Origin of the sequence: Catellatospora tritici (genome assembly GCF_019083965.1) — a bacterium.
Classification (GTDB): Bacteria; Actinomycetota; Actinomycetes; order Mycobacteriales; family Micromonosporaceae; genus Catellatospora; species Catellatospora tritici.
The window spans coordinates 1-57671 of the sequence record NZ_JAHRCY010000028.1; the positions used below are offsets into that span (position 1 = coordinate 1).

The 57671-nt window shown below is 66.2% G+C and carries 48 protein-coding genes and 10 pseudogenes (1 of these 58 running past the window's edge); 35 read left to right on the top strand and 23 right to left on the bottom strand.

Annotated elements, in window-relative coordinates:
- Nucleotides 1-270: 270 nt before the first annotated feature.
- The 3 genes from KUA19_RS36880 (at nucleotide 271) to KUA19_RS36890 (ending at nucleotide 5056) form a co-directional block, all read left to right on the top strand.
- Nucleotides 271-690 (top strand): tetratricopeptide repeat protein, encoded by a 420-nt coding sequence (locus KUA19_RS36880; RefSeq protein WP_217403717.1) that lies wholly within the window; start codon nucleotides 271-273, stop codon nucleotides 688-690.
- A 251-nt stretch (nucleotides 691-941) separates the two neighbouring features.
- Nucleotides 942-3905, top strand: a complete 2964-nt coding sequence (locus tag KUA19_RS36885) for a toll/interleukin-1 receptor domain-containing protein (RefSeq protein ID WP_217403718.1) — start codon at nucleotides 942-944, stop codon at nucleotides 3903-3905.
- 14 nt (nucleotides 3906-3919) lie between these two features.
- On the top strand, nucleotides 3920-5056 hold the full coding sequence (locus KUA19_RS36890; RefSeq protein WP_217403720.1) for a hypothetical protein: 1137 nt from the start codon (nucleotides 3920-3922) through the stop codon (nucleotides 5054-5056).
- 370 nt (nucleotides 5057-5426) lie between these two features.
- Here the strand turns inward: KUA19_RS36890 and KUA19_RS36895 are convergent, their stop codons facing one another.
- The 7 genes and pseudogenes from KUA19_RS36895 to KUA19_RS43455 form a co-directional block, all read right to left on the bottom strand.
- Nucleotides 5427-6635 (bottom strand): fibronectin type III domain-containing protein, encoded by a 1209-nt coding sequence (locus KUA19_RS36895; protein WP_217403722.1) that lies wholly within the window; start codon nucleotides 6633-6635, stop codon nucleotides 5427-5429.
- 127 nt (nucleotides 6636-6762) lie between these two features.
- Nucleotides 6763-7575: a transposase gene (locus KUA19_RS36900; protein ID WP_308167860.1), complete on the bottom strand. Its 813-nt coding sequence runs from the start codon at nucleotides 7573-7575 to the stop codon at nucleotides 6763-6765.
- Nucleotides 7544-7750 carry a transposase gene (locus KUA19_RS36905; RefSeq protein WP_217403726.1) on the bottom strand — a complete coding sequence of 69 codons (207 nt, stop codon included), beginning with the start codon at nucleotides 7748-7750 and terminating at the stop codon, nucleotides 7544-7546. The genes KUA19_RS36900 and KUA19_RS36905 overlap by 32 nt, the downstream gene beginning before the upstream one ends.
- Before the next feature lie 97 nt (nucleotides 7751-7847).
- Nucleotides 7848-8438, bottom strand: a complete 591-nt coding sequence (locus KUA19_RS36910; RefSeq protein WP_217403728.1) for an HTTM domain-containing protein — start codon at nucleotides 8436-8438, stop codon at nucleotides 7848-7850.
- A gap of 214 nt (nucleotides 8439-8652) precedes the next feature.
- Complete coding sequence (locus KUA19_RS36915) at nucleotides 8653-9192, bottom strand: hypothetical protein (RefSeq protein ID WP_217403730.1); 540 nt, start codon at nucleotides 9190-9192, stop codon at nucleotides 8653-8655.
- Between the two features lie 12 nt (nucleotides 9193-9204).
- Entirely contained in the window at nucleotides 9205-9489 is a 285-nt protein-coding gene (locus tag KUA19_RS36920; RefSeq protein WP_217403732.1) for a hypothetical protein, read from the bottom strand.
- Nucleotides 9490-9596: 107 nt separating this feature from the next.
- A pseudogene (locus tag KUA19_RS43455) lies at nucleotides 9597-10346 on the bottom strand (DUF6245 family protein).
- A gap of 233 nt (nucleotides 10347-10579) precedes the next feature.
- On the opposite strand from KUA19_RS43455, the gene KUA19_RS36930 reads away from it, so the two are divergent.
- From KUA19_RS36930 to KUA19_RS36955, 6 genes are all read left to right on the top strand, one after another.
- Nucleotides 10580-11143: a hypothetical protein gene (locus KUA19_RS36930; protein ID WP_217403735.1), complete on the top strand. Its 564-nt coding sequence runs from the start codon at nucleotides 10580-10582 to the stop codon at nucleotides 11141-11143.
- A gap of 33 nt (nucleotides 11144-11176) precedes the next feature.
- Nucleotides 11177-11608, top strand: a complete 432-nt coding sequence (locus KUA19_RS36935; RefSeq protein ID WP_217403737.1) for a hypothetical protein — start codon at nucleotides 11177-11179, stop codon at nucleotides 11606-11608.
- A gap of 197 nt (nucleotides 11609-11805) precedes the next feature.
- On the top strand, nucleotides 11806-12108 hold the full coding sequence (locus KUA19_RS36940; protein WP_217403739.1) for a hypothetical protein: 303 nt from the start codon (nucleotides 11806-11808) through the stop codon (nucleotides 12106-12108).
- A 178-nt stretch (nucleotides 12109-12286) separates the two neighbouring features.
- Nucleotides 12287-12973, top strand: coding sequence for an IS6 family transposase (locus tag KUA19_RS36945; RefSeq protein WP_217403861.1), 687 nt, complete (start codon nucleotides 12287-12289; stop codon nucleotides 12971-12973).
- 152 nt (nucleotides 12974-13125) lie between these two features.
- Nucleotides 13126-15327, top strand: a complete 2202-nt coding sequence (locus KUA19_RS36950; RefSeq protein ID WP_217403741.1) for a hypothetical protein — start codon at nucleotides 13126-13128, stop codon at nucleotides 15325-15327.
- Nucleotides 15324-17579, top strand: a complete 2256-nt coding sequence (locus KUA19_RS36955; RefSeq protein ID WP_217403743.1) for a toll/interleukin-1 receptor domain-containing protein — start codon at nucleotides 15324-15326, stop codon at nucleotides 17577-17579. The genes KUA19_RS36950 and KUA19_RS36955 overlap by 4 nt, the downstream gene beginning before the upstream one ends.
- A 302-nt stretch (nucleotides 17580-17881) precedes the next feature.
- Here the strand turns inward: KUA19_RS36955 and KUA19_RS36960 are convergent, their stop codons facing one another.
- Nucleotides 17882-18058: a hypothetical protein gene (locus KUA19_RS36960; RefSeq protein WP_217403745.1), complete on the bottom strand. Its 177-nt coding sequence runs from the start codon at nucleotides 18056-18058 to the stop codon at nucleotides 17882-17884.
- An 84-nt stretch (nucleotides 18059-18142) separates the two neighbouring features.
- Here KUA19_RS36960 and KUA19_RS36965 point away from each other — a divergent pair, with 84 nt between their 5' ends.
- The 4 genes and pseudogenes from KUA19_RS36965 (at nucleotide 18143) to KUA19_RS36980 (ending at nucleotide 21391) form a co-directional block, all read left to right on the top strand.
- Entirely contained in the window at nucleotides 18143-18520 is a 378-nt protein-coding gene (locus tag KUA19_RS36965) for a hypothetical protein (RefSeq protein WP_217403874.1), read from the top strand.
- A gap of 498 nt (nucleotides 18521-19018) precedes the next feature.
- Nucleotides 19019-19315: pseudogene (locus KUA19_RS45120) on the top strand (leucine-rich repeat domain-containing protein); the annotation flags it as partial.
- Between the two features lie 28 nt (nucleotides 19316-19343).
- Nucleotides 19344-20339 (top strand): hypothetical protein, encoded by a 996-nt coding sequence (locus KUA19_RS36975; protein ID WP_443623191.1) that lies wholly within the window; start codon nucleotides 19344-19346, stop codon nucleotides 20337-20339.
- Between the two features lie 150 nt (nucleotides 20340-20489).
- Nucleotides 20490-21391: pseudogene (locus tag KUA19_RS36980) on the top strand (IS5 family transposase).
- Here KUA19_RS36980 and KUA19_RS36985 read toward each other — a convergent pair.
- Nucleotides 21388-21594 carry a hypothetical protein gene (locus KUA19_RS36985; RefSeq protein WP_217403751.1) on the bottom strand — a complete coding sequence of 69 codons (207 nt, stop codon included), beginning with the start codon at nucleotides 21592-21594 and terminating at the stop codon, nucleotides 21388-21390. The pseudogene KUA19_RS36980 and the gene KUA19_RS36985 sit on opposite strands and share 4 nt — an antisense overlap.
- Nucleotides 21595-21707: 113 nt before the next feature.
- On the opposite strand from KUA19_RS36985, the pseudogene ybiA reads away from it, so the two are divergent.
- Nucleotides 21708-22043: pseudogene (gene ybiA, locus KUA19_RS36990) on the top strand (riboflavin biosynthesis intermediates N-glycosidase); the annotation flags it as partial.
- 98 nt (nucleotides 22044-22141) lie between these two features.
- Nucleotides 22142-22528 (top strand): hypothetical protein, encoded by a 387-nt coding sequence (locus KUA19_RS36995; RefSeq protein ID WP_217403753.1) that lies wholly within the window; start codon nucleotides 22142-22144, stop codon nucleotides 22526-22528.
- Between the two features lie 127 nt (nucleotides 22529-22655).
- Here KUA19_RS36995 and KUA19_RS44250 read toward each other — a convergent pair whose 3' ends face one another.
- Complete coding sequence (locus KUA19_RS44250; protein ID WP_302563598.1) at nucleotides 22656-22778, bottom strand: hypothetical protein; 123 nt, start codon at nucleotides 22776-22778, stop codon at nucleotides 22656-22658.
- A 202-nt stretch (nucleotides 22779-22980) separates the two neighbouring features.
- Between KUA19_RS44250 and KUA19_RS37000 the strand changes: the two are divergent.
- The 4 genes and pseudogenes from KUA19_RS37000 to KUA19_RS37015 all read left to right on the top strand — a co-directional run bounded on the left by KUA19_RS37000 (nucleotide 22981) and on the right by KUA19_RS37015 (nucleotide 28947).
- Nucleotides 22981-23666 (top strand): annotated as a pseudogene (locus KUA19_RS37000) (IS6 family transposase).
- 363 nt (nucleotides 23667-24029) lie between these two features.
- Complete coding sequence (locus KUA19_RS37005; protein ID WP_217403755.1) at nucleotides 24030-27623, top strand: cell envelope integrity TolA family protein; 3594 nt, start codon at nucleotides 24030-24032, stop codon at nucleotides 27621-27623.
- Nucleotides 27624-27776: 153 nt separating this feature from the next.
- A pseudogene (locus KUA19_RS37010) lies at nucleotides 27777-28183 on the top strand (IS6 family transposase); the annotation flags it as partial.
- Nucleotides 28184-28230: 47 nt separating this feature from the next.
- Nucleotides 28231-28947: an IS6 family transposase gene (locus tag KUA19_RS37015; protein ID WP_217403757.1), complete on the top strand. Its 717-nt coding sequence runs from the start codon at nucleotides 28231-28233 to the stop codon at nucleotides 28945-28947.
- Between the two features lie 243 nt (nucleotides 28948-29190).
- Here the strand turns inward: KUA19_RS37015 and KUA19_RS37020 are convergent, their stop codons facing one another.
- The gene (locus tag KUA19_RS37020) at nucleotides 29191-32367 is read right to left on the bottom strand and encodes an ATP-binding protein (protein WP_254550732.1); all 3177 of its coding nucleotides are present in this window, start codon (nucleotides 32365-32367) and stop codon (nucleotides 29191-29193) included.
- A 211-nt stretch (nucleotides 32368-32578) separates the two neighbouring features.
- On the opposite strand from KUA19_RS37020, the gene KUA19_RS37025 reads away from it, so the two are divergent.
- Nucleotides 32579-34522 (top strand): M4 family metallopeptidase, encoded by a 1944-nt coding sequence (locus tag KUA19_RS37025; RefSeq protein WP_217403761.1) that lies wholly within the window; start codon nucleotides 32579-32581, stop codon nucleotides 34520-34522.
- 254 nt (nucleotides 34523-34776) lie between these two features.
- Here KUA19_RS37025 and KUA19_RS37030 read toward each other — a convergent pair whose 3' ends face one another.
- The gene (locus KUA19_RS37030; RefSeq protein WP_217403763.1) at nucleotides 34777-34983 is read right to left on the bottom strand and encodes a hypothetical protein; all 207 of its coding nucleotides are present in this window, start codon (nucleotides 34981-34983) and stop codon (nucleotides 34777-34779) included.
- A 166-nt stretch (nucleotides 34984-35149) separates the two neighbouring features.
- On the opposite strand from KUA19_RS37030, the gene KUA19_RS37035 reads away from it, so the two are divergent.
- On the top strand, nucleotides 35150-35503 hold the full coding sequence (locus KUA19_RS37035; protein ID WP_217403765.1) for a hypothetical protein: 354 nt from the start codon (nucleotides 35150-35152) through the stop codon (nucleotides 35501-35503).
- A gap of 21 nt (nucleotides 35504-35524) precedes the next feature.
- Nucleotides 35525-36070, top strand: a complete 546-nt coding sequence (locus KUA19_RS37040) for an alpha/beta hydrolase (protein WP_372451992.1) — start codon at nucleotides 35525-35527, stop codon at nucleotides 36068-36070.
- 354 nt (nucleotides 36071-36424) lie between these two features.
- Here the strand turns inward: KUA19_RS37040 and KUA19_RS37045 are convergent, their stop codons facing one another.
- Nucleotides 36425-37234 carry a MerR family transcriptional regulator gene (locus tag KUA19_RS37045; protein WP_217403769.1) on the bottom strand — a complete coding sequence of 270 codons (810 nt, stop codon included), beginning with the start codon at nucleotides 37232-37234 and terminating at the stop codon, nucleotides 36425-36427.
- Between the two features lie 403 nt (nucleotides 37235-37637).
- Nucleotides 37638-38294, bottom strand: a complete 657-nt coding sequence (locus tag KUA19_RS37050) for a TetR/AcrR family transcriptional regulator (RefSeq protein WP_217403771.1) — start codon at nucleotides 38292-38294, stop codon at nucleotides 37638-37640.
- A gap of 58 nt (nucleotides 38295-38352) precedes the next feature.
- Here KUA19_RS37050 and KUA19_RS37055 point away from each other — a divergent pair, with 58 nt between their 5' ends.
- The 3 genes and pseudogenes from KUA19_RS37055 to KUA19_RS37065 all read left to right on the top strand — a co-directional run.
- Nucleotides 38353-39183, top strand: coding sequence for an SDR family NAD(P)-dependent oxidoreductase (locus tag KUA19_RS37055; RefSeq protein WP_217403773.1), 831 nt, complete (start codon nucleotides 38353-38355; stop codon nucleotides 39181-39183).
- Between the two features lie 296 nt (nucleotides 39184-39479).
- The gene (locus KUA19_RS37060) at nucleotides 39480-39803 is read left to right on the top strand and encodes a nuclear transport factor 2 family protein (protein WP_217403775.1); all 324 of its coding nucleotides are present in this window, start codon (nucleotides 39480-39482) and stop codon (nucleotides 39801-39803) included.
- An 86-nt stretch (nucleotides 39804-39889) separates the two neighbouring features.
- Nucleotides 39890-40027 (top strand): annotated as a pseudogene (locus KUA19_RS37065) (PHP domain-containing protein); the annotation flags it as partial.
- A 387-nt stretch (nucleotides 40028-40414) separates the two neighbouring features.
- Here the strand turns inward: KUA19_RS37065 and KUA19_RS44790 are convergent.
- The 3 genes and pseudogenes from KUA19_RS44790 to KUA19_RS45125 form a co-directional block, all read right to left on the bottom strand.
- Nucleotides 40415-40693, bottom strand: a pseudogene (locus KUA19_RS44790) (integrase catalytic region); the annotation flags it as partial.
- Nucleotides 40694-40770: 77 nt separating this feature from the next.
- A complete protein-coding gene (locus KUA19_RS37075) occupies nucleotides 40771-42213 on the bottom strand; it encodes a toll/interleukin-1 receptor domain-containing protein (protein WP_217403777.1) in 1443 nt (480 codons plus the stop codon).
- 128 nt (nucleotides 42214-42341) lie between these two features.
- A complete protein-coding gene (locus KUA19_RS45125) occupies nucleotides 42342-42533 on the bottom strand; it encodes a WD40 repeat domain-containing protein (RefSeq protein ID WP_372451994.1) in 192 nt (63 codons plus the stop codon).
- A gap of 61 nt (nucleotides 42534-42594) precedes the next feature.
- Between KUA19_RS45125 and KUA19_RS37085 the strand changes: the two genes are divergently transcribed.
- Nucleotides 42595-43512 (top strand): hypothetical protein, encoded by a 918-nt coding sequence (locus tag KUA19_RS37085; protein ID WP_217403781.1) that lies wholly within the window; start codon nucleotides 42595-42597, stop codon nucleotides 43510-43512.
- A gap of 249 nt (nucleotides 43513-43761) precedes the next feature.
- On the opposite strand, the gene KUA19_RS37090 is transcribed toward KUA19_RS37085, so the two are convergent.
- Both KUA19_RS37090 and KUA19_RS37095 read right to left on the bottom strand, forming a co-directional pair.
- The gene (locus tag KUA19_RS37090) at nucleotides 43762-44865 is read right to left on the bottom strand and encodes an IS110 family RNA-guided transposase (RefSeq protein ID WP_372451995.1); all 1104 of its coding nucleotides are present in this window, start codon (nucleotides 44863-44865) and stop codon (nucleotides 43762-43764) included.
- Nucleotides 44866-45173: 308 nt separating this feature from the next.
- Nucleotides 45174-45865, bottom strand: a pseudogene (locus tag KUA19_RS37095) (IS6 family transposase).
- 292 nt (nucleotides 45866-46157) lie between these two features.
- Here KUA19_RS37095 and KUA19_RS44795 point away from each other — a divergent pair.
- The 4 genes and pseudogenes from KUA19_RS44795 (at nucleotide 46158) to KUA19_RS37115 (ending at nucleotide 51152) form a co-directional block, all read left to right on the top strand.
- Nucleotides 46158-46514, top strand: coding sequence for a sensor histidine kinase (locus KUA19_RS44795; protein ID WP_308167861.1), 357 nt, complete (start codon nucleotides 46158-46160; stop codon nucleotides 46512-46514).
- Nucleotides 46511-47174 (top strand): annotated as a pseudogene (locus tag KUA19_RS37105) (response regulator). The gene KUA19_RS44795 and the pseudogene KUA19_RS37105 overlap by 4 nt, the downstream one beginning before the upstream one ends.
- Nucleotides 47175-47307: 133 nt before the next feature.
- Nucleotides 47308-48570 (top strand): RCC1 domain-containing protein, encoded by a 1263-nt coding sequence (locus tag KUA19_RS37110; RefSeq protein ID WP_217403783.1) that lies wholly within the window; start codon nucleotides 47308-47310, stop codon nucleotides 48568-48570.
- A gap of 866 nt (nucleotides 48571-49436) precedes the next feature.
- Nucleotides 49437-51152 carry an RICIN domain-containing protein gene (locus tag KUA19_RS37115; RefSeq protein ID WP_217403785.1) on the top strand — a complete coding sequence of 572 codons (1716 nt, stop codon included), beginning with the start codon at nucleotides 49437-49439 and terminating at the stop codon, nucleotides 51150-51152.
- 38 nt (nucleotides 51153-51190) lie between these two features.
- On the opposite strand, the gene KUA19_RS37120 is transcribed toward KUA19_RS37115, so the two are convergent.
- Nucleotides 51191-51646, bottom strand: a complete 456-nt coding sequence (locus KUA19_RS37120) for a hypothetical protein (RefSeq protein WP_217403787.1) — start codon at nucleotides 51644-51646, stop codon at nucleotides 51191-51193.
- 476 nt (nucleotides 51647-52122) lie between these two features.
- Between KUA19_RS37120 and KUA19_RS37125 the strand changes: the two genes are divergently transcribed.
- Nucleotides 52123-52353: a hypothetical protein gene (locus KUA19_RS37125; protein ID WP_217403789.1), complete on the top strand. Its 231-nt coding sequence runs from the start codon at nucleotides 52123-52125 to the stop codon at nucleotides 52351-52353.
- Between the two features lie 93 nt (nucleotides 52354-52446).
- Complete coding sequence (locus KUA19_RS37130) at nucleotides 52447-52989, top strand: tyrosine-type recombinase/integrase (RefSeq protein ID WP_217403791.1); 543 nt, start codon at nucleotides 52447-52449, stop codon at nucleotides 52987-52989.
- Between the two features lie 52 nt (nucleotides 52990-53041).
- On the opposite strand, the gene KUA19_RS37135 is transcribed toward KUA19_RS37130, so the two are convergent.
- Nucleotides 53042-53614 (bottom strand): hypothetical protein, encoded by a 573-nt coding sequence (locus KUA19_RS37135; RefSeq protein WP_217403793.1) that lies wholly within the window; start codon nucleotides 53612-53614, stop codon nucleotides 53042-53044.
- 187 nt (nucleotides 53615-53801) lie between these two features.
- Between KUA19_RS37135 and KUA19_RS37140 the strand changes: the two genes are divergently transcribed.
- Nucleotides 53802-54452: a hypothetical protein gene (locus KUA19_RS37140; RefSeq protein WP_217403795.1), complete on the top strand. Its 651-nt coding sequence runs from the start codon at nucleotides 53802-53804 to the stop codon at nucleotides 54450-54452.
- A gap of 1104 nt (nucleotides 54453-55556) precedes the next feature.
- A complete protein-coding gene (locus KUA19_RS37145) occupies nucleotides 55557-56000 on the top strand; it encodes a hypothetical protein (protein WP_217403797.1) in 444 nt (147 codons plus the stop codon).
- 87 nt (nucleotides 56001-56087) lie between these two features.
- Here the strand turns inward: KUA19_RS37145 and KUA19_RS37150 are convergent, their stop codons facing one another.
- Nucleotides 56088-56327, bottom strand: coding sequence for a tetratricopeptide repeat protein (locus KUA19_RS37150; protein ID WP_308167862.1), 240 nt, complete (start codon nucleotides 56325-56327; stop codon nucleotides 56088-56090).
- A gap of 507 nt (nucleotides 56328-56834) precedes the next feature.
- Here KUA19_RS37150 and KUA19_RS45130 point away from each other — a divergent pair.
- Nucleotides 56835-56948: a DUF6924 domain-containing protein gene (locus KUA19_RS45130; protein WP_372451996.1), complete on the top strand. Its 114-nt coding sequence runs from the start codon at nucleotides 56835-56837 to the stop codon at nucleotides 56946-56948.
- A 351-nt stretch (nucleotides 56949-57299) separates the two neighbouring features.
- Here KUA19_RS45130 and KUA19_RS37155 read toward each other — a convergent pair whose 3' ends face one another.
- On the bottom strand, nucleotides 57300-57671 hold the 3' end of the coding sequence (locus tag KUA19_RS37155) for a hypothetical protein (protein WP_217403799.1). 438 nt of this gene lie beyond the right edge of the window; 372 of the gene's 810 nt are visible here — the last part of the coding sequence; its start codon lies beyond the right edge, outside the window; its stop codon occupies nucleotides 57300-57302.

Consider the following 57671-nt stretch of genomic DNA (forward strand, 5'->3'; position numbering starts at 1 on the left):
ACCTGCGCCGCGGACATTACGAACTCGCCAGCGACCTCGCTCCCGCACGCCGGGTGGCCGCAGCGTTCGCCGAACTCGCCAAGGCGATCTGACCCGAGGGCCTTCACCATGCTCCACCATGCCCGGCGATCCGATAACGCAACAGCGTCCGACGAGCTCTATGAACATCAGCGGCACGTCCTCGGGCCCGATCACCCGGATTCACTCAGTACTCGCGGATACCTCGCATTCTGGTGGGGCCGGTCAGGGGAACCGAGCCGCGTCGCCGCCATGCTTCGCGAAGTCTACGAGACTCAGGCCAGGCTGCTCGGCCCGCTTCATCCCGACACACTCGTCATCCAGGGCAACCTCGCTCAATGGCGGGGCCAAGCGGGAGACCACGTGGGCGCGGTCGTCGCGCTCGAGGACCTACTGGCCACGAAGCTGGGCATTCTTGGTCCGAACCATCCACATACGCTCGCGACTCGCGGCATGCTCGCTCACTGGCGCGGTCAGTCGGGCGATCCGGTCACAGCGGCTGCCGAGTTGCGTGCACTCTACGAGGATCTGATCCGGCTGTTCGGCCCCACGCACCCCGAAAGCGCAAGAACGCACAGCTCGCTCGTCCACTGGCGATCCCGGACTCAAATCGCCAACGTGGATGGCGACTACCAACAGCAGCAAGGACAGCGATCCGTAGTCGTCCGGTAGGTCGGTGCGTCGGCCAGACGTCACAGTGAACGGGCATGACTCGCACTGCCCCCTGTGTGGCACGAAAAGCTATGGTCATGAGGTCCAACATGTATCCGCTTTCGGGCGGTCAGATGACTGCTAAGGGCCGGTGCTGCGGGTTGGGTGCGCTGGCAGAATGCGGACATGGTTGCGATCAGCCGCCGATGCTCCCCGGGGCGCGGCTCCACGCCCGGGCATTCCGTTGCCGAGCGGTCGGCGCGGTCTGAATGGTGACCGCCTTCAACGCATTCCTGTCGTACAGCCGCGACGATGCCAAGGTCGCCGCGATGCTTCAACGGCGGCTGGAGCGCTATGGTTCGTCACGCCTGTTCAGGCGCAAGGTGCGAGTGTTCCGGGATCAGACCAACCTGCGATCGGATGGCTCGCTGACCGACGCGTTGTTTGACGCCATGGGCCGGTCCGACTGGTTCATCCTGCTCGCGTCGGAGAGCTCGGCTGGCTCGGCGTGGGTCACGCAGGAACTGCGGTGGTGGATATCCAACAGAAAACATGAAGAGGGCTCACTTGATCGCATCCTGATCGTGCGAGCCGGGGGGATCATCGAATGGCCCGCAGGCGCCGAGGACTTCGACTGGAGCCGGACCACGGCGTTGTCGGGAGACGTGTTCGAGGGTCTCTTTCCCAGTCCCTGGCTGTGGAAGTCGATCTTCCGGCAGGATTCGCCGGGGCGTGGCAAGGTCGACCCGGACGCGATTGCGTCGCTGGCCGCGACGATACGCGGTGAGAATAAGGACGCCCTGGAACGGCGCCACCAGCGGATCAGAACGGCGACTATAAGTGCGATCGTCGTGATTGCGGTGCTGGTCGCGGCGTTGGGAATCTATGTCGTTCGGCAGCGGCAGACAGTGCGGGATGAGCAGGTGCAGCGGGCGGCGGCGACCCTTACCGCTCTGGCGACGGACAGCCGCACTGATTCGAGCTTGGCCGCGTTGCTGGCGCTGGAGGCACACCATCTCGATCCTTCGGCCAACACCGTCTCGGCGATGGTCGAACTCGCTCAGCGCAACGGTCCGACAGTACGCACCTTCAGTGCAGATGCCTCAGGCATCGCTGATCTCGTCACCGATACGGACGGTACCGCGTTCGTTGCTGGGCGGGATGGCGGAGTGACCGTGTGGAATCTACAACGCGGTGAGCTCCTCGGCGAGTACAAGACCGATCAGGCGATCATCAAGCTGGCCTTCGACGACGAGCAAGATCTGTTGACGGGCATCGACCGCAGCGGCACTGCATGGTTGTGGAGCAGGAACGACGACAACCGACTAGCTGAGCTCGAGCGGCTGAGCTCCTCAGCGCCGACTGCCGACTTCGCGGCAGTCGGGTTCGGGTTCATGAGCAGCGGCGCACGGGTGTTCGCGGCGGACTCATCCGGCCGCATCATCGTTTGGGACATCACGACGGGAACCGTCCTGTCAGATGCCTCACTGGCCACCTACCGGAGCACCGACGGCCATGACCTCTCGGGCGTGAGTATTCGGTCCGGCAGCCCAGTCAGCAGCACCTTCGTGCAGGGCACCACGTTCCTGCTCGTAACCGATCAATCAGACGTGCTGCTCGTCGACGCTGACCACGCAACAGTCGGCGTCGCGGTACGCAACAGCGATCTACCCGCATCCGCCACGGTCGCGGCCACTGTGCCCGACACCGATTCGAAAGTAATTGTTGTCGGAACCACGGAAGGCGCGGTTCTGTGGGACCGCAGACGACACAGTCGGATCGCCTATCCTCTTGGGGGCGTCACCGACGCCATCACGTCGGTTGCGGCGAGTGGCAATGGCACCGTCCTGGCGCTCGGATCGAAAGCCGGCACAGCGCTGGTGCCTCTGCGCAACCAATCCGTAGTGCGCTATCTCATCGACACGGGCGATCCGATGCCCGTACCGCCAGCGCTCCCGCGTGCTGAACCAGTAGGTCGCTCTGCGGCGATCCTGGCCTTCGGAAACTTCACCTCCGCACTTGCTGTCGCCCATGGTGACGGCACCGTGTCACTCCTGGACGTGGACAACCGTCGCCTCTCCTATCAGGCCGCCCGGGGATCGGCTGTCGTGGCGTTCGATCCGCGCGGAAACCTACTTCTGGGCGACAAGACCACCGGCGGCGGTGGGGTCTCCGTTGTCCGCGTAGTTCGTCCTGGCGCGGCGAAGCCGATCGAAGCCTACGCGGGGGAGAGCTACGAGGCATGGTTCGACATCGTTTACCAAGGCTGGGTCTATGAGAGCGTGGTTGAGTACGCCATGCCTGTCACCTCGGGAGGATACCGCCAGAGTCTGGTGCTCACCGGCGCTGCCGTGGGGGAGGATTGGGTTGCTGCCGCTGGGCAGGTGAGCAAGGGACGCTCGGCAGTCCTGGTCTGGCGCGTCGATGATCCGGTTCCGACCTACCTGACGGTTGCCGGCATGACGGCTGTTGACGCACTGGGTGGCTCAGCCAGCGCGCGCATGGTGGTCGCCCGTGGTGCGAGCGAGATAGCTGGTTGGAGCATCGACAGTGTCGAGCCGAAATTCGTCATCTCGGTCGGTGCGGGCAGTGGTCTGTCCGTGTCGCAGCGCGGGACCCTGGCGGTCACCACTGTCACGGCTGCCACGCCCGGCTGTGGGTCGGCCCTCGCCGGGCGGCGTTCCCTGGTTGTTGTCGACTTGGCGAGCGGTGCCTCCTGCACCTACGACGTCGGGCCTGGCCTGACGGCCGCCGCTGTCAGTGCCGATGCCTCGCAAGTCGCCACGGCGAACGCGAACGGCCTGGTCCTACGTGACTCGAAGGACATGACGGTCGTGCGCAGCATTCCGCTGGACCTGGGAGGCGGCCAGACGCAGCTGGCCTTCAGCCCCGACGGAAAGCGTTTGGCCGCGTCCCTGGCGGACGGCCGAATACTGATCGTCGACACCGGCACCGGCACGCTGGCGCTACCGCCGCTGATAGATCCCATCGGCCGGGCGAGTGGAGCCATTGCCTGGAGTCCGGACGGTCAGACCCTTGCCGCACTGGCCGCCTCTACCGACCGTGCGGAAAGCAGCGTCGATTTTCATACGAACCTGTGGCGCGTCGGGACGATCTCCTGGAATACGCAGATGTGCAGCCTGGCTGGGCGTCGTCTCACGGCTGACGAGTGGAAGACGTATGTGCCTGCGGAAGCAGGCCTTGAGTACACGCCGGTGTGCGAGTCCTTCGAATGACCAGAGGGGGTTTGATGATCCAGACCGGGCGAGTCACGTTGGCGCTGGCCGTCGGGTTCGTCCTGGCGGCGACCATGATGTCGGGGTGTGACGAGTCGGAGCAACCTGGCTTGGCCGGCGTCTCGTCGGTCAGCCCAACCAAGGTATCGCCTCCCGATCAGGCACTTGTCGCCTACCTTTCGGCAGATGGCTTGTGGACGGCGACGGCTAATGGCACCAAGGTCAAGGTTGCGACATTCCATCCGGAATATGAAGGCGTTGATGTCGGCGGGCCGGGGTGGCTCGGCGGTGGGAAGTATCTGGCCTGGTCGACGGGCAGGCAGATTCACGTGCACACCATTGCGGACGGCCACCAGCAGATCTGGAACTGTTCCTGTTCCGGAATGACGATCTTCAATGACAAGATTGCCGCAATCAGCCTCGACGGTTCCGCGCTGTACCTGTTCACGCCTGGTGCACAGCGGCCGGAACTGCTCAGGTTGCACGGTGACCGGGTACCGGCGGACGGCACGTCGATCCTTGCCGCATCAAGAACCCACGCCGTCGTGACCGGATGGGACCCGCGCGAGAAGAACGACCTTTCCTCCGGCCCGCGGATCTACGTCGTGGACACAGATGGCTTGTCCCGGTATGTCGACCGGCTCGAATCGGCGTTCGAAGTGTTCGACGCTCGCCTCACCCACGTCATCAACGACCATGCCTACCTCGCGACGCGACTCACTACCGACGGCGGGCTGCGCGCCGACGGGATCCTCGACGCTGACCTGACCCATGGCACCGTGCGTCGGATCGAGTCCCCGGAGTCACTCGGAGACATCTATGTGGTCGGGCTCGGTCGGATGTCAGACGACACACCGGTCGCGTCGATCGTACCCGCGATACATCGCGACGATGACGCCCAGGAGCCGCCACAGGCCGCCACCGTCTACACGATCAAGGGCACCGCGATGAGCCCTTCCACCACACACTGGCTGAGCGAATGGACGATGAACGCTGGCACTGTCTTCCAGTTGGAAGGCGACAAGGTTGAGTTCGACCTGGTCCACCACCCGGCTGGTCGGCTGACGGGCCGCTTGTACCTACATACCGACACCGGTGAAGTTCTTGTCGCTGACGAGGTGGTCGCATTCGTCCCTCGCGAAGAGAATTAGCGACTCAATGAACTGGTTGCGGTCAGGCGAGACGCGTCGTGCGACACGACCTGGCCGTCGCGATCGAGGAGCTTCAGAAGCGCTTCGACTCAGGGCACAGCATCGACGGCATGGCTGACGGGCGCTGTTGCGTTGAGCGTTGGCCTGATCGCGGGCAGCCACGAATGCGAACGAGACGAGGACTTCACCGCTCGAGTCTGCCTCGATCACGCCAACGCTCAATGCAACAGCCCCGTCGGAAGTCCGGCCGCAGCATACCGTCTGGCCAGAACAGCGCCAATTTGACGCCCAGTCCGATGAATGCGACGGCGCAGCCGCGCTGGACGTGCCGCGGCCGGCCTGCAATCGGGGCACCAGGCATCGGCGGAGGCTACGAACAATCTGCACCGGACTTGTACAGGGGCAGGGACCTGATGGTCGGCGACGAGGGAAGGTTGTCCACGCTTCCGTCCACCACTGCTGCTCTCATCAAGGCTGCGGACTGAGGGGGAGTGAGCGCGATGAACCAGGCGCGGTATATCCCGCTGTATGGGACTGAAACGCCATCGAACCGCCATTCGTTACCGCTCTTTACTCCAGGCGTCGGGAAGGGGAAGTACCGAGAGGAGTTCAGCGGTTGAATCAGCAACCAAAGGCTCCCGTTGACCTTGCCCTTGATCGTCACCGACAGGGTGGCCGCGCAGTCGGTCACACTAAATGCGGCCTTGGCGAAGATGTTCACGGGCGCGGAGTCGGATGACTCCTGGCCGCCTACATAAAGGGCCCGCACGGTGTAGGCGGCGTCTGATCCGAGTTCTGAGTCGTTGACGGCGAAGTTGGTTCCCGCGGCCAAACCGATCAGTTGCCCGTCTCGATAGACGCGGTAGGCGATGAGCGCGATGCCGCCGACTGGAGGTTCCCAAGTGAGGCGTAGCGCACCGTCGCCGGTGATGGCCTGGGCAAGATTCAGGGGCGGGGGCGGTGTCTGCGGAGTGCGTCCTGGTGCCAAGGTCGTGATCGATACGGCTACGCTGTCGATCGACTCCGCGTTGTTTGCAAAGTCGACGGCTCGGACGGTATAGCTGATCGGCGATCTAGTGTCACGAGTATCGTCTATATAGTACAGATTTGCGGTTTCGCCGATTTTGATCTTGTTGCGGAAGACACTGAACCGCACGTTCTGCGCAGCTGTTGCTGGTGGAGACCATGCCAGGCCGATCTGACCCCCAGGGAGCGCGTTCACGACAAGGTGCTTCGGTGGCTGAAACTCGCTGGACTTGGTACGTACCGTGACTGGGACCTGAACTGGCCTGGAGGTCTTTCCCTTGGTGCTGATCGCCTTCAGCGTGTAGACGTAGGCTCCTCCAGACGACACATCCGTGTCCGTGACGGACGTCGTGCGGCCGGAGAAGATCCGCGTGTCATCGCGGTAGAGCTCGTAGGCGGCGACCTCCTCGTCCCGAGGAGACGGAGACCAGCGGAGGGTCACGCTGTCGAAAGCCGCATCGGCGGCGAATGAGGCTGGTGGCGGCGGGGTCGGGTCGGGCCAAACAAAGGTAACGGTACCAACCACTACGGCAGAGAGGGCCAAGGACCACAAGCGCCGGGTCCTTGACGACGCCAGCCAGGGTTCGAGAGCCGTGTAACACGCGAGGCACGCTCCGACCGCAACAATCATTCCGAACAGTTGCGGCTTGAGATCGAAGTTCCCGGCTTGCACGTGTCGATCAATGCTCCCCGGGTGCGAGGTGGAGGGATGTTTGTCGCAGCTTCCTGAAGCCTGAGGCCATTACAGCCTGGACTGTCAGTTTCCGAGGTCGACTGCACGGGCGACCGGACTCCTCTGCACTACCGGCTGGCGGCCGACAGGGCGGTGAACTCGGCGTGAGCCTTGGCGACCGCGTCGGGGCGCCGCTAAGCCATTTTGTGACGGCGAACTCGCCAGCCGCTGTGCCGGGCAAGGCGCAGCGGATCGGCTCCCGCACGGTATGCCTGGTGGCGAAGCCGCTGCGCAGCGCATGGCTGGACCAGCAGGCGGCGGGGTCGATCTCAGCCAGGTGTGCGGCGCGGTTGACGATGTATGAGACAGCCTGGCCGGTAAGCCGTCCGTCCGCGGCGCCTCGACCCGTGGCGACGTGGCCGATGACGCTGTGGCAGTGCATGCTGTCGTAGGCCTTGTCGGCGTGCAGCTTGGCGGGTTTGCGGCGCGGCCAGCCGTGCCGGGAGCGGATCGGGGTGACCGAGTCCAGCAGCGGCAACAGCACGTGGGTGTCGGCGGTGTTCGCGGCGGAGATCAGTACGGCCAGGGGCAGCCCAGCACGGTCGGACATGACATGGATCTTGCTGCCGGGCTTGCCGCGGTCGACCGGACTCGCCCCGGTCAGCTCGCCCCCTTTTGCGCCCGGACACTGATCGAGTCGACCACCGCCGAGACCAGTCCAGCCCACCCTGCGCACCCAGCAGGTCCAGGACCCGGTAGTGCAGCCTGGTCCACAACCCGGCCGCGGTCTACTCGGTGAACCTGCGGTGCGTGGTGGCACGGCTGACCCCGAACATCGCCATCGGCAGCGCCTGCCAGGAACACCCGGCCTCGGTCATGTACAAGATCGCGGCCAGGATCGCCCGGTCGTCACGTCTACGCCGCCCGCCGCCCTGCAAGCGCCGCGGCGCGGGCGGGATCAACGGCGCCGTGATCTCCCACAACCGGTCGGGCACCCATCGAGCAACCCATCCGAATCCACAATCGACATGCTGCATCACATGCCGCATTAGCACCACATGAGATGGGGTCTTATAACGTGGGCTGACCCCGTCACAGATTTGTCGTGGTCACAACCAGCACCGCGGAGTAGCACCCACAGAATGCCCAGGCGAACCGGTTGAGCCCCATGGCTATCGCGCATCCACCATGGAAGACCACACCGAAGGCGAGAAGGGCCAAAGTCACCGGTGGGGGAGCGATCAGTACGACGGGGAACGTGCATTCCCAGAGGATGACGGTCCAACACATCAGCCAAGCCAGCCAACGCAGTGTGGCCAATCGTGCCGCCACTGACGGCATGCCGAAGCCTTCTGTCGCGAGGATACCCACGATAGCCTGGCCGCTTCGCCAGACGGGGGAAACCAGTTTCGCGAAGCCAGAGGCGAAGTACGCGAGACAGAGTTGAGCGGCGATAAAGACATCTCCGGCGCGTTGGGTCATCGGTCCGGCGCCAGCAAGTAACACCAGAGCGAATGTAACGAGGACCATAAAAGTGAGCTGGTCTGCGCCGTTGCCGCCGATGCCGCGCCGGAATCGCAAGTATCCTCCGGTGGCCAGGCAGGTCAACACAGCTACCTTGCCGAGAATCGCATACGTGCCGACTGCCAGCACGGTCGTCGCGGCAGCGGCTTGCGTCGTCATGGCAACCAGCACCGCACGCTCCGCTCCACGGGTGGCCAAGATGCTGGAGAGACGGCCAGTCCATCCGCGCCGCTTCCCGGGAGCTGACGTGAGTAGTCCGAGGACAGTTCGCGAGAAGATCCCGCGGTCACCGAATGTGGAGCCTAACCGGACCCCCTCCACCGCCTCGATAAGACAGCCGACGAACACGAGCCGGCTCGCGACCGAACCGGCGTCAACGAACATCGGCGCACGCCTGCAGCGTTTCCACAACGTGTGGGTCGGACACGAACGACACTTCAAGCATCCGCTGGCCGGCCAAGCCAGCCGTTCGAACGATCGCGAACTCGCGGGACTGCGTGCCAGCCGACGTCGGTAGATCCATGACGATTGCCAGCAGCGCGAGGTATGGGGCGGACAGTGTCACGGTTCGGTCGCCCAGGTTCGTGGCGGTCTTGGCGATCGACTCGCTGAGGTCGTGGATTGCCTTGTTCGGAACAAGGTCCGGGTTGTATATCCAACGGCACCATCGCGACCCAAACGGTGTCCGGTATTCCTGCCACGGCAGCCAGCTACCAGCCACTTCGTCGCGCCAGAGCAACCGTACGTCGGCTTGAGCCGGGTTCGGTGCGAAGAACGTCCACCGCGGCAGCAATGAAAGCCCGTCCCAACGACGCAGCCGCTTCACTACCGACCAACCTTCGATCTGGTTGACCGCACTCGCCAGCCACCAGGCGCTAAGGATCATACTCAAAACGACTGGGCCGAGGCCCATACCGGCCTCCAGCTAGCGCCCGCCAGCCACGATCTGCCCGCGTGCTTCGACCAAGGCCGATAGTGTCGTCCGCGACTCCAGTCGCCCCGCCAGTTCCTTGATCTGCTGGATGATCTCGCGGTCGTTCTCAGTCAGGTCGACGAATGGATGGTGGGCATCGGCCACGGCTGTCGCCATCTGCATTCGCGGATCATCGTCCTTGTGGACGTCTCCAACCCGGGTTCCGACACTCTGCATCCCAGTGATGGTGAGATCGAGCGCCGCCAGCTCGCTCGGCCACAGTCTGCCGTTTTTCATATTTCTTATATCCTTTCAGTTAGGTTAGCCCGATTATCTCAGCATATGCGTAGGTGTTCGTCAAACAACTGAGGCCTGGTTTTGTTCAGTCAGCGCGGCGTCGGTATTTAGCGGAGTTGGGCTCCGCCTGTTGATGGTGGGTCCGTACCTGAGCGCTTACGGTGTGGTGCACGATTGAGGTCGGGGCGTGCTGGCCTGGCGGGTTGTCTGGTGAGTGATCCCTCTGGGCGGCGCGGTCGGAGACCAGTGCGGCCACGGCCGCGTAGGTCTCGTCGAAGTCTTCGCGGCGTCCGAAGAAGCGTTGGAGGGTGCGCCACTGCTTGTGCTCGGCGTTTGGCGTGTTCCACGCAGATCCGTTCCGATGACTGCTGGTGACATTGCGCGTCCCAGATCGCCAGGTCGAGGGACTCGCGGGCGGCGCGCAGCTGCGGCGCCTGCGCGGCGAGCGTCTCGACGTCGCCGGTGGCGATCGCGGTCTGGCTGGCGGCGATCACTCCGAGCAGGACGTGCAGGCCCTCAGCCGCGTGGGCGGCGGCTACCGGGTTCGGTCCGGCTTCCCGCTGCTAGGCGATGATCCGCAGTGGCGTGGCGGCCCGCAGGACCTGCCAGCGGATGAACTCGACCCGCTTGACCGGGTCGTCGCCGGCTCCGGCGGAGTCGATCTGCTGCTCTCACGCCGCGTGTCGCGACGTGTTGTCCAACGGAACCGAGTCGGCCAGCAGGCGCTCGCCCTGGACCATGCCCAACAGCGCGTTGGCCATCCGCACCCGGTACACCTCGGCACCGCCGAGCCTGCCCGCCTGCTCTGCGTGCTCGGCGGCAGTGCCCGCCCCCGTGTACATGCCCAGCGCTGTCATCGCTGCGGTGATCTGCTCCACCGTGGCCGGGGCTCTCCACCCTCATCACTTACGCCGCTCATGTCCGCAGAGACTATCGGTCCGCCCGAAGCGCGACGCAGTCGAGCAACAGCCCTGACCTACCGCCAATTTCGTGTCGCCAGGCACTGCCATTTTCATGTCGCCCGACAAGGGTGCTGCAGCAGGCGTGTGGGTGGTGTCGGGGTCCGGTCGCTTACTCGGGCCGGGGCAAGGTGCCGCGCTACTGCAAGCAGGGGTGCCGCCAGCGCGCCTACGAGCTGCGCACCGCCGAGCGGCGACGCCTGGCCGACCTCGACGCAGGGCGCATCGCCGCGGTGCCGGCACAGCGGGTCGTCGAGCGGATCGCGCCGTGGCCGAGCGACCTGGGCGGCTGGGAACGGGCGTTGCGCGTACTCGAGGAGCAGCTGCGGGACGGGACGCTGCCGGTACGCGACCACGCCCGGATCGACTGGCTGCTGCGCCAGCTGCTGACCAAACTCGACCGCCCGTCGACGACGTCGGCGGCTGCGCCCGCGACGCCGGCGGGCGCGCAGCTGCTCGATCTGCCCGCCGTGAAGCTGGTCGACGCCGTTCTCGTCGAGCTGGGCACGGCGGCTCGGCCGGTCACGCTGTCCGCCGTGGCGAGCCGGGCGCGGGTGGGCGTCGACGTCGCCCGGGGCGCGGTGGCCGCGCTCCAGACGACCGGACAGGTCCGCCTCGTCGGCGCCGGTGATGTCACGGTCGACGCGACCACCGTGGCCGAGCACGCCCGTTGGCGGGCACTGCGGACTCGGTGACGAACGTCGACTCCCGGCCCGACGGCCACGGCCGTGCGGCCTGCGGTGGCCCATACGTTCGACAACGCCGCAGCCATGTCGCGTGGCGAGCTGGCCCGCTGGTGGGCCGAGCAGCCGCCCGGCGCCGGACGCGAACACCTGTGTCAGCTGCTTGAAGGGCCGGGCCTGTCCCGTAAGCTGGAGGAGTTGGCGGTCACCGCGGCGTTGGCAGCAGCGGTGCGGCACGGCCTGGGCGAGATGCTGCACCGGGCCGCATTCTCGGGTTCGACGGTCGAGCAGCTCGCCGCCGCAACCGGCCCACCCGCCACGGCGCTGCCCGATGCCTGGATGACCTGGGCCGGTCAGCAACGCGCAGCCAGCCTCGTGCCGGTCGCCGAGTTCCAGCACGTCGCCGACCGGTTGGCCGGGAAGGAGCACACCCCGTACGCGTATCCGCAGTGGGCCGTCGACGGCCAGCCGGGCTGACGCGCCCGTGGCTCTGTAGGCGCGTCGGCCGGGAGGTGAACCGGCGCGCCAGGTCCATCCAGTCGTAGAGGGTGACCGCCGGGTCGGCGCCGACGCCGTCGGCGATGTGCTCAGCGATCTCCTGCGGTGTCCAGTCGTCGACGAGCACCGGACGCCATCCGACCGCCCTGACGCTCTGCCAATAGGCCCGACGCCCCATGCAGCGGACGCTGTCGGTGAGCATGGGCGTGATGTCGCTGCGGGTCAGTTCGGTGCGGATGCCGCCGAACACGGCCTCGTGCGGCCAGTCCCGCCAGGCCCGCGCGAAAGCCTGCTCGATCATCTGGCTGCTGCGGTGGACTTTCAGGGCCGCGCAACCGACGGCCAGCCCTTGCCCGACAGTGCTGATCTGCTGGTCCCGTGTCTGCGCCATCCTGCCCCCGTCGTTGATCGTTTCTCACCTCAACGGGGCAGCGGCCTCGATGTCACGTCCGCCCGGCAGCAACCCCGGTCGTCACTGATGATCGGTGCCGGAGCATCCACAAGAGGCGTGTCGCCCCCACCGCCTTCGACCTGCCGCAATGTGCCGTCGTTTTCGGAGATACCTTGGTACTTCTCGGTGAGGGGCTGTTGCATTGAGCGTTGGCGTGATCGAGGCAGACTCGAGCCGTGAAGTCCTCGTCCCGTTCGCGTTCGTGGCTGCCTGCGAGGTCGGCGTTCGCCGGGTTCCGGTTTCCGCCGGAGGTGATCGTGGTCGCGGTGCGGTGGTACCTGCGCAGCGGCTTGTCCTACCGCGATGTTGAGGAGCTGCTGGTCGAGCGGGGCGTCGAGGTCGATCATGTCACGGTGTTCCGCTGGGTGCAGCGGTTCACCCCACTGCTGGCCGACGCCGCGCGGTCCTGCCGACACTCGCCGGGTGACCGCTGGTTCGTCGACGAGACCTACGTCAAGGTCGGCGGCGTGTGGCGGTACGTGTACCGGGCCGTCGACCAGCACGGGCAGGTCATCGACATGCTCGTGTCCACCCGCCGCGACGCCGTCGCGGCCCGCAGGTTCTTCCGCAGGGCGCTGTCGAGGTTCAAGACTCCGACCGAGGTGGTCACCGACGCCGCCGAGGTCTACCCGGCCGTACTGGATGACCTCGTCCCGCAGGCGTGGCACCACGTCGAGCAATACGCGAACAACCCGATCGAGGCTGACCACAGCCAGCTCAAACACCGGTTGAGACCGATGCGCGGGCTACGCACCGACAGCACGGCGCAAGTGATCATCGCCGGACACGCGTTCATGCAGGACCTACGCTGCGGACACTACGAACTCTCGATCGACCTTCCGCCCACCCGGCGGGTCGCAGCCGCATTCGTCGAACTCGCCCAGGCGATCTGACCCGAGGCAACCACCAAGATCCACCATGTCCAGTGACCCGATAACGCAACGGCGCCGGCGGCAGGCATCCGATCGGCAACCGTCTACGGCCATCGAGCGGATGCGGTGGGCCAGGCCGGATTGGCAGTCTTTCGTGTGAGCCAGAGGGGGCGATGGTGAAACACGGATCGGCACCGCAGGCACCACGCGACGGAGGGTTTTCTGCTCGCATCGTCGCGCACCCCAGCGACCACGATGTGGCGCGACACGTCGATGACTGGCTTACCCGCGCCGGCGTGTCACGTCCGCCTGCGGACGGCCACGCCGAAGCGGTAGTGGTGATCTTGTCCGCCGAGGCACTCGCAGATCCCGCCTGGCTCGGCCCGGGAGAGTTCGCCGGCAGAGTCGTGCCGCTGCGAGTAGGCGCTCTCGACGCCGAACTGGTGCCCGAGCCGTTGCGCAGGTTGAACTGGCTCGATTGGCAACCGGCCGTCCCGGCAGCGACTCTCGGCGCTCTGCTGGCCGCCTTGTATGCCGACCCTGCCCGGCGTGAGCTCATCCGCGACCTGTCGTACCAGGCCACCGCGTGGGAGTCGGCACGCCGACCCGATGCGATGGTCATCGACGACTACCGCCGGGCACGCCAGATGGCTGATGCCCTGAACGACATCGCCGGCGACCGCACCGGCGGCGTGTCAGCGTCCATGGCCGACTTCGTGCGGCGCTCACTGGTCGTGTCGCAACGCCGGCGACGCAACCTGCGCGTGCGCCAGACAGTGCTGGCCGCCGTGGTCGCAGCCGCGGTGCTGATCGCAGCCGTAGCCTATCCGCTGATCCGCCGCGGCGGTTTCAACAACCATGAGGCGATCGCCACCACGGGCGAGCCGATCCTCGTAGCCGAAATGCCGGAATGGACTGCGGCGAACGCCGCCGCTCTGCTCCGCAACGGATCACCCCCGCAACAGCAGCTCGCTCGGGCAACACTGCTCGAGACGTTGAACCAGCCGTGGACCATCGGCGACGCGAGCGTGATCGAAGCCAAACTCAGCGTGGTTCTGTTCCACGAAGGCCGGCACGCGGCCGTGCTGTTTCGCGATGGGCCGGTGTCGGCGCTCGCCGTCCTGGACATCCGCACGTCGCAGATCCAGTGGACGGTTGACCTGCCGGTGGTGTATTGGGATGTCTCGGTGTCGGCGGATGACGAAACGGCGCTGGTCGTCGGCCGTTACGGTGCCGCGGTCGTGGACCTGCGCGCTCGGGCGGTGCGGGCGCTGCCGGGACACGACGAATACCTCCGGGCCCGGCTCAACGGCTCCCAGACGGCGGCGGTCCGCATGCTCGACGGGCGTATCGGCCTGATGGATATGGCGGATGGAGCGTTGACGGTGGTCGCCACCTACAGCGAGGTCACGGCTGTGGTGGCGCTGCCCAGTGGCGGTGGCGTGGCGTTAGTGCGAGAGGCGGCCGACCGCATGGCCATGATCGATCTGATGACGGGCCGCACGGTGGCGTCTGGCGTCATCGCGGCGGCCGAGGACGCTGCCGGTGACATCGCACCCGACGGCCGTCAGGCGATCGTGGAGGGTGCCGACGGCCAGTTCTGGCGGTTCGGCACGGGCACGAGTGCTACCCCGACCGGCATCGTGGTCCCGGCCGGGGTGGTCGGATTCGCATGGGTAGCACCCGAGGTGGGAGTGGTGTTTAGCACCGACCGGCGGGCGGAGGTCTACTACCTGCCGCGGGCTGAACCGCTCGGGATGGTGTGTCATGACGTGCCACGCATCCGGGAGGTGCGCGGTGTGGCCGGGTCGGATGAGCTGAGTTGTTTCGGTGAGACGACGATGGTCTTCGTCCACCTACCGTCCGGACCCATCGGTTCGCAGGGCGGGCTGGTGCGGACTCGGACGTCGTCAGCCGGGGGGACCAGCGTGGTCGCCGAGGGAAGCCAGGTGCGTGTCCGGTGGCAGGCGGCCGGCTCCGCGCAGGCGCTGCAGCCGCTCGCCTCCGCCGCCGCGGCGGTCGCCGTGTCCGCTGATGGACGCCAGGTCCTCGTCGGGGCAGACGACGGCTCCGTGCTCGTCATCGACCTGTCGAATCCCGGCGGCGCCGTGGTGGTCGTGCGATGGCACACCCCGGACAGGGCCGCGGTGATCGCAGCCGGGTGGGCGTCTGGGCCGATCGTACAGTCGGCATCCGGTCAGACGTGGGCGGTGCCGTCGTGTGCGGACTGCGTGACCGATACCGGTCTCATCGAGACGTTCCAACAGCGTTTCACCGGCTGCCTAAGCACCCATCAGCTGGAATTCATGGACAGCGAGACCAGGCAACTGCTGGGCATCCGCGAGTGCGCCCGGCCGATCGGCAGCGTGTCGTGAACCACATCTTCATCTCATACAGCCGCCAGGACGGCGCCTGGGTCCGTGCGCTGCTGACCCAGCTGGAAACCCGCAAACTCCCGACCTGGATCGACCAGCGTGACATCCCGGCGTCGCTGCCATGGCTGAGCGAAGTGCAAGACGCCATCGACGAAGCCGACCTTTTCCTGATCTGCGACTCGCCGGAGTTCCGGGAGTCGTCGAATTGCGCAGCAGAACTCGCCCTGGCCGTGAAAGGCGCGAAACCCAGATTCCAGGTCACGGTCGGTCAGGACGCCGCCGTCGCGGCAGCGCACATCGCTGAAACCCTGGCCGGGATCGATCCGCGACGGCGTATCCGCACCAGCCTACGAGTACAGGCACGCGACTGGGACCGGGCCGGACGTCCACGCCGGGCGCTGGCCAACCGGTGGCAGGCCCGCTGGCTTCGCCGCGCGACAACCATCGCGCCAGCGCTGACAGAAGCCGAACGCACTTTCCTGCGGGCCAGCCGCACCAGAGCCAACAGCCGCACTGCCGGAGTCATGGCGCTCGTCCTCCTCACAGCAGTGGGTGTGGGTGTAGCCCGGGGATTCATAGCGGCCAAGAACCTCGTCGACTCGACCAACGACCGCCAGGCCGCCGCCTATGCGACGTCCCTGCAGCAGGTCGCCGTCGCTCGGACCGACCCGTATCGCGGCCTGGCCATCGCCGCCGGGCTCAGCGGTGACGAAGCACAGGTCCACGCCCTGGTCGTGCAGGCCGCACTGCATGACCCGGTACCGTCAGATGCCTTCACCGTCCCCGCCGCGGCGACAATATTCGCCACGACACCGGTCGGCTCCGACGTCGTCATCACCGACAGGCACGGCAGCTACTGGGGCAGGAAAGCCACCGCAGCCGACACACGCTCGGCCACACCCGTCGCCCCTCCGGCCACCCATTCGGTCGCCACACCCGCGAACGTCACCGTCACACCAGTGCCTCGCACCGCCCAAGTACAAGTACACCGCGGCGGGCAGCTGAACCGGATCGTCACCTTCACCGCCGCTCCCCACGCGATCACACCATCACCCAACCAGCGCATGATCGCCGCCGCGGTCGGCGACCATGTCGAGATCATCGACATACGTACCGGCCAGATCCGCTCAACACTGCGAGGCGCCCCAGCACCCGTCATCGCGCTCGCCTGGTCCGCCGACGGACACCGGATCTGGGGACTCAGCCCCGGCCATGTCATCAGCTGGCCCATCGGCGACACCTCCACGATCGCCGACGACCCGACCGTCGCCTACAACTCCGTACTGCCTGCCCGCGACCCAGGCGCCGTGTGGCTGGTCAGCGAACACACCCTGACTGAGGTGGACGCCGCGACCGGACGAGTGCTGGCCACCCGTACCCTCGACGACACCATCCTCTCCGCAGCTGCCTCCCCGGACGGCAGCCTCGCCGCAGCCAGCGGCCAGAACCACCAGTGGATCGTCGACCTTGCCGGCACCGCCGCGCCACGCGCCTACGACGTGGCCGACTGTGCACCAGGCCGTCCCAGTTTCCGCGACCAGGCATCGTTCTACCTACCGTGCATCGGCGGCGAGCTGCTGACGATCGCAACCTCCACCGCTACCATCGCCGACAAACGCACAGTCGGCATCGGCGGCGTGTACGGCGTCAAGGCGATGCAGAGTGGCGAGACGTTGGTAGGCGACCAGTCGGGACACGTCCTCGCCGTCACCGACAGCGATGCGACGTCTCTGTTTCGCAGCGAATGCCGCGCAGCCATCGCCCGCATCGCGCTCGCCCCGAACGGACACGCTGCGCTCGCCGTCGGCAACGGTTCAGGGCTGGGAACATGCACCCGGGTCGCGCTACTTAACGCGGGCGGCGAATGGGACGACACCACGAGCTGGACATGGAACGTGGTTCTGGAACCCCCCCACGCGTCGATCGTCGCCAACGCCGCAGTATTCGACCGTGACGGAGCCGGGTTCGCGATCGGCTACAGCGACGGAACAGTGATCCTGCACCCGACCAAGAACGTGACGCCCGCGCTGACAGTCGACACGCTGGTGGGCAGGGTTCGGGACATGCTTACCCTGCCCACTGGTGACCTGATCATGGTGACGGATGCAGGCATGGCGCAACGGGTGGCGTTCTGCGGGGGTTGCCTGAGCAACAAGGAACTGGCAACGGTGGCCGCCGACCGCTTGACCCGCGCGCGAAACCTCGGCCTCACCAGCGAAACCCCCACACCAGGCCCGACGTTCGCGCCGTAGCGACCATGCATCGGTAGGTGCCGCTCTACCGGACGACACCGACGTGATGCTTGAGTGCTTCTCAGGTTCCCTTTTAACGTGAGCTTGGCTTTTGACCCTCGCTGCGGGGAATGACAGAAGCGGCCGTCGCGGCGATATTCGAGGTAAGCTTCCCCGCTTACTCGGAGGGCCGCGATGGCCACTACCGGCAGTATCACCCTGGCCCGTGTCGGTGACCAGGGTGAAACTTCGCCGGTTCCGCAACGATGGCTACGACTGCTTCACATGCTGGCCCGACGCCCTGTTCGAACTCCTCGACGCGGTCAGCCGCCGTCGTCTTCCAGCACGGCCAAGGACGTGGAGATCCTGGTCTTGCGGCACGAGAATGCGGTGCTGCGCCGGACGAATGCGAAGCCGCGGCTGGACTGGGCCGACCGTGTGGTGCTGGCCGCCCTGATCCGGATGCTGCCTCGAGCGCTGCGGGTCCACCGTCTGGTCACGCCGGCAATGGTGCTTGCCTGGCATCGGCGGCTGGTCGCCCGCCGCTGGACTCACCCTCGCCGGCGGGCCGTCCGCCGGTCGACGTGGCGGTTGCGCGGCTGGTCGAGCAGTTGGCGCGAGACAACCCGGGCTGGGGCTACCAGCGGATCTGCGGTGAGCTGCCCAGCCTCGGTCACGACATCGGCGTCTCCACGATCGGGCGGATTCTCAAACGCGCGGGCGTACCGCCGGCACCGGTACGCCGCGACCGCACCACCTGGCGACGGTTCCTGCGCGCCCAGGCCGCCACCATGCTGGCGTGCGACTTCTTTCATGTTGACTGCGTGCTCACGTTGCAGCGCCTGTACGTGTTCTTCGTGATGGAGGTAGGAAGCCGCATAGACCGCTGCGCCCGCCGCTACAACGGGCGGCGCCCACACCGGGCACTGCAACGCAGCCGCCGCGCTCGGACCGGCCCGTAGTCGACCTCGCCCTCGAACGGGTCAAACGACAGCCCGTCTCGGCGGACTGATCAATGAGTACGAACGCCGCGTGAAAGGTCCCAGCTCAGACCATGTGCCGGAGTTTTGGAACCCTGCAGGTCACCCTGCGACTGGTGTGGTCGCGCTACCGCCGACGCCGACAAGCCCAAGCCCGCCACAGCCACTACCAGCGGCAACGCGAACGACATAACGATCTACCGTTGTAAACCAACCCCCGCATTGCAAACTTGACACGCTTTGTCGACGGGCGTCTCATGGGATCGGGGAACTGCGGAGATTGTCGGCGAGTGTAGAGGTAGAACGCCCGTTGGGTCAGTGGGCTTGGTTGTACGTTTGGCTGTTTAGCCAAACCTGAACGATCTTCGGCTAATGGCGATCATTCGTCTGTCGGGTAGTTGCGTAACCGGCGGCTTCCCTCTCCGGTTTTGGAAGGATTAAGACCTTCGGTATGCAGCACGCCCAGGAGGCCACTGACCGATGAGCCCAGTTGAGAGCGCGGCGCTACAAAAGGCAGAAGATCGCATTAGGGCGGCCAAGATCAATACTCGGCAAGAGCTGGATCTTGGAGATCTTCGACTGGAATGGCTACCAAAGAGCCTGAGTAGCCTCACCGCCCTCACGACCCTGCACCTCAACACCAACCAACTGAAGGCGTTGCCCGAGTGGCTTGGCAACCTCACCGCCCTCACCACGCTGTACCTCGGCGGCAACCAGCTGACCCACCTACCCAATAGCCTCGGCAACCTCACGGCCCTCACCACGCTTAACCTCGGCGGCAACCGGCTGACGCACGTACCCGATACTGCGCCACTCCGACGGCGAGCACTTCGGTCTGCTGCGGACCGACACCCATCGCCGACGTATCGAGCTGACAGTGCGCGGACCGATGCCTGCTCCGTTCTTCGCCGTGCTCGACGACGGCCTCAACCTCACCCTCGACCGCTACCCTGGGCTGAAGGTCACCAGATGGGTGCCCTGCCGCGGCCACAAGTCATGCAACGAGGAGTTCAACTATGCCAAAGTAGTCGACCGGGTTCGGCGGGGTCACCTCGACATCTACTGCAGGGAACTCGAAGGCATGGTCGACGTCGGCGGCCTGCTGACCGGTATCGTCCCGCCCGTACGCGATCTCGTCACCTTTAACGACGTACGCCGGCTTGCCACCAAGGTCGAGCAGATGCACGACGATTTGAAGCAGTACAACAGCCTCGCCCAGCGCAACCACCTGCGGATGGGCACGCTGATCCAGCAGGGCCAAAGTGCCCACTGCCCTAGCGTGTTCACCATCACCCCTACCAAAAAGTGGAGAATCGGCAAAACCATACATACGCTGCGGCTGTACTGCGAGGAACCCGGAACCTGGCACCCGCTGCCTGGCGACACCGGCTGCTACGAGGTCACAGAACTTGCCGAATGGCTACGCACCGCCGGCCCGTATATGGCAAAGACTCTGCGCTTTCTCAGGGCCACCGTGCCCTACGCCGGGCCGATTCTCGGCATCGCTGCGCACGATCTGCAACAACGGCTCGCAGACGAACTTGACCTGTTCAAACAAGTCCTAGACGATGCTCCCACCGACCGCCTAGAGGACCCCAACCAAGTTACGGACAACTCCGGTAACGCACCCACGGGTTACGCAGAGACCGACGCCGACTACCGCGTCCTACGCGCCATGATGCTCAGACTCGACCCAGAACAGCGATGGGGCGGTCTGTCACACCTACTCACACCGGAAGGGCTTAGCCTCTACGTGTGCTCCGAACACCTCAGCGCCTACCGACAGCTACCCAACCGTTAGTTGGGCTCTGGATCACTTCCGGCGGTGACGGCGTGTAGCGTTCATCCATATTGGATACTGCTGCTGTTGTGATGCTGCTCGAGTTGTCCGCATCATGTTCGCCGGGTTGTCGCCGCTAGGTTCCGTCTCGCGGATCATGAATCTGGTTCGTTGGACGGGTATGGCCGTGGAGACCTGAGCAACGCCGAGTGGGCCGTGCTGGAGCCGTTGTTGCCGGTTCAGCCCGCTCGCGGCGGTCAGTGGCGCGACCACCGGCGGGCCGTCAACGCGATCTGCTGGATCAAGCGGACCGGCTCACCCATGGCGAGACCTGCCGGAACACTGCGGCCCTTGGAAGACCGCCTATCAGCGGTTTCGGCGTTGGGCTGGGGATGGGACCTGGGCGATGTTGAAGAAGCAGGTCATCGCCCTCGCCGAGGCCGACGGGGATATCGACTGGGACGCCCAGGTCGATGCGACGATCGTCCGGGTGCACCAGCATGCGTCCGGTGCCCGTAAAGGGGGCTCGACCGTGACGAGTCGCGGGCACGGCAAGGGATCGGACGTTCCCGCGGCGGGCTGACCACCAAAATCCACACCCTGTCCGACGGTCGCGGCCGTTCGCTGGCGACTCGGATCACGCCCGGTCAGGCCGCCGACACTCGCCAGCTGGCGCCGTTGCTGAAGCAGGTCGCGGTGCCGCGACCAGGGGGTGTGGACCGCCCGCGTAAACGCCCGGACTCGTTGACCGCAGACAAGGCGTAGTCGTCGAAAGCCAACCGCCAGCTGCTGCGTTCATGGGACATCACCACGGTCATCCCGCAGCCCAACGACCAGATCGCCAACCGGAATCGGCGCGGCCGCACCGGCAGCAGACCACCGAACTTCGACCGCGCCGCCTACCGCAAACGCAACCAGGTAGAACGCGGCTTCTACCGGCGCAAGCACTGGCGCGGCCTCGCCACCCGGTTCGGCAAGTTGGCCAGCCACTACCGGCCACCCTCGACCTCATCGAGGCCCTGGACTGGCTACGCGCCGTACCCGACTGTCAAGATCTGAGACTCAAAACCTAGCGCGTGCTACCCAAGCCGTCCTCACCGCCGACTGGACGCCACTCCTCGCGGTAGTTGCCCGCCTCGTGATAGATCAACGAGAGTTTCCTCACCGCCAAGCCAAGACCGGCGGCGAAGGCGTTGCCTCCGGTTGCACCTTCGGGTGCGCCCAAGTATTCGACTTGGGCGTAGAGGTCGGCCACCTCACGAATCATGTCGATCATGGGAATGGTGCTGTCCAGGAGAACCTCTTGGCCAGGAGGGGCGAGTGACAGCAGGGCAGCCGCATGATGCTCGTCCGCCTCTAGCCTCGCTTTGAGGAACGCAATCAACTGCCGAACTCATCCGGCGGACGGCGACCCCGTTGCGGGCCGCCGAGCTGGGCCGCGACCGGTCCCGGCCGCTGCGCCGCGACTGGGAACGGGTCAAAGACGACGTGATGCGCCGGGCCGTGACGGCCAAGTTCACCGCTCACGCCGACATCCGCGCCGTCCCGTTGGACACCGGCGACGAGGAGATCGTCGAGGACACCGGCACTGACCACTACTGGGGACGTGGCCGGAGTGGCACCGGCAAGAACATGCTCGGACGGATCTTGATGCATACCCGCACCCAGTTACGCGCCGACCTCACCCAGAACGCCAACACCCAGGGCCGCCAACAGCGGCGATAGCACTGAGCGCAACCATCGCGAACGCGCTGTCCGCGGCATGAGCGGACGTCCAGGGGGCGGCGATGGACTCGTCCTGCCGTTCAGCGATCATGAACCTCATGGAGGACCAGCAGGCGCCGCAGTCGGCCGAGGGCGAGGCGAAGGTCATCACGCTCTGCGGCTCGACCAAGTTTGAGGCTGAGTTCGCGGAGGTCAACCAGCGGCTCACGATGGAAGGTTGCGTCGTGATCAGCCTGGGAATGTTCAGCCTCCCCGATCTGCCGGACTACGACTGGACAGTCGACAGTTCGGACCTGAAGGGACGGCTGGCCAGCGTGCACTTCCAAAAGATTCGCATGGCTGACGAGGTGTTCATCGTGGATCCGGGCGGCTACGTAGGTGAGTCAACCCGACGGGAGATTGCCTACGCGGAGTCGCTCGGCAAGCCGGTTCGGTATCTGAGTCGCGAGCGCTTGGCTCGAACGGGAGACGGCCCCCAAGAGTGAGTCCGTCCGGGCGGTCCGCTCATCGGCTACTTGCGAGGGCGTCTCATGTGCCGTGGGCCATGAATGCGGCGGGTGCTGTTGCATCCATGGGTCGTCAGACATCGTGGATCTTGGCGACGGTCTCGTGTCAGATCGCCTTGGCCAGTTCGGCGAACGCTGCGGCGACCCGCCGGGCGGGCGTGGTGTCGGTGGCGATCTCGTAGTGCCCGCGGCGCAGGTTCTGCATGAAGGCGTGTCCGATGATGATCACTCCTGCTGTCTTGTCGGTCCGTAGGCTCCGCATCGGTCTCAAGCGGTGTTTGAGCTGGCTGTCCGTCAGCCTTGATCGGGTTGTTCGCATACCGTTCGACGTGATGCCACGCCTGCGGGATGACTGGGGCTGTTGCATTGAGCGTTGGCGTGTTCGTGGGCACACTCGAGCGGTGAAGTCCTCGCCCCGTCCACGTTCGTGGCTGCCTGCGAAGTCGGCGTTCGCCGGGTTCCGATTCCCGGCGGAGGTGATCGTGGTCGCCGTGCGTTGGTACCTGCGGTTCAACCTGTCCTATCGTGATGTTGAGGAACTGCTGGTCGAGCGTGGGGTCGAAGTCGAACACGTCACGGTCTACCGCTGGGTGCAGCGGTTCAACCCGCTGCTGGCCGATGCCGCACGGTTCTGCCGGCACTCGCCGGGTGACCGCTGGTTCGTCGACGAAACGTACGTGAAGGTCGGCGGGGTGTGGCGGTACGTGTACCGGGCGGTCGACCAGCACGGGCAGGTCATCGACGTACTCGTGTCCACCCGCCGCGATGCCGCGGCGGCCCGCAGGTTCTTCCGCAGGGCGCTGTCGAGGTTCAAGACCCCGACCGAGGTGGTCACCGACGCCGCCGCGGTCTACCCGGCCGTGCTGGATGACCTCGTCCCGAAGGCGTGGCATCACGTCGACCAGTATGCGAACAACCGGATCGAGGCCGATCACAGCCAGCTCAAACACCGGTTGAGGCCGATGCGCGGGCTACGGACCGACAGCACGGCGCAAGTGGTCATCGCCGGACACGCCTTCGTGCAGAACCTGCGCCGCGGACACTTGAACTCTCGATCGACCTTCCGCCCACCCGGCGGGTCGTTGCCGCGTTCGCCGAACTCGCCCAGGCGATCTGACCCGACGCCACTACCAAGATCCACCATGTCCAGTGACCCGAGAACGCAACAGCACCTCTGCGGGACCGCGGCGAACTAACCAGGCGACAGCCGCCAATCCACGAGCCCCGGGTTCTGCATGGCCGGAAGTTCAACCCCGAACTGGCCGCCGCGATCGCCGCCATCGACGCCAGGCCTGGACACCGGTGCGCCACCCCGGCGCGGCCCTCGACAATCACGGGCGATAACTCGGACAAATTGTCCGTTATCCCTGCTTGTCATGCCATTAGTGTTACAGAGGCAATTTGTCGGTTTCACATTTCCGTCGTCAACTGTTTCCGCACTGCCGCGTCGTCGCGGCCGGACCGAGGGAGGTCACCCGAAATGGCGATGCCCATTCGCGATCTTGTCCAGGACCGGTTGGCGCTCTTCGTCCACGACGCCGACACCGGCGCACCAATCCGCAAGGTCCCCATCTATGCCGAGGTCGTCGTCGGCCCGGCTGCGGAGAAGCCGCGGCTGGGCTGTGACGCGATGCGAAAGTTTGAGCGGCGGGCGCCGGAGCAGGCGGCGGTCGTCGAGCAGGAGCTGATGGCCCGCGTCTCCCCTGCGTGGGCGAGCGGGCTTTGCGACCGCCTCATCGCGATGATCCGCGGTGAACTGAGCGACAGTGGCTTTCAGGTGGATGCTGTCGTTGACGACGCATTTCGCCAGGCGGCGCGGGACGCGGTCGATCGGGCCGTGCATGAGTTCAAGGGTCAGCACGTCAAGCCGGTCAGCGACGTTCCGACAACGCGTTACCCCCTTGGTGTGTTGGCGACCGACCACGTCGGTTTCGTCTCTTTCGATCTGGCCAGGCTGAGTCTTCGAGACGTCGTGCCACGCGAAACGCACGACCGGATGCAGGTTGAGATCCTCGCCTACCCGATGTTGTTGGAGCAGCGAGTGGTCCGGGTGCTCGATCAGCGTCGCATCGCGCCGGATGCCGTGGTGGGCAAGCTCGGGGTCCCGCTGGGCGACGCCGGCGTACTGCAGCAGTTCGCGCTTGATCTTCCGGCCATGCAGAACCCGGGGCTCGTGGATTGGCGGCTGTCGCCTGGTTCGTTCGCCGCGGTCCCGCAGACGCTCGTGGGCGCGGACGGCTGCGAATCGCTGACTCCGGCCAACTTCGCGATCAGTCGGTTCCATCTGCGTCAGGTGGTGCGACTTCCAGTGCACGTGCCGAACACGACGTTCGCGGCGGCGCGCGTGCACGAGTTCGCGGTCTCCCTGATTCCGATCGGCCACTCCCTCGGTCGGGTGCAGTACAGCCTGCCCTTGGCGCCGGGTGAGAGCGTGCGTTTCGCGATCATCGACTGGCGGCGCGAAGATTCCGCGGTGCGCACCGAGAGCAAGCAGGTCACCGAGGACCTGCTGCACGCCCAGTCGCACGACCGGATGCTGACCGAGACCGTCAGCGCGGCGATCGACGAGTGGCAGCGCGGCGGCTCGGTCATGGGCGGGCTTGCCGGCGGCGCCGGGGCGTCGAAGGGCGGGGTGGTCGGTGGGGGGATGTTGTCGATCGGCGGGGGTTACGCCACTTCTTCCGGCAGCCGGGACCTGGTCGGCGAGACGTCGCAGAAGATCACTGACGCCGTCCATCAGGCCAGTTCCTCTATTCGTGAGCAGCACGCCACGGTGGTTGTTCAGACCGACGAACACGAGCGACAAGACATTGAGACCCGCGCCATCGTCAACTACAACCGAGGGCACAGCCTGACCGTCCTGTATTACGAGGTGCTCCAACACTTCCGGGTCGTCACCGAACTGACCAGGCGGTATCAGGCAGTGCTGCTGCCGCGTCCTCAGTGGAACTTTGACGACGACACCTTGCTCCTCGACAAACGCTTCGCCTTGGAGGGCGCGCTCCTGGAGTCAGGACTCGCTGGGGCGTTCGACTCGCTCGTCCGGATCGATAAGGTTCGGTCAGAGCGGAAACGGAATCCGCCGCAGACGATCACATCGGACGCTGAAGGAGACCTGACGTTCACGCGATTCCGCACCTTCTTCGAAGTCGGCGGCGAGGAGACGCCGAACGAACTCACGCTCTCCGTCCGGAAGAAGGACAAAGCCATTGTCCCACTGATGTATGGCGGATCGACCAACTACAACAAGGATTCACAGTTCAACCACGAGAGTATCACTTTTCAGATCGAGAGCGACTCCATCGAGCCCCCGATCGCGTGGAAGGACATCGACTGTTTCATCTTCCGCAAGGGTTCGGGCTCGATCATGGTCAAGGTCATCAACATAGCCATTACCGGCATCGGTCCATCCGGCGAGCGCATCGTTCATGCTCACGTGCCGGGCGCGATCTATACGTTGGACAACGACGGAGATCAGCACATGCTGAGCGCGGCGGCACCGCCTCCGCCGCCCAAGACGGTGGCGGCACCCACCTTCGATCAGCAAGTGGCACCCGACGACTTCGCGAGCCGAGAGCGTCTCATCTCCCACCTCAAGCGCGAGTCCGACTACTACACCCGGGTCCTCGACCTCAGCACGAACCCCAACTGGTACGCGCGCACGTTCGAGACCGAGGACTTCGCTCCGGGAACACTCAAGATCGATGTGGTGGCGCCCACTCCCCTTGAGGTCCTCGGCAACAATATTGCCTTTCCGTTGCTCGACCAGAAGGACCTCGAGCCGCTCGACGATGATCCCCGCACCGAGACGCTGATATCACTGCCCACACGAGGACTCTTCGCGGAAGCGAAGCTCGGACACTGCAACGTCGCCGAGGAGATCAAGGAGACGCGGTTCTGGCGCTGGGACGAGCACCCGTTGCCATTCCTGGCATCGGACATCGCAGCCGTGCAGCCGATTCAGCCGAAGGTGGTCGAACGTGATCTCACCTCGAGCGACCTGCCTACTCCGGCAGCCACCGTGCAGGAACCAGTCGCCCTGCCCGCCCCGACCGGGCTGGCTGCCGCACTCACCGCGCTTGCCACGCCGAACATCTTCCGCGACATGTCCGTCAGTGACGAGGTCGGCGCTCTCCTCGACGACCTCGTCAAGGGAAGTGTGTCGATGGCCCAGGCGGCCACGAAGGCGCAGGAGATTCAGTCAAAGATGGACACCGATCTGGATAGGCAGAAGCGCGACCAGGTCGTGCGGCTCGCAGAGGCGGAAGCCGGCGTCCGCCGAAGCGAAGCCGAAGCCCGTCGTGCCGAGACCGAAGCCCGTCGCGAGAAGCAGCAGCAGGTCACCCCAGCCCAAGCCGCGCACGCGATCGAGGTGGCCGAGAGTCAAGCGCGCAAAGGCAACCTGACGAAGGACGAGCTTAAGGAGGTGGCCCAGACTCAGGTCTCGAACATGCGGGGATCCAAGCCAGTGACTCCAGCCGCGCCGTTGAAGTTGAAGTTCGCCTTCCGCTACTCGATCAGTCACCAAGTATTTGAAGGCGCATTCCAGGTGACGATCGACGTACCCGGAAAGCTCGAGATGGCGGACATCACGACCAGCAGGGGCGTAGCCGAAATGGACATCGGCAGGCTCCCTGTGGGCGAGTACGCCGTAACCCTCGTCGGCACACGAACACGTCCACCGGACCTGGCCCCGGCCTCGGTCACCGTTCCGGCGCTGGGAGAGATGCCTACGTTCGACGTCACGCTGAACAAGCACCTCAACAACCCGGCAACCCAGATCAGCGGCAATGGGAAGTTGAAGGTCACGACTCAGGGACAGCTCCCGGTCCTTGAGGTCGTGGTGACGGAGAGTGCGACCGAGGCGACCAAGGAGATCGAGTTCAAAGCCCAGGATACGGCGCAGAAGGAGGTCGGTGGCGCGTTCAACGCGGCCGTTGACTTGAAGGACGTAGTGACCATCGGCAGCACGGCGGAGGTCAAGGCAGTCACGGGCAGCGGGATCGAGCAGGGCAAGAAGTACACCATCAAGATCCCGATCACGTATCTCTCAGGCGGCCTCACGATCAACTGACCCTTGTGGATCGCGGCGTTCCGCGGCGCCTGTAGCGGCCGCGAAATGCCACGATCCGCGTTCGTAGCTGCAGCTAGGGGGCTGTTGCGTTTAGCGTTGGCATGATCGCGGGCACACACGAGCGGTGAAGTCCTCGCCCGTTCGCGTTCGTGGCTGCCTCCGGGGTCGGCGTTCGCCGGGTTCCGGTTCCCGCCGGACGTGATCGTGGTGGCGGTGCGGTGGTACCTGCGCTACGGCCTGTCCTACCGCGATGTCGAGGAGCTGTTGGTCGAGCGCGGCGTCGAGGTCGACCATGTCACGGTCTACCGCCGGGTGCAGCGGTTCACGCTCCTGCGGGCCGAGGCGGCACGATTCTGCAGGCACTCGTCAGGTGACCGGTGGTTCGTCGACGAGACCTACGTCAAGGTCGGCGGGGTGTGGCGGTACGGGTACCGGGCCGTCGACCAGCACGGGCAGGCGATCGACGTGCTCGTGTCCGCACGCCGTGACGCCGCGGCGGCCCGCAGGTTTTCCGCCGGGCGCTGTCGAGGTTCAAGGCCCCGACCGAGGTGGTCACCGACGGGGTCTGTTGCGTAGAGCGATGGCATGGGCGAGGCAGACTCGATCGGTGGAGTCTTCTCGTCGGCCAGGTGCGCCTCTACCCGCGAACTCAGCCTTCGCCGGGTTCCGGTTCCCGCCGGAGGTGATCGTGGTTGCCGTCCGGTGGTACCTGCGGTTCAACCTTTCATATCGCGACGTAGAGGAACTGCTGGTCGAGCGCGGCGTCGAGGTCGATCACGTAACCGTCTACCGGTGGGTGCAGCGGTTCACGCCCTTGCTGGCCGAGGCCGCGCGGCCATGCCGGCACTCGCCCGGTGACCGCTGGTTCGTTGATGAGACTTACGTCAAAGTCGGCGGTGTGTGGCGGTACGTGTACCGGGCCGTTGACCAGCACGGGCAGGTTATCGACGTGCTCGTGTCCGTGCGCCGTGACGCCGCCGCGGCACACAAATTCTTCCGCTGTGCACTGGCGACGTTTCAGGCCCCGACCGAGGTGGTCACCGACGCCGCCGCGGTCTACCCGGCAGTGCTGGAGGAACTCGTCCCGTCAGCGTGGCATCATGTCGAACGCTACGCCAACAACCCCATCGAGGCCGACCACAGTCAGCTCAAACGGCGGCTCAGACCAATGCGCGGGCTACGTACCGACAAGACCGCACAGCTCGTCATCGCCGGACATGCCTTCATCCAGAACCTGCGCCGTGGACATTACGAACTCACCACCGACGCGACGCCGGCCCGGCGGGTTGCTGCCGCGTTCGCCGAACTCACCCAAGCGATCTGACTCGAGGCTGCAACGACAATCCAGGCTGCCGGGCGGTCCGCCAATGCAACAACACCCGGCACACTCAGCGGCCACCGCCTGCAGCAGGGTCGTCATACCGATCCCCGCCTCACCCTCGACCAGTACGCGACACCCCGTCGACCGGCCGTCGGCGGACACGCCATCCGCGCTGACCGTCGGGGCGTCTGATGCGGTACGCCAGGCGACCGCACGGCCCCCGCGTAAGATCCGGATCGCTGGCTGTCATGTCGAGGCGCTGCGTTCTGCGTGTTCGGATAGAGCTCGGGCGGCGGCGAGGCCGGTTGGGCTTCCCTTCGCCTTGAACAGGTGGACGGCGGTGCTGATGGCGTCGCGGGCTGTCGAGTCCTGGCCGGCCGCGTGGTGAATCTCGGCGAGCGTCAGATGAAGGTCGGCACGATGGTTGAGGAAGTCGGTCCCGTCGATGTTCGTGGCGGCTTTGCGGGCTAGGTCGTTGGCTTGCGGTATGGCCTGGCGGTGCACCCGGATTCTGGCGCGTATCGCGTCCCACCATGCTGTCCGGACGATGTCTTGGCTGAATGTTCGGTGTGCGAATGCGGCAAGGGTTTCCTCGGCCGCATCGAAGCGGTGTTGCCGGCAGAGCAGACGGCATAAAAGGATCGCGTGGGCGGTGTCGGCTTCGTCGCCCCCCTTGGCGGCGCCGAGTTCCAGGCCCTGGCGGGCATGCTGTTCGGCGCTTTCGAGGTTCCCGGCGGCGAGTTCGACTCTGGCCCTGGCCAGTGCAAGGAACAGCGGGGGCCGGATTGCGCCGCGTTCGCGCACATTTACTTCGGCCTGGTCCAGGAGTTCGCGTGCGTGGTCGAATTGGGCGGTGATGGCGAGCAGGACTGCGAGTTCAAACATGACCCCGGGTTCGACCATCCCGCGGTGATTGAGGAGTTTTCGGCATTGGGCGATTGCTGTCTGGGCTGGTGCCGGACCTTCAAGAAGCACGGTGGCCAGGCCCCAGGCGACTGTTGCATCTCTGGGGCTGGCCGGTGTGCGAAGGGCGTGCCGGTTGGCATGCCGATAGGCGGCGGCGGCTTTGCTGAGTTGGCCGGCCATCTCCCGGTGGAATGCGATCATGATCCATGCGTCGGCCAGGCCTTCATCATCCTGTACCGTCGTCAGCGGCTCGATCGCCCTGGTAGCGGTCTGCAGCATGTGTTCCGGGCCGCCGTCGGCGGGCCCAAAGGCGCGAATAAGTGTCAGTTCAAGGCGGGCACGCCATTGGGTTGCGGTGTCACCCAGCTCCTGGGCACGATCAGCCGCCTCGAGCAGAACGGCGACCGCCTCGGTGATCCTGCCGGACGCCCGCAGCGGACGTGCGGCGTCGATGAGAAGTCCCACTCGCTCCTTGTGGTCATGTGGCATCACGCGAAGCGCCCGGGTGAGAAGGCTGGACGCGCCGCGCAGGTCGGCGCCGTGGAAGGCCCGCCGGCCCGCCGCTCGGAGGTGGGTGGCGGCCTGTGCGCCAACTCTGCGGACATGGTCGTCGCGGGCACCCACTGTTTGCAGGTTGTCGTGGGCCTGCTCAAAGTGGTAGCCGGTCGTTTCATCCGATGGCGCCCGATCGGTCGGCGCGACGGTTGCCAGCCACTGTCCGTACCGTTCGTGCAGGCGGGCGCGTGTTTGCGGTTCGATGGCGAGGTAGGCAGCGCGCTGGATCAGTTCATGGCGGAACCGGTATCCGTGGCTGGTTGGTTGCAGAAGCTGGTGCTGGGTAAGGGTTTGACAGAGGCTGTCTACGGCGGGCCGGGCGTGGGCAGGCATCAGTGTTTGGACGCCTTCGATCGTGAACTCCCGGCCGGCGACGGCGGCGCATCGGATAACGGTTTGCTCGCCGGGGCCGAGTGCGGAGATACGGTAAGCCAGCAGGGTGCGCACGGCGGCCGGGACCGGCCGCGCACTTGCCGTGCCGTCCGCGGCCCATGCGATGAGCTGCAAGGCGAACAGCGGGTTGCCGCCCGCGGCTGAAGCCAGTTCGGCGGCTATGTCCGGCCCGGTTTCCGGCAAGGCGTCCAGGACCAGGTGCAGGATCTCGTCGGGTGCCAGGTGGCGCAGATTGATCACCTCCGCCTGGTGGCCGAACGATGGCCGGATCTCGGCAAGTTCGGGTCGGGCGAGGCACAGCAGCATCACGGCCGAGCGGACGCCGGCTGGGATTGACGCGATGAGATCCAGCAATGCGGGCTGCGCCCAGTGGATATCCTCGAGTACCAGCAGGACTGGCCGCCTCATCGCGAATGCGGAAAGCAGCCGTGTCACTGTTGATCCGATCATCGGGTCGGCGGCCGGATCGCGGCCACTGAGCGACGCCTCCAGCTGGCCGACAAGATGCTGCGGGGCTTCGACCTGTGCCGCAGCCTGCACAAGCAACTGATACAACGGAAAGTATGCGGTGTCGGTTTGGGGCTCACATCCGATGGTGAACACCGTGAACCGCTCACCAGCCCCGGCTATGAACTCTTGAGCCAGTCGAGATTTACCGATACCCGGCTCACCGATGACGGTGATCATGGCCGGTTGCCGGTGCGCATCCACGGCATCCAGAGTCGTGCGTAGGCAGGCTAGGTCGGCCTCGCGTCCGGCGAAACCCGCACCGCTCCTGTCCGCCGCGCGTCCGACCTTGCCGGGAATGGTCCGGGCAGGTGCTCGCATGCGCGGCGGTGCAACGACTTGCACGTCCTGCCGCAGGATGGCCAGGTGCAGGTCGCGCAACGCCGGCCCAGGCTCGACACCAAGCTCGGTGGCCATGAGCTGATGGGCCTGCCGGTAGGTGTCGAGTGCCTCGCTTTGCCGGCCTGCCCGATACAGGCACACCATCAGATTGCCCCAAAGCCGCTCCCGCAACGGGTATTGGCGCACCAGGCTCTGCAGCTCGCTGAGCTGCAGAGCGTGGCCACCCGCCGCCAGCTCCGCCTCGATCGCGTCCTCCAACGCCGCCACCCGCAGCTCCTCCAGCGCGGCAATCTCGGACTGGGCGAACGATTCGTAGCAAAATTCAGCCAGCGCCGGGCCGCGCCACAACCGCAGCGCCTGCCGCAACACTGCAGACCTGGCAACGGGATCGCTTAACCCAGAAGCCTGACCCACCAATGCGCGGAACCGTCCAGAGTCGACCTCATACGGGCCTGCCAGCACATACCCAGCCGGAACGGTCTGCACCACCGTCGTCCCCAAGGCTTGGCGAAGCCGCGAGACATGCCCGTGCAGAACCGTCGCCGCCGTACGCGGTGGCTGCCCGGCCCACAACAGATCCGTCAGTGTGTCCACCGGCAGCGCCACTCCGGCATGCACGATCAAGGCACCCAACAGCGACCGCGCACGCCCGGACGGAACCGGCAGCCTTTCGGCGGTGCGATCAACCGTCAACGGACCGAGCACCCCGAACTGCAGCATCACCACCCCAACGGCCCTGCCGCTCGCTTCGAGATCGAAAACGCACTGACACCACCCTGCATAAGGCCAGCGCCTGCCTTTAGTCAACCGTTAGCCGCATCCCCGACGCTGACTTTCGAGCCGCATCGGCGAACACGGCCGCGCGGAAGCAGTGGTCCGTCGTGAGCGCCGGCCCGGGGCTGTTGACAACACCTACGCATAGGAGAGGGAGATGAGAAGAACAGGCGCGTCAATGGGCGCTGCTGCGATCGCGTGCGCATTCGCGGCGGTTGCCATCACGACTACGGATCCCGCCGCAGCGGCGGCACCGGCTGCCTCGGTCGTCACGCAGGAGACCGCGATCGCTCGCGCCGAGGTGGCGCTGAAAACAAGGCGCGAGGCGTTGGCCGCCACAGAGGAGGACGAGTTCCACGTGGTCCGCACGATCGTGGACCCGGACGGCGCCTCGCATGTGCGGTATGCGCGTACGTATCAGGGTCTGCGGGTTTACGGCGGTGACACCGTCGTGCACAACCGGCCGGATGGCAGTTACGCCGACAGTTCGGTCGGCTTGGCCGGGCCGCTGCGGTTGGACGTCCGGCCCGTCATCGCCGAATGGGATGCGGCGGAGATCGCGAGCCGCCACTTTCGCGGCAGGGTGGACACGGTCGGCGATCCGGTGCTGGTGGTCGAGGCCGCCGACGGCTTCGGCCGACTTGCCTACGAGACGATGGTCTCCGGCACCGGCGTTGACGGGCAGATGCCGTCGGTGCTGCACGTGTTCGTCGACGCGATCACCGGTGAGGTGATCCGGTCCAGCGACGAGATCGAGCCGATCATCTTCGTACCCGTGGACGGCACGGGTAACACCGTGTACTCCGGCACGGTCACGCTGCATGCGACGTACACCGACCTGTACGTCGGTACGGGAGCCCGGCTGATCGACTCGCAAGCCGGTGGCGGCAGAACCTGCGACATGGGAAACGGCACAGGCAAATGTTCGGACCCCCTGCTCGGCCAGGACGGCGTCTGGGGCGACCGCACCGTCGCCGACAGACTGTCGGCGGCCGCGGACGCTCACTACGGCGCCGCGACCGCCTACGACTACTTCAAGAACGTGCACGGACACGTCGGGATCTTCGGCGACGGCAGCGGCGCACTGAGCCGGACGCACTTCGGCACCAACGTCTCCAACGCCTTCTGGAATGGGCCGGCCAGGACCATGACCTTCGGCGACGGGGAGAACAACCAGCATCCGTTCGTCACCGTCGACGTTGTCGGTCACGAGATGACCCATGGCGTCACCGACGCTCTCGCCGGGCTGATCTACTCCGGCGAGTCGGGTGGTCTCAACGAGGCGACCAGTGACATCTTCGGCACCGCGATCGAGTTCTACGCGGCCAACGCCAACGACCCGGGTGACTACGAAATCGGCGAGAAGATCGACAACTACGGCACCGGCGGTGCCATTCGTTACATGTACAACCCGTGGCAAGGCGGCTTTTCCTTAAACTGCTGGGACACCTCGGCTGCCAATATCGACGTACATCAGTCGTCGGGACCCGCCGACCACTTCTTCTTCAACCTGGCCGAAGGCAGCGGCGAAACCCCGTACGGCAACTCACGCCTGTGCGGGAACGCGCCGCCGGTGACCGGCATCGGCCGAGACGCCGCCGAGCGGATCTGGTTCAGGGCGCTCAACGTGTACTTCACCTCCAACACCAGCTATGTCAACCCCGCCAACCCAGCCAACACCGCACGGGCCTACACCCTCAAGGCGGCGGCCGATCTGTACGGAAAATGCTCCCCCCAGGTCAAGGCCGTACACGCCGCCTGGGTGGCGGTCAACGTGCCCGGCAGCATCCACTGCTTCAACTTTCAAGTCGACCTCGACCATCTCGTGTTCCTGGTAGGCGAGTCCGGTACCGTGCCGATCCAGACCTACACCGACCCGGACACCGAGCCCGTCACCCTGGTGTTCTCCGCTACGGGACTCCCGGAGGGAACGCAGGCCACCTTCGAACCAAAGGAGGTGCGGGCAGGCGAAAAACTGGCAATGATCATCCAAATCCCGGCATTCGCACGACCAGGCTCGTACCAGATCACAGTGACGGCAACGAGCAAAGATGGCCCGCTGTCCGCCACGCTCCCGCTGACGATCGTCGACCGCCGGTAGGAGGGGAGGAGGTCCGTTCGTCAGCGCTCGCCGAGACTAAAACCCGGTCCGGGTTGTCACCAGCGGCCATGTGCCCGCGACAACCCGGACCGCCAGTTCGACATGCCGGCACTCGGGCGGCAGGAAGGCTGGGCACAAAGGGGCCGGGCGGCCAACGCGGTAAGCCGGCGACCGGGGTCGCGCGGCGGTGCGGTCAGTGACGAACCGCGGCGGCTTGGGGGTGAGCCTGACCTGCCCTGTCATGGCCGAGCGCGTCAGCGGCTGGAACGGCCCGGACGCACGGTCCGCTCTGGCCGGTGCAGCAGCAGCGAGTTGTGCACCACGCCGCGGCCCCTGCCGATGTCCCCGCAGTGACCGGGGAACGCGCCCCAGGTGGCGCGGGCGGCCAAGTCGTCGACGCTGACCGCCGTCGTCACGGCCGTCCAGTCCTTGCAGTACCTGATCCGGGACCCGTTCGGCACCGCGTTATCGATACCGCATCATCACCCGCGCTGAACGCGTTGGTGGTTTTCCTCGACCAAAATTGATCATCATCGCCTGCCTGCCGCCGAGTGGCACAACCCCGGTTGTCAACCCCAGCCCACCGGAAAGACGATGTTGGGACACGTTCATCAGTCGAGCCGATCGATGGCGGCGGCGACCAGGCTGTCGCAGCCGACGATCTCGCGGATCTGGCGCACATTCGGACTGCAGCGCTTACGGGCGAATCGCGAACCAGCGATGGGCTTGAGCGTGGCGAGCGGCCGCGGCGTCGTGCACAACTCACTGCTGCTGCACCGCCCGGAACGGACCGTCGTCTACGGACCGTTCCGGCCCGCGCCCCGATCGATCATGACCGGCCAGTTCAGCCTCACCCCGAAACCGCCGTGGTTCGTCACCAACCGCACCGCCGCGACAACCGGACGGCGGCTGACCGAGTTCGCCGCCCGGCCTCGCTGGACCGCACTGCCCGCCATCTTCGCCTCTGCACTGCGGGGATAGCCGAGCGGGCTCCAGGCCGGCGTGCAAGGCCCCATCGTGCTGGCTGGGCACTCCTACGGCGGGGCCGTCATGTCGAGCGCCGCCGCGGGTGATCCGGACGTGAAAGCCCTGGTCTACGTAACAGCGCTGGCACCGGATGTCGGGGAGAGCACGGCGGAGTTGGTCAACAAGTTCCCCGGCAACACGCTGGGGGCGAACCTGCAGTCGGTGCCGTTCCCGCTGCCCGGCGGAGGCGAGGGAACCGACCTGTACGTCAAGCGTGAGGCGTTCCGGGAGCACTTCGCGGCCGACGTCCCTGCACCGACCGCGGCCTTGATGGCGGTCACGCAGCGTCCGGCCGCCACTGCCGCGCTGGAGGGCAAGGCGACCGAGGCGGCCTGGAAGGTCATTCCGTCATGGGCGCTGCTGGCCACCGATGACAAGGCGATTCCGCTGGCCGCCCAGAAGTTCATGGCAGAACGTGCCAAGTCCAAGACCGTGGAAGTCAAGGCATCCCATGCCGTCCCGGTCTCCCAGCCCGGCGCGGTCGCCGACCTCATCATCGAAGCCGCCAACGCTACCAAGTAGGCCTGGCCAGGGGCGGCGCCGATCGTATCCAAGAGGCCGTCATCCGGTACGGCTCGCATTGCGAAGCTCCCGCAGAAGCGCGAAGCCGCAACTGCGGGAGCTTCGGCATGTTCTGCGGCGCTGGGGACTCACGCGCTTGCTGTCCGGCAGGTCGGCGCGATCGTGTCGCAGGGCGGCGCTGCGGACAGCACAGTTGTGGTCAGGGTGACGCCGGCAGGTACCGCCACCGCCCCGAAGGCGGACGCGGATGGAGATCGCGGCACCTTTGAACGGCACCAGCCCGGCTTGACCCAGGCGCCTGATGAGACACGGCCGTCGGAGCCTGGCTTTCAGAGGTGTATGACATCGCCGGCCTTACTGCTGCGTGAGGCGGAAGATCGGCCAGCCGATCTCGGTGCGCCATCGGCTGGGTTGGTCGGTGTCTCGCGGGCCGACGAGATACGTCTCGTGGACCGGCCCGTCGACGGTGAGGGCGTGCTCGGCCGCCCAGGCGCCGAGGCGGCCGTAGGTGACGTCGATGTCGTCGTGCGGCCCGTGGTGGACGGCCACGGCCAGGTCGGCCGGCGCGAGCTCGACGACCTCGATCCGGCCGTACGCGCGCGGGTCACGGACCGGTCGGAACACGGACACGTCACCGGCACCGTGGGTGAACAGCTCGTTGGCGTAACGCCCACCGGGCGGTCCCGTGCGCTGGGCCGACGGGAAGGCCGCATCCAGCTCGGCCATGGCCACGTCATACCACGCGATCACACCGTCGAGCGTGACGTGCCCGTTTACGGCGGCGACGAGACGGCCTGGCACTGACCGCATTTCGACCTGCAGATCCTGCGGGTCGGGACGAAGCAGCCGCTTCAGCGACACGACGGCGGCCCGGGTACGGGCCAGTTCGCCCTCCAGGCGCCGCAGATGATCCGTGATCAGCTGGGCACGGTCCTGCGGATCGCTGGCAAGTATGGACTTGACCTCGGCCAGCGGGACATCGAGTTCGCGAAGCCGGTGGATGACCTGGGCGGGCGGGATCTGTTCTGCCGTGTAGTAGCGGTAGCCGGTGAACCGGTCGACCTCAGCCGGCTCGAGCAGCCCGGCCTCGTGGTAGCGGCGCAACGTCCGCACGCTCAGGTGAGTTACCGTCGCGAACTCCCCGATCGTCATCGCCGTCCGCACGCCCCCAGTCTGCTCCCACGCTCCAGGGAGTCGCCAGTTGACCCTCTCCCCGCGGGAGACCTGACAGTGGTGACATGACAACGGACTGGAGCCGGGCCACGCCGATCGCCTCAGCGGCATTGCCGGCCGAATTCGCCACCTACCTCGACGCACATCCGGTTCGCGACGTCGATGCGGCCGTCGCGTGTACACCCAGGACGCCGTGGAGACCGACGACAGGCACACCTACTGTGGTCTGGAGGAGATCCGGACCTGGCTGGGCCGTTCAGCGAGCGAGTACACGTTCACCACCGAACTCACCGGTGCCAGCAGGGTCGACGAGACGCGTGCCGAAGGGCATTTCGGCACCGTCGACGTGCTGGTGAACAACGCGGGCCGGGCTGGTACGGGAACACCGCCTGCTCTAGCGGGCCAAACGGTCCAGCAGCTCGCCGAGCAGCGCGTGTTCGCCAGGGGTGAGGTCGGCCCGGTCGTTGTCGACCAGCGCACGCAACGTCAGTGCGGCGTTCGCACGGGTCGCGGGGGTGTCGGCGCAGGGCGTGTGCAGGACTCCGGCCAGCGCGGCCTCGCGGACGCGTTCGGACAGCGCGAAGTCCGGCTCCGGCTGGCTGATCAAGGTGAGCGTGATGCCAACGTTGGCGGCGAGCACCTGTTCGGCGGCGTCGTCCGCTGGCACCTTGAGCAGGCCCTGGGCGGCGGCGCCGGTGAACCGGTCGCGCAATGCGGCGTGCGCGGGAGCGGTGACGGCGCAGGGCTTGCCCGGCTCGGCGCGGCCGTAAAGCAGCCCGTAGAACGACGGGTGCTCCAGCCCGAACCGCACGTGCCTGTCCCAGCCCGTGCGCAGGTCGTCCAGCGGGTCGCCAGAGCTCTCGACCGCCGTGTATTGGGTGAAGCCGTGGTTCACCACGGCGTCAATCAGGCCCTGCTTGCTGCCGAAGTGGTGGTACAGCGTCGGGGCCTGCACCCCGGCGCTTTCGCACACCGCCCTCGTGGACACCGTGCCGCCGCCCTCCAGCAACTTCGCCGCTGCGAGCAGGAGTCGATCCCGTGCGTTCTGCATGCGTGCTATGGTAACCCATATAGCGCTACACTGGTTTCTATAGCGAAAGGAGAAGTCCATGAAGACTTGGTTCATCACTGGTGGGACGCCCGGAGGGTTCGGGCTGGTCTATGCCGAGGCTGCGCTGGAACAGGGCGATCAGGTGGCAGTGACAGCGCGTCGGCCCTCTGAGCTGCAGGAATGGACTGAACCGTACGGCGACCGTGTGCTGGTGCTCCAGCTCGATGTCACCGATGCTGACCAGGTGCGGGCGGCGGTCAAGACGGCAGAGGAGCGGTTCGGTGGGATCGACGTGCTCGTCAATAATGCGGGCCGTGGCTGGTTCGGCTCGGTAGAGGGGGCACCTGACGAGGCGATCCGCCGCACGTTCGACCTCAACCTGTTCGCCGTGGTCGAGGTGATGCGCGCGGTCCTGCCGGGTATGCGGGCACGCGGCGGCGGCTGGATCGTCAACATGTCGTCGGTGGCAGGCCTCGTCGGCGCACAGGGGTTCGGCTACTACGCGGCGGCGAAGTTCGCGCTGGAAGGGCTGTCGGAGACACTGCGCCAAGAAGTTGAGCCGTTCGGTGTGCGCGTGCTCCTCGTTGAGCCGGGAGCGTTCCGCACCAAGGCCTTCGCCAGCTTCCAGAACGAGGCTGTCAACGAGACCGTCGACGCCTACGTGCCGATGGTGGAGGGCGTCAAGGCGGCGTTCGTCGACCACGACGGCAAGCAAGCGGGTGACCCTCAACGCGGAGTGCGGGCCGTGATCAGTGCGATGAACGCACCCGTTCCGCCGCATCGGATCGTGCTCGGCAACTCTGGTTACGACGTCGTTGTTGCGATGCACGAGAACGCACTGGCGGAGCTGCGCGCGAACGAAGAGCTCTCGCGCAGTGCGGACTTCTGAGCCTGTTGCCAGAGGTTGTGTTCTGGACTCGCGGGAGTTGACCTTGCCGCGAACGTGTGGAGCCTAGTCGGGTGGGATTGAGTTACCACACACCAACCGAACCGATTAAGCCTTCGCAAGTAGGCACCTTGTGCATGTCTATGTCGACTTCACCCATAGTGGGCACCTCGAGTCGGTCATCGCATCTGCGCAGCCCGTGGCGGTTCGCCGCCCGCAGCGTCATCGTGCTGACCAGGTGCTGCAGGGATGCGCCGGGACGCGCCCGCGTCCTGGCGGCCGAGAAACCGGAGAGCAAAATGGACTACATCAATCTGCCCAAGGCTGTCGAGAATTTCATCGCGGCCACCAACGCGCACGACGCGAACGCGCTGGCCGCGGTCTTCGGCGACGGGGCCACCGTGCGCGATGACGGAGCGACCTACGCCGGCGAGGCCGAGATCCGCGAGTGGATCCAGGTGCACCTGATCAACCCCAAGATCGTGATCACGCCGACCTCGTTCGCGGGCGACCGGCTGGTGGCCTCCGGGGACGGTGAGTTCCCCGGCGGGCCTCTGTCCTTCGCGTTCGTGTTCGGCATCAAGGACGACCAGATCACCGACCTCGTGATCGACCCCGTCTGATTCGTCACCGGCCGGGGCGGCCTGAGGGCTGCCCCGGCCACGAACCGGGGGAGCAGCCATGGCACCACGGACCAACCATTCAACCCGACAGTGAGGTCGTGTTCGCCGCGTGCGCGGACCGCGGCGTCGCCGTCGAGATCAACTCACGGCCGGCCCCGCCCAAGCGGCTGCTGCGGCTGGCCGTCGAGGCAGGCTGCCAGTTCGCCATCGACTCCGACGCCCACTACAGCGTCCAGCAGGTACCGGACACGACCAGTCCTGTCCTCGCCCTCGCGGCGCTCGCCTCAGCACAACGCGCAGCCGGGTTCACTGACGACGCATCCAGGACCGATTCACCGGGCGGACCAACATGCCGCTGCGGCCGGACAACATCACCGACCGCTTCAACAAGCTGTCGGCTGCGGCGGGTGTGCGGGTGCTCGGACCGCACCAGGTCCGGCACATGCTGGCGTGGTCAAGACAGCGGGCGACTCAGGCGATCCGTCGCACCGAACGATGCCGATAGCGGTTGAATTGTTCGACCCGGAGAAGCAGGTGCCGAGGGCCTGAACTCGATCTTCCAACAAGTTCTGCGGCCAATCGACTCCACGATCGGTTAATGCAACAGCGCCGGTCCACTTACCGGCGACCAGCCGTCGATGCCAGGTCAGTACCGTCGCCGGGGTCACCAGCCGCCAGGCCTTCAACGGACTGGGCAGCAGCCGGATCAACGCCGCGAGCACGGCACGATCAGGCCAGGACAAGCGTGGCCTCGGATGCTGCCTGCGCAGGATCACGACCTCGTGGCGCAGAACGAGGATCTCGGCGTTCTTCGCGGCCGTGGTCCGCGTGAGCAGCACGAGCCAGCCAAGCACCCGGCAGAAGATCAGGTACAGCAGGCGAGGCGACACAGTGCACCATCATCCCCGAGCGAACCATCGCGTCGCCGCTGGTCAAGGCCACACCGGAATATTGAGCCCCTACACGGCTATTCGGACACCTGCCAGATCATTACCTGCTTGTCGGTGCTTCCGCTAGCCATGGTGCGGCCGTCCGGGCTGAACGCCACCGCCGCCACGGTGTTGGTGTGGTCGGTGAGGGTGGCCAGGAGGCGGCGCGCCGCCGGTACTGTCACGTCCCATACCAGGATCCGATAGTCGTTGCTGCTGGTGGCCATGGTGTGGCCGTCCGGGCTGAACGCCACCGCCACCACGCCGCTGGTGTGGTCGGTGAGGGCGGCCACGAGGCGGGGTGCCGCCGGTGTCGTGACGTCCCAGACCAGGACCCGCTTGTCGCCACCGCCGGTGGCCATGGTGTGGCCGTCCGGGCTGAACGCCACCGCTCGCACGCCGCTGGTGTGGGCGGTGATGGTGGCCAGGAGGTGGGGTGCCGCCGGTGCCGTGACGTCCCAGACCAGAACCCGCAAGTCGCCGCCGCCGCCGCCGGTGGCCATGGTCCGGCCATCCGGGCTGAACGCCACCGCGGCTACGGCGAGGGTGTGGTCGGTGAGGGTGGCCATGAGGCGGGGTGCCGCCGGTGCCGTCACGTCCCAGACCAGGATCCGCTTGTCGCCGCCGCCGGTGGCCATGGTGCGGCCGTCCGGGCTGAACGCCACCGCTGCTACGGCGTTGGTGTGGGCGGTGAGGGTGGCCAGGAGGTGGGGTGCCGCCGGTGCCGTCACGTCCCAGACCAGGACCCGCTTGTCGCCGCCGCCGGTGACCATGGTGCGGCCGTCCGGGCTGAACGCCACCGCTGCTACGGCGTTGGTGTGGGCGGTGAGGGTGGCCAGGAGGTGGGGTGCCGCCGGTGCCGTCACGTCCCAGAGCAGGACCCGCATGTCATGGCTGCCGGTGACCATGGTGCGGCCGTCCGGGCTGAACGCCAACGCCCACACGTAGCTGGTGTTGGTGAGGGTCGCTAGGCGGCGAGGCGGGAGCAGGACCGCACTGCGGCGGTCGGGTACGCCCCGGTCATACATCGTGATGGCGTCGTTGTGCTGGCGGGTGAGGGTCGCGGCATCGACAGCCACAACCACCGGTGCGGCTTTGGCGACGGTCTGGCCGCTGCGCAGGCGGCCGACGAACGCGGCTGGTGGCATCCGGTCGCCGGTGACGTCCTCGTATTGCAGGTTCGCCAGGCGGAAGAACCGCTCCCCGCCCAGCAGCAGCGGAAAGATCGGCTTGCCGCGTAGATCGGCCTGGTCGATCTCCCGGTCCACCCACTCCGACGCCCGCGCCGCCGGGGACATCACCACGACGAACGCGGCACACGAGTCGATCTGACGCTCGATCACCTGACTCCACCGGTCACCCGTGATGAGCTGCCGGTCGAACCACACCACCACACCGGCATCCATCAGATGGGCCGCCAACCGCTCCACATACCCGCCGTCTGAGGCGTGGCTGTAGCTGATGAACACGTGACCGGACACACGAGCAAACTACCGACCGCCGTCGACCTCGGGGTACAGGCCGGAAGGGCAGGAATTCCCAAGATCCGGGGCATGGGCGGGGGCGTCACGGGACGATACTGCGTTGTAGCAGGCCGCAGGCACGAAACCTACTGGTCTTGAAGACCGATAGCGGCCAGGCTAATCGTTGGACACGTCCACACCAATACCCGCTTGTCGCCGCTACCGGTGGCCATGGTCTTGCCGTCCGGACTGAACGCCACCGCATACACGTTACCAGTGTGGTCGGTGAGGGTTCCGGGCCCATGAATAATGTATCTGTCCAGCCTTCGCCTGAACATCCACAATGGCGATCGATCCTCCGCTCGCTGTCACCGCAGCGGTGATCTGGTCTGAGTATTGATGATCAATGCGACGAAGGGAACTGAGCTGAAAATGGAGTACCTGTGGATCACTCTGGAGGCTCAAGCCGAGGCGAGTGGTGACCTAACCCAGGAACTAAGGATGTGGCTCGAGTTGGAGTTCTCAGTCCGCTCGGGCTACGCGGCGGGCGGGCCCTGGTTCACCAACCCGCATTTCCTCATGCTCACCGCAGCGTCTACAGCCGAGAAGCAACGAGCAATACGCGTACTCGAAGTATGGACGCAACGTACTCCGAAACAAACCCAGACCCACGTGAGTGCCGAGCTTCCGTTCGGCGGGTTTGAGTTACGGGAATCCGACGGCTGGAACCGCGTGTGGGACGACCCGCAGCGCAGGCGCGAACAACTGGCGATCGACCTCTCATATCTGCCCGCGTCCGAGGATGCGACGGCGTCAGAGCGATTCCACGTATATCTGGACAGTAGTAGCGTCTGGAATGCCCAGCAGGTATTCGCCGCAGCAGATCGCCTCGCGTCGATCATCGGATACGGCTTCGTAGAGACGCTCGACATCGATCGCGGCTCGTTCTACCGACGTGCCCGAGCGGTGCTGCGCAGGGGCATGTCGGCCGAGCAGGTCGAAGAGGCGGTCGAGAAGATCGCCCACGTGGCCAGTCTCAAGTACGACCGCGAACAGGCGGAGTATGACGCGACTGTCAGCGCGGCCGTCGCCAGTCTGATCGGGGCCTTCGGGGATAGCAACGCCGCGTTACACCTAGGTGCACTGCTCATTCTCAAGTACGAGGTCGATGGCGTGCCGACAATCATTGCAAGGTCACTCTCCATGACCGAGATGCGGGTGTTGGCCGCTGATCCAGACATTATCCGGCTTCCCCACAAGGCGCTTGAAGCGTTGCGGCTTGCGGTCGAGGTCAACGCCACACGGGAACTGTCGTAAGCCCGGGTGGCCTGCGATCGGTCGTGTTCGCTGGCCACCCGGTCCCGGGTACTGACCCGACCCGACACCCTCGTACGGGCGGGCTGCGGTCTTCCTGGTGCGAAGTTGTTCGCCAAAGCTTGATCACAAGTTTAGGACCGACTCTGACGATCTCGTGTCGCCAGTCGCTGACATTTCCATATCGCTCAACAAAGATCAGGTATCGCGATAGATGCGGTAGACCTCCGGGTGCTGATGCCCCTATGTTTGTCAAGCTGTTCGTGCTGATGCAGAGCTTGGATGGATCTGTCGGATCAGGTGGTAGATCTCGCGGGCGATGTACCGCTTGAGGCGTCGGACGGCTTCGCGGCGTGACTTGCCTTGGGTGGTGCGTCGGTCGAGGTAGTCGCGGGTCTGTTGATCGGTGCGTGTTCGGGTCAGGGCGATGCGGTAGAGGGCGGCGTTGGCGCGGCGGTCGCCGCCGCGGTTGAGGCGGCGTCGGCGGGTCTTGCCGGACGATGCTTCGATCGGGCTGACGCCGCACAGGGCGGGGATGGATGCTTCGCTGGTCATCCGGTCGGGGTTGTCGCCGGCGGTGATGAGCAGGGCGGCGGCGCTGTCGGGGCCGATGCCGTGGCGTTGCAGCAGGTGTGGGGTGTATGCGTCGATGACCGCGGTGATCTGTTGTTGCAGTTCGCGCTCCTGGTCGGTGAGCTCTTGGATGCGTCTGGCCAGGTGCCGCAGGGTGTAGGTGGTGGCGGTGGCCACGTCGTGTGGTGGGGTGTCGGGCAGGCCGGCGCAGTGACGGATCAGCGCGCTGCCGTTCAGGCCGGTCAAGGTGTCGCGTAGTGCCGGGTCGGCGCCCACGATGACGGCCTTGAGCTGGTTGACCGCCTGGGTGCGGGCCTTGACCGCGGATGCTCTGGCCAGCTTGAACATGCGTAGCATCTCCACCGGCCCGTCACCGGTCTTGGCTGTGGAGGTGGCACGTGTGGACAGGACTGCGTGGGCGGCGGCGGTGGCGTCGACGGTGTCGGTCTTGCCGTGGCGGCGTCGGGCGGCCCGGTCGGGTCGGTTGACCTCCACGACGGTGATGTCGTGGCGGCGCAGGTGTCGGGTCAGGGCCGCGCCGTAGGATCCGGTTCCCTCCACTCCCGCGCGATGCAGCATGCCGAAGCTGCGTGCCCAGGCCAGCAGTTGTCGGTAGCCGGTGGCGGTGGTCGGGAACTCCGCACTGGCCAACGCGACGCCCTGGACAGTGATGACCGCCGCGACGTGGGCGTCTTTATGGGTGTCGACACCGAGGAGGATCTCCTCGGCGCCGGCGCCGGCGCCGGTCTGGCCGGCCTCGGGTGTGTGCTGCATGCTGGACATCGACTGTTCGTCTCCTGATCGGCTCGGGTGGCGGATGGCCGTGGCCGGGCCGGTAGGGCGGTCAGAACTGTGACGGTGCCCTTGTTGCAGCAAGGCCCCTATCGGGACACGCCCCACTGGCCTGGCGACAGATTGCGCTCCCTGGACCGGGTCGACAGATCAGCATGAAGGCATCGAGCGAGCCAGTTGCGTTACGGGTCAGACCGCAGCCCGGGGAGTACGGCTCTACACTTCCAGAGCCGCAACCTGAGCCGCACAGTTGCGTTAATGGATCGCCAGGCGCGATGGATCTTGGACATTGTCTCGGGTCAGATCGCCTTGGCGAGTTCGGAGAACGCTGCGGCGACTCGGCGACTCGGCGGGTGGGCGGGACCTCACTGGCGATCTCGTAGTGTCCGCGGCGCAGGCTCTGCATGAAAGCGTGTCCGGCGATGATCACCTGTGCGGTCCTGTCGGTCCGCAACCCGCGCATCGGTCTCAATCGCTGTTTGAGCTGGCTGTGGTCGGCCTCGATCGGGTTGTTCGCGTACTGCTCGACGTGATGCCACGCCTGCGGCACGAGTTCCTCCAGTACCGCCGGGTAGACCGCGGCAGCATCGGTGACCACCTCGGTCGGGGCCCGAAACGTCGACAGCGCCCGGCAGAGGAATCTGCGGGCCGCGGCGTCGCGGCGGGCGGACACGAGCACGTCGATGACCTGACCGTGCTGGTCGACCGCCCGGTACACGTACCGCCACACCCCGCCGACCTCCACATAGGTCTCATCGACGAACCACCGATCACCAGGTGAGTGCCTGCACGGCCGTGCCGCCTCGGCCAACAGGAGCGTGAACCGCTGCACCCACCGGAACACGGAGACGTGATCAACCTCGACCCCACGCTCGACCAAGAGCTCCTCAACGTCGCGGTAGGACAGGCCATAGCGCAGGTACCACCGCACTGCGACCACGATCACCTCCGCCGGGAACCGGAACCCGACGAACACCGACTTCGCAGGCAGCCACCGACGCGAACGACGCGAGGACTTCACCACCCGAGTCTGCCTCGATCACGTTGACGTCCAACGCAACAGACCCTGCACGACTCCCTCACCCACCAGATCTCGATCATCAAGGTGCAGGCCGGGGTCGCGGTCCACCTGGCCCGCAAACGCGGCGAGCAGGTGCCCGCGGCCCTGCTCGCGATCGAGGAGGCCAGCCGGGAGGCGGGCCCGGGAGCTGCGGGCCACCCTGCAGGCACTGCGCGACGACGGCACGAACCCGCCGCACGGCCTCGCCCAGGTCCCCGACCTGGTGGCTCGGGCGCGCCTGACCGGGCTGGACGCGACGCTGACGATCGAGGGCCAGCGGCACGACGTGCCCGCCGCCGTGGACCGGACCGCCTACCGGATCGTCCAGGAGTCGGTCACCAACATCACCCGCCATGCCGCCGCGGCCACCGCGGTGGTCCGGATCCACTACCGGCCCGAGGCGCTGGCGATCGAGGTCGACGACGACGGCAGGGCGGCACCGGGCCTGGCCGTGACGCCCGGCGTCGGGCTGCTCGGCATGCGCGAGCGGGTGACCGCGCTCGGCAGCCGCCTCCAGGCACAGCCGCGTGACCAGGGCGGGTTCGCGGTACGGGCCGAGCTTCCGGTGGACCGGACATGATCCGCGTCCTGCTCGTCGACGACCAGCCGCTGCTGCGCAGCGGCTTCCGCGCCCTGCTCGAGGCCAAGGACGACATCGAGGTGATGGCCGAGGCTGCCGACGGGCAGCAGGGGCTCGCTCTGGCCGCGCAGCACCTGCCCGACATCGCGCTCGTCGACATCCAGATGCCGGTCAAGGACGGCATCGAGGCCACCCGCTGCATCGCCGCGGACCCGGCCCTGGCCGGGGTGCACGTCGTCATCCTCACCAACTACGGGCTCGACGAGCACGTCTTCCACGCCCTGCCCGCGGGCGCCGCCGGATTCATGGTCAAGGACATCTAGCCCGAGAACCTGCTGCACGCGGTCCGCGTCGCGGCTCGCGGCGACGCCCTGCTCGCGCCGTCGATCACCCGCCGGCTGATCGACTGGTACGTCACCGAGCCGCCTCGTGCCGGTTCCGGCGTGGTGCCCGACGAGCTGACCGGCCGCGAGCGCGAGGCCGTCATCCTGGTCGCCCTCGATCTGTCCAATGACGAGATCGCGCAGCGGATGGTGATCAGCCCGCTGACCGCGAAGACCCACGTCAACCGGCCGATGGGCAAACTCCGTGGCCCGCGACCGCGCCCAGCTCGTGGTCTTCGCCTACGAGTCCGGCCTGGTGACCCCGCGCGGCCGGTGACGGCGATCGGCCGCGCGTCGCCCACCCCTGACCGGGGCGATCCAGTACAACTGACTAGGCGATGAGCTGGGCCTTTACTCGTACGAGGCCGATCGGGCCGACGTGAGGGGCCGTCACGTTTCATGGGGGACCGATGCAGATTGTCAGGACGGCGCGCCGCGTCATGGGCGCAGCCGCACTGGGTGCGGCAGTGACGCTGCCGCTGGCGCTGGGCGCGTACGGCGCACCGGAGGTCGACGGCGGCGGAGGCGGCGGCAACCCGAAACCCGCCCCGACGGCGCCGCACGCTGGTGCGGAGAGCTGGGGGGCGAACAGCGTAGGGCAGCTCGGCATCGGCATTGCGTCGCAGCTGGACCGCCCGACCCCGGTGACCGTGCACATCCCCGACGGCGTGCGCGCCGTCGACGGAGGGCTCGGCCACGGCCTGGCGCTGCTGACCAACGGCACCGTGAAGTCCTGGGGCCTCAACGCCGAGGGTGAACTCGGCCAGGGCTTCACCTCGGCCGCCGACCCGTTCGGCAACGTGCCGGAGCCCGGCAGCGTGGCCGGACTGTCCGGCGTGAAGGCGATCGCGGCGGGCTACCGCCACAGCCTGGCGCTGCTGACCAACGGCACCGTGGTCGCATGGGGTGACAACGACCGGGGCCAGCTTGGCGACGGGACCACCGAGGACCGCAACCGCCCGGTCCCGGTGACCGGGCTGACCGGCGTCAAGGCCGTCGCCGCGGGGCAGTCGTTCAGCCTGGCCCTGCTGGCCAACGGCACCGTCAAGGCATGGGGTGACAACAACGCCGGCGAGTTGGGCAACGGCACGACCAGCGACCAGCCGCAGCCCACGCCGGTCGACGTGGTGGGCCTGACCGGCCGGAAGGTGACCGCGATCGACTCGGGCTCCGTGCACAGCCTGGCCCTGCTGGCCAACGGCACGGTAGTGGGCTGGGGCAGCAACGAGTTCGGGCAGCTGGGCACGGGCGTGCAGACGCCGTTCGAGTCCACTCCGGTCGACGCGACGGTGCTGGCCGGGGTCAAGGTCCGCGCGGTCGCGGCCGGTGACGGGTACAGCCTGGCGCTGCTGCGCCGGGGCACGGTCAAGGGCTGGGGCGTCAACGCGAGCGGCGAGCTGGGCGACGGCACGTTCGTCTCGCCCCGGCTCCAGGCTGTCGACACGGTCGGCCTGACCGGGGTCACGGCGATCGCCGCGGGCAAGAACTTCGAAACTCCGGCCGGGCAGAGCCTGGCCATCTCCGGCAACAGCGTCTTCGCCTGGGGCAACAACCTGTCGGGCGAGGTCGGCGACGGCACCCAGACCAACCGGAACACGCCGGTGGCGGTGCGGTCCGGGCTGGCCAAGCCGCACTCGATCGCGGCTGCGGTCAACTTCAGCCTCGCGTCCTGACCTACGTGGCGAAAGGGTCTCTTCCGTTCCGGAGCACGGGCGGAAGGGGCCCTTTTCGTGACCGCGCCTCCCGTGCCGAGTGTGCAGGTGGCGGCCGGATGACCATGTCGCGGGAAGGCTCCCACCCGATCGCAGATAGTCATCAGTGTCGATTGAACGTGGACCCGCGCGGCGTACTGGTCGCCGCCTTCCGTCCAAGGAGAGTCCACCCCCAATACGCCCTGCTGCTCAGCCGATGGCTCGCCCCGGATGATTAAAGATCAACTATTTGGCGGCTGGTCGCAAGATCCTTAATAACGCCGCGCAGTAGCGCCGACGCTCAACGTTACGGGCGTCGATTCGGTGGCCGACCGGGTGGTGACTGAGCAACCGGTCGCTACCTCCAGGGCAACGATGACCTGGCCGCTGGTCCATCCGCCCCGGCGCGGCCGCGCCGGTTTCCGCTCGCGGACGGGCCGCGTCGCCGGATGCGCCGGCGTGATGTCGGCGGTCTGGTTGGGGGTCTCCACGGTGTCACCTCTTCCTGGCGGCCCACGTGCCCCCGGAAGATAGGTCTTTGAGATGCCACGTTTGTGAGGTCAGCCTCTCGACCAGCACGAACGCGGGCGTCGCAATGTCGTAGGTCAAGGCGTCCACGAGCGGTGTACTCAACCTCGGCTGGCGGTCGCGCGCACGGCACGGGTTGAAGTGCCGACGGCGATTGGTCGTGCAGCAACGGGTTCCGGGAGTTGCGCCGCCAGGTATTGGCCGGCGGCAGATCTGCGCCCCCACCGCGATCCGGCGGTACATTAAGATCTCGCGACATGCCATTTGCAGGCCACAAGAGAGTCCGTTCAAGCGGGTATTTTGCTCGCGCAGCCATCGCCATGAGCGTCCTTGCGTTGCTCGTGGTCTCCGCCTATATCCCCGGAGAAGTCCACTCACCGGCCACGAAGGCGGCAGCGCTGACAGTGCCGGCTGGCGCGTATCGCCTGCACCACAAGCAGAGCGGTCAATGCCAGTTCGCCAGCGACGGAGACGGTGGCGCTGTGAAGCACTGGAGCTGTTGGGATGATCCGAATATGGCCTACACGCTTGAAGCGACGGCGGCCGGACACTTCCGCTTGGGCCACCTTGCCTCGGGGCAATGCTCATACGTCGCCGGCAATAGCGATGGCTCACCGCTCGTGCATCGGACGTGCTCGGACGACCCCAGCCAGGAATTCGATCTGACAACGGTCGGCACGGACGAATACCGGATCTCGCACGTGGCCACTGGACGATGCCTGTATGCCGGTGGCGGCGACGGCGGGAGCGTCAATGCCTGGAGCTGTTGGGACGACCCAAATATGGTGTGGGAGCTCGACCAGACGCAGACCTGGGGGGCCTGGCGCGACTGTGTCCACGACGACACCAACGCCTTGGGCGCCTTCGTCGGGCAGGGTGGCACTCTAACGCTCCCCAACGGCTGCTACCGCGTGACGCGGTCGGTTCATGTGCCGGCGTTGACGCAGCTAGCGGGAGAAAGCCAAAGCGGCACTATCATTCGATTCGGTGCGCCGGCAGGCTCCCCCATTGAGCCCACGCTTGACCTCGACGGCGACCGGATAACGATTGCCAACCTGACCATAGATGGTGGAAACGTCAGCGCCGGCACCTACGCAACGCCAGCCGTGTATTCGGGAATGATCCAGGCGGGGGCGGCCATTCTCGTGAAGGGCTCGCACACCAAACTCACATCGCTCACCGTCAACAACGGTTGGGACAACGGCATCGGCCTCATGGGATTCAGCTACTCCGGAGGGGCATATCACCAGGCGAACGGGGTGCCAGTCGACATTCAGGTCGATCACATCTCCTGCGCAAACAACGGACACGGGGCCGGTGGAGGAGCTTGCGTCGATGCACTGACGGCGACCTCTGTCACAGTGAGCGATTCGGTCGACCATGGCAGCGCAAGTGGGTTCATCATCGACTATTGGGGCGGAGCAAACGCGATCTTCCAGAACCTAGTAACCTACGACAACACCTATGACGGATATTGGATCGGGGCTCCTGGAACACTGTCGAACATCCAGACGTTCCACGCCGGCCGAAACGGAATTTGGATCGACACGACAGCTTCCGATGGTGGGGCGATTGATGGTTTCTACGCAGAGAGTCCGCAGTCGGATGGCATGTTGCTAATGGCTTCTTCCTGGCAGGTTCGCAGCCCGGTCGTGCGGGGGATCCACGCGGACGGGCACTCGCTGGCGTTCCGGTTCCGTGCCCAGCCGTTGCCGACTGGGGGCCCCAGTGTCCCGGTTCATGACACCATCCTGCGCGAGGCTCAGGTGGTCGATTCGCCTGGCGCATTGCCATCGATGGCGATTGCCGCCTCACCGGCAACGATCTCCCCCGGAGGCTTTTCGACGATCCGCTGGAATTCCCAGCCTGGCGTCACCACATGTCGAGTCAATGACAACGGCTGGTTCGACGTCGCTTCGACTCCAACCGGGACACAGTTCCGTGGCCCCTTCCAGGCTGGAAGCGAAGTGTTCACGCTGAGCTGCAACTCGGCCGACGGAGAGCAGCGGATGTCAGCAACCGTCACGGTGAACTGAGAAGGCGTCTGATTCACCAATTTATGCGTGATGCCGGTTTAGTACGGCAGCGGCATGTAGCGCTTATGCGCTGGTAGCAGGCTCGTGGCGGCGCTTGTAGTGCCTGCGCTTGGCGACGCCTGGTGCCATCGTCGCCATCGTGACCATGCCATCGCCAGGTCGGCGGGCACGGTCTTGTGGATGGCGGTGTTGATCAGTCGTCGGGTTTCGGCGAGGGTCAGGTCGATCAGTCCGTCGCTGCGGGCAGTTGCCCGTTCGGCGATGGCGACGACGGTCAGCACCGCCAGGGCGATCATCGCCAGGAGCGTCAACCGGTGCCAGGCGGTCCAGCCGCGGCACTGGTACTGGTCGAGCCCGATCTGCCCCTTTCCGGTTTGGAACGCCTCCTCGACAGACCACCTGCTGCCGGCGACGGTGACCAGGTGCAGCAGCGGCACGGGTGCCGCGCTCCAGCAGAGGTAATAGGCCAGCTGTCCGTCGCTGCCGCGGCGCACGAGCAGGCTGTGGCAGCCGTCGCCTTCGTCGAGGATGGTGACCCAGGCCCAGTCGTAGAAGCGGTGGCCCTTGGAGCCGGGTCCGGCTGAGCGGGTCTGCCGCGCTTGCCGGGGCAGCAGCGCGGCGACGCGGTCGCGCTGGACCGGGGTGGTGTTGACGTGGGTTTTGCAGGCCAGGGCCAGGACGTGGGCGATGCCGCGTCCGCTGCGCTGCGACGCGTCGCCATCGCGGTCATCTGAGCCGCCACTGACTTCGTGGCCCCCACCGCCGCATCTTGTTGCGCCCGCCTACCACCGCGTCGGCCGGAGCTGGCCCGCCCGGGTCGGAGGGCACGCTGCGGAGCGTATACGGTCGGCCGATGGGGTCTCCACCTGCAGCCGCTGAGACACGTACCCTGCCAGCGCCCACCGGGATACGGCGGACGCTTGGTGCCGTCCTATTGCCGCTGATGGGACACGGTGCCACCATCGGTGTCGTGCTGGCGGCTGCGGCCGCAGCACGGGCGGACGCCGGTGGCGACCTCGACGCAGGCGGCAACTTCGCGGTGTTCTACGCCTCCTTGTGCCTTCTCGCGGTTGGCCAGCTGCTGCTACTCGCGGCCATCACCTGGCTTGCCGGGCGCGGCGCGACGGGCTGGCGTGCAGGGTTGTGGACCGGGTGGGCCGCCGGGCTCGGGCTGATCGGCCTGTGGATCCTCACGGCGTGATGGCATGGCGCCACCCAACCGCTGCACCGGATCGAGCGCTTGTCGCGGTGCCTGCCCAAAGGACTCACCGCTGGCTGACCCCCAGCAACTTCGTTGAGCCATCAAACCGGCCACGACCCTGACCTCGACACGCTGCTGATCGATCTGCATCGGCAGACCGGGTGCCGCCGCGGCGCAGCCCTAATCCTCCGCCGGGGCGACCTGGATGAGGAATTCTGCCTTCTGCGCTTGCACGAAAAAGGCGGCACTCAACGACGGCAGCCGGTGACGACCACTCTTATGACCCGGCTGATCGACCACGCCGCTGACAGGGGAGTGGTGCAGCATACGGACCTCTTCCTGCGGAATCGGGGCACGCAACCGATCACTCGTCGACGATATGACGCACTATGGACTCGCATCGGCAAGTACATTCCCTGGGTGGCCGCCCAACAGGTCACCACTCACTGGCTCCGCTACACCACCCTCACGTGGGTTGAACGCACCCTCGGTTACGCCGTTGCGCGCGCCTACGCAGGCCACAACGATCGCGGATATGTCGGCAGCACCGCAACTTATATCAAAGCTGACGTTTACGAAATCGCGACCACGCTCACTGCGTACGCGGACGAAAGCCACCCGCTGGCACCAAGATGAAAGTGGAGGGCGCTACTGGCCGTTCCCGCAATTTTGTCCGTGGGAATACCCCTCAGTACCAGACCGCCACAGGAAAGCCTCCGGCACTATTTTCGTTGCTTGGGACCGCTGGTTCAGCCAAGTCGATCTCAAGGACTATCCAGCTATCTGAGCCGACGAACCGAAACGCTACCTTCCAGGTCCCACGCTCGCTAAGAACTACATCGACATCGGTGAGGGCGCTACTGCTGAAGTCCGCAAGTAGATGATCAAATCGGGCCAGCGTGTCGTGCGCTATTGTAATGAGCTCGTCGCGAAGCCCATTGGAAGGTCTGACCGGCCACTCAATGTCGGTGGTGTGAACATCTCCCTGCTGCGGCGAGGGTAACGGGGAGCGGTCGTGAAGATCTTTGGCGCGTCTGATGGCAGTCTCTAGGGCGTCATATGCAAGGTTGCCGACAACGCCCGAGATCGATGCATTGAGCAACCAAACGACAAGCTCTTGCCAATATGACTCAAAATTTTGGTGGGGTTGGGCAAAGTCGCTAGGGGGAATGCCAAGGCCCCACCTCGCCACGGGCTCTCCCGTAGCGGTCGTTTCGTATTCCCGTATTGGCCTCTGCTCGTAAGTGCCGTCGTCGCGCATGCCGATAGTCTGACAGGGCATGGATGTTGCTCGAGACATGGTCCAGCCCTTACCTGTGAATGTGGTGCTCCTCAGATCGCCCACCGTCAAGTCGGACCCGGACCGACCGTTGGCAGTCAAGATCGTCTGGCCTGGGGTGCCGCGCGGGCGGCCGGTACTGTAGGTGCGTACCGTTACGGTGCCGCCCATGACGATCAAGAACGGCTGGATTTCGTTCGGGCTGGGCCGCTTAGGGGCCGTGTACGGCACCTACGGCGGCACGCTGGGCGCGGTGCTACCGACACTGCCGCACGACCACCCTGGCGGCCTGCATGCGTGGATGCGCGAACTCGTTCCGCTCGGTGACCTGGCCAAGGGCGAGTACGGGATGGACACCCTCGGCGGCCCGGTGGCCGCGACCGGGCACCCGGCGGCACTGCCGGAGTCGTTCGTCGCGTTCATGGCCGATCCGGTGCTGCGGGACTCGGTGCCCACCTGCACCTGCTGCTACTGGGAGGCTGGCCTGCCGGCGGCCGCGAGCCCGGTCCGCGAGGGCGCCCGGCTGGTGCGGTTCCTCAACGACCAGCAGGGCTGCGTGTTCTGGTACTTGCACCTGCTGCCCGACGGCAGTCACGAGGTGCTTGCCGGCTCGGAGGCCTACGACGAGTACGAGGTGGCGCCGGAGCAGGCGGCCGAGGACCTGTGGCGGGTGGCGCCCGACTTCGACGAGTTCATGGCCCGCTTCTGGATCGAGAACCTGGCCTGGTACGAGGTGGTCGGCCAGGGCCGCCCCGATGACGAACTGTCCGCACCCGTGCGGGCGTACGTGCTCCAACTGCCGGTCGACACCGACCAGTAGCGGCCTGAGGTACTCGTCTGACGCGAGGCCGGACGGGCGGCGGCGCCACCGTGGTGGGCCCGCCGCCCGGCCTGTTGATCACGGAAGTAGCAGGTCGTCTGCCATCGTGATCATGTACTTGGGGTTCATGTAGCCCCGGAGACTCCAGACTTCGTCAACGGAGCTATCTTCCCTGTTGAGAGGCATTCCGTGGACCGCGCCTGGGAATGCGTTTTCGGGACTGGCGGTAGTTTCGGGACTGGCGGTACTCGTTAGTACATGGTCAAGCTCCCGCACGTCCTTCGCGGGTTTCGCAGGGTGCGGGTATTGCCATGGTTGGCGTTGCGGGTATTGCCATGGTTGGCGTCGAGTGGCACGGCGTCCGGTTGGCTGGGGGTCGGCGGATGCGCCGCCACATGCCGCGCGGGGCACGTAGCGCGAACTGGCTAATGGCGGTACGGCCCACGGACTATCAGCAATTGAACATGAGGGGCACATCGATAGAACGATGGATGTCGATGGTTGCGCAACTTGCGAATCGGGTTCACTTGCCCGACTCGCTCACGTATCGCACCGGGCGAGGTAGCCGGCGCACGTAGGTCGGTGTCACAGAAGGAAGGAGTTCACGCTGACCAATTCAAGGCCGACCAGCCCACGCACCCCGGCCTCGGCGATCAGCGCGTCCATCAACCCCTGGAAAACCCCAGCCCGCGACCAGGCGTTGAACCGGGAGTAGGCCGCCTACCAGGACCTGTAACGCTCCGGAACGTCACGCCACCCCGACCCGGTCCGGAGGGATCATCGTCGTACTCGAACTCGTCGACCATCCCGACAGTCTGGCCGAGCCCGCCCACCGCTCGTCGGCCACCGGTCATGATTTCAGATCGTCGACCTCCTGCTGCGGTGCGCCCCGAGGGCTCGCGGCCCGATTGCCAGGGCAGACACCATGCGTCGTGACGAGACGGATCGCATCGCTGCAACGGCACTGTCTGCCTTGGGCTCAGGGGCAGCGGCAGAGGTGGGGGCGGCAGTAACATGATCGTGCCTGTGCGCAGGTTTCCTCTCCCGCGCGTAAGGCTCACCCCTAGCATGCCTTCCCTCGCGGGGGCGGAAAGAGCTGACAGGATGAAGCGATTCAAAGTAGGGGCGGCCGTTGTCGCTCTGGTTGCCTCTACGGTTATCAGCGTCGTCGGCGTGTCCACTCCGGCGCAGGCAGCCTCGAACTGCCGGGTCTCGCCCTATTCGGCGTCCTTCAGCAGGGATCTGTCGGTCGGGTCAGGCGTGGCCCTGTTGCCGAGCTCGACGACGGTCTACACCACTACGTCGCAATGCAGTGACATCCAGATCAAATCGACCAACAGCGTCGCATTGCTCGCCTGCGTGATCTTCACTTCGCACACGTCGTCCTGCAACTACACCACTTATGTGCCGTATACCGGCGGGTGGGTCAACATCGCCACCGACGTGCTCGACGGCACAAAGTTCCGGGTACAGGTCACCCTGTACCCGGAGTGCGGCAATGTGGGCCAGGTCTGCGGCGGCACTGCCGCGGGCGTTCTTGACTTCTGACAGCGCATGGGTGAGGTCCGCGGGTTCTCCACGGACCTCACCGCTCATGCCGCCGTCCCGGGAAGTCCCGTAGCGGCGGCGGGCCGTTCAGGACGCGGCTTCCTCGCCCGACATGGCGGCGGCCAGGCGCAGGTAGGGCACCGCTTCGGCGTGCCGACTCTGGCGTTGCAGCGTACGTCCCGGCATCAAGTGTGCGTACTCCTCGGTAGGATCGCTGTCGAGCACCCAGCGCAGCTCCGCCTCGGCCCGCTTGAGCTGGGCGGAGAGGTAATACGTTCGGGCCAGCAGCAGCCGTGGTGCAACATCGCCGGGGGCTTCGCGGACCACCTCCGCCAGCAGCGGGGCAGCGCTGAGATAGTCGCCGGCGTCGAAAAAAGCCGGCCACGCTCGTACGTTTCGATGATCGTCACCAGTTCTCCCTCTCGGCTGGATCGCGTCGGATCACTGATGATCAGAACATGGTTGACGTGACAACTATGCCGCTGGTCTCCCGGTCCGGATGACTTCGCCGGTTCGTTCGGTCGAGGTCCCCGCGCTGCTGATCGCGGTGACAGCGTTCGGCCCCTGCGAGATCGTGCTGGCGCCGGACGACCCTCGGATGCTCGAACTCGCCGCGTCGGCTGGCGCTCGGCGTGGCAGGACTCGGGCCTTCCGATCCGATGACAGCCTGGAAATCGAGTTCGAAGACCGGCGAGGTGGCACGAGCCCGAGCGCTCCGGCAGGTCACCTACGAGCAGGCGCTGGCCGCGCTGGCGAGCATGGGGTTGCGTACGACCATGCCGGATGAGTGGGAGTGGGCGTGTGGAGCGGGCGCGGCGACACTCTTCCGCTGGGGTGACGACTGCGACGGACGTCTCCATCAATCTGAGCATCGCGAACCTGGACTTCGCCGGTTTCGCAGACGCCGCAGACGAGTCCGACGGGTTTCGAGGTTTCGACCGCGACTGACCCCGGGGTGGAGCGCGTTGCAGAGAATGTCGTGCTCCAGGTGTCACTGATCGACAAGCGGCGAGGTCTCCGGTAGACCGTTCAACGACCAAGAAGAACTAAATCGGAGACCTCGTGAATCTCGTATGTCAAGTCGTCTGCGTGGTCGGCCGCCGCCCGGCCAGCTGATCATGGAAGTAGCAGGTCGTCCGCCATCGTGATCATGTACTGGGGGTTCATGTAGCCCCGGAGACTCCAGACTTCGTGAACGAAGCTGTTTTCCCTGTTGAGAGTCCTTCTGGGGGCCGCGTTGGGGAGTGCGTTTCGGGTCGGGGTCCGACTCGAGTACATGGGTATTGCTACGGCTCGCTTCTACTTCTTCGGGCAGGCCAGTGTGGCGGCTGCCGGCGGTCCGGCGGGAAGCTGGGTGTCGGGCGCGGCGGGGAGTGCGCCGGGCGATACCGGGCTGCCGAACTGGCTGTGGAACCGGTGCACGCCCTCCCAGCTGCCGATGAGGCGGAGTGGTTTGTCGGGTGTGCCGATCCAGGTGTTGAGTTCACGGTCGGCGTCGAGGTATCTGATGCGCACGCCGAACTCGTACAGGCCCTGGCAGGCGTAGACGTCCATCTTGATGTCGGCGGCGTCCCCACGTGAGACCGTGAACGTCGGTCCGAACGGAGCGGCTTTGGCTTGCGGGTTGTCGGCGCCGCCGTTGGAGACGCCTAGGTCTTTGACCGTGCCTTG

What these genes read in the sequence shown, in the direction of transcription:
- KUA19_RS36880 (WP_217403717.1), top strand. Translation starts at nt 271, where the DNA reads ATGCTTCGCGAAGTCTACGAGACTCAGGCCAGGCTGCTCGGCCCGCTT.
- KUA19_RS36910 (WP_217403728.1), bottom strand. Translation starts at nt 8,438, where the DNA reads ATGACGACGCAAGCCGCTGCCGCGACGACCGTGCTGGCAGTCGGCACG.
- KUA19_RS37110 (WP_217403783.1), top strand. Translation starts at nt 47,308, where the DNA reads ATGCAGATTGTCAGGACGGCGCGCCGCGTCATGGGCGCAGCCGCACTG.
- KUA19_RS37060 (WP_217403775.1), top strand. Translation starts at nt 39,480, where the DNA reads ATGGACTACATCAATCTGCCCAAGGCTGTCGAGAATTTCATCGCGGCC.
- KUA19_RS37145 (WP_217403797.1), top strand. Translation starts at nt 55,557, where the DNA reads ATGAAGCGATTCAAAGTAGGGGCGGCCGTTGTCGCTCTGGTTGCCTCT.
- KUA19_RS37035 (WP_217403765.1), top strand. Translation starts at nt 35,150, where the DNA reads ATGGCGGCGGCGACCAGGCTGTCGCAGCCGACGATCTCGCGGATCTGG.
- KUA19_RS37140 (WP_217403795.1), top strand. Translation starts at nt 53,802, where the DNA reads ATGACGATCAAGAACGGCTGGATTTCGTTCGGGCTGGGCCGCTTAGGG.
- KUA19_RS37115 (WP_217403785.1), top strand. Translation starts at nt 49,437, where the DNA reads ATGAGCGTCCTTGCGTTGCTCGTGGTCTCCGCCTATATCCCCGGAGAA.
- KUA19_RS37135 (WP_217403793.1), bottom strand. Translation starts at nt 53,614, where the DNA reads ATGCGCGACGACGGCACTTACGAGCAGAGGCCAATACGGGAATACGAA.
- KUA19_RS36915 (WP_217403730.1), bottom strand. Translation starts at nt 9,192, where the DNA reads ATGGGCCTCGGCCCAGTCGTTTTGAGTATGATCCTTAGCGCCTGGTGG.
- KUA19_RS37020 (WP_254550732.1), bottom strand. Translation starts at nt 32,367, where the DNA reads ATGCTGCAGTTCGGGGTGCTCGGTCCGTTGACGGTTGATCGCACCGCC.
- KUA19_RS37050 (WP_217403771.1), bottom strand. Translation starts at nt 38,294, where the DNA reads ATGCAGAACGCACGGGATCGACTCCTGCTCGCAGCGGCGAAGTTGCTG.
- KUA19_RS37085 (WP_217403781.1), top strand. Translation starts at nt 42,595, where the DNA reads ATGATCAATGCGACGAAGGGAACTGAGCTGAAAATGGAGTACCTGTGG.
- KUA19_RS36920 (WP_217403732.1), bottom strand. Translation starts at nt 9,489, where the DNA reads ATGAAAAACGGCAGACTGTGGCCGAGCGAGCTGGCGGCGCTCGATCTC.
- KUA19_RS36985 (WP_217403751.1), bottom strand. Translation starts at nt 21,594, where the DNA reads ATGATCGACATGATTCGTGAGGTGGCCGACCTCTACGCCCAAGTCGAA.
- KUA19_RS36995 (WP_217403753.1), top strand. Translation starts at nt 22,142, where the DNA reads ATGGAGGACCAGCAGGCGCCGCAGTCGGCCGAGGGCGAGGCGAAGGTC.
- KUA19_RS37025 (WP_217403761.1), top strand. Translation starts at nt 32,579, where the DNA reads ATGAGAAGAACAGGCGCGTCAATGGGCGCTGCTGCGATCGCGTGCGCA.
- KUA19_RS36890 (WP_217403720.1), top strand. Translation starts at nt 3,920, where the DNA reads ATGATCCAGACCGGGCGAGTCACGTTGGCGCTGGCCGTCGGGTTCGTC.
- KUA19_RS37090 (WP_372451995.1), bottom strand. Translation starts at nt 44,865, where the DNA reads ATGTCCAGCATGCAGCACACACCCGAGGCCGGCCAGACCGGCGCCGGC.
- KUA19_RS36940 (WP_217403739.1), top strand. Translation starts at nt 11,806, where the DNA reads ATGCAGCGGACGCTGTCGGTGAGCATGGGCGTGATGTCGCTGCGGGTC.
- KUA19_RS36950 (WP_217403741.1), top strand. Translation starts at nt 13,126, where the DNA reads ATGGTGAAACACGGATCGGCACCGCAGGCACCACGCGACGGAGGGTTT.
- KUA19_RS37055 (WP_217403773.1), top strand. Translation starts at nt 38,353, where the DNA reads ATGAAGACTTGGTTCATCACTGGTGGGACGCCCGGAGGGTTCGGGCTG.
- KUA19_RS45125 (WP_372451994.1), bottom strand. Translation starts at nt 42,533, where the DNA reads ATGTTCAGGCGAAGGCTGGACAGATACATTATTCATGGGCCCGGAACC.
- KUA19_RS37005 (WP_217403755.1), top strand. Translation starts at nt 24,030, where the DNA reads ATGGCGATGCCCATTCGCGATCTTGTCCAGGACCGGTTGGCGCTCTTC.